This window comes from Clostridioides sp. ZZV14-6154, from assembly GCF_020657785.1.
Lineage (GTDB): Bacteria > Bacillota > Clostridia > Peptostreptococcales > Peptostreptococcaceae > Clostridioides.
Window position 1 is genome coordinate 115,343 of sequence record NZ_JAGWCY010000001.1, and the last position, 57,671, is coordinate 173,013.

Here is a 57,671-nt window from a genome sequence, read left to right on the forward strand (position 1 = left end):
TTTTAAAGTATTAAAACCAATTATTCTTTTTAACAACAAAAGAAGTACACAAATAGACATTATAATTAGTGTATTTAAATTATGAATAAATTGAGTTAGAAACATAAAAAACATTATTCCTAAACATAAAAATACGTGTTTTTGTTCATCGCTTAATAAATGAAACTCTTTTTTCAGATTAGAATAGGAAAATTGAAATTTACTAGAATTAAGATTATCACAAGAAACAAATTTTATTAAAGACAATTCCTTTTTAAAAACAAATATAAATAAAAAATAAGTTATAAAACAAGTAATTATAGTTGGAACAGACATATAAAAAGCCCACTGACTCCAGTTTATATTACAATTTCCAAGTTCTAGGACTACATAGTTTAAAAGAGTATCTCCATTTACAAAAAACATTGATGTAAATGTAGATGCTGTAAATATACTGAACAGAAGTATAGATTTTGAATCTTCAGTTAAGTGTTGTTCTTTAAAAAATTCCTTATAAAAGGCGGACACAAGAATGACTCTTGGAAATGGTTGTGGTATGAAAAATATTAATAATACACCTAAAATATATGATAAAAAAATCATTTTTTTAGGGGTATCTACAGTATTTAAAATTAATTTTTCAGAAATAATTTTTGCAACACCTGTCTTTGCAACTGCATTAGTAATTATGTAAGCAAGGATTATTATATAAAAATTTTCTGTAAATAAAAATTGTAAAATAACACTTAAAGGTGCAATATTAAAAATAAAAGCTAATATTACAAAGACTAGTGCAACTACAGTTTTTTCAACAGAGTCTACAGCCCATATTAAGATAGTTAAAAAAGATAAGCATATAGAAAATTTTATATTGAAACTATAATTTAGAAAGAAGTAAAGAATTATAGTAACCATAATAGTCATACAAAATTGTTTTGGCTTAAGAATAATATCCATTTTTTGTATCCACCTCCATAATTTATTATATCATAATGAAGGTGAATACATTTTATTAAAAGATTATTCATTAATTCTATGATTTACAATAGCTTTAGTTTTCCAATACCCTTTTTTATAATAGATGACTGTAACAATAAGACCTAAAGTCCAACCAAAAGGGATACCCATCCAAATTCCATCTGTTCCAAATAATCTAGAAAATAAATAAGAAGCAGGAATTCTTCCAAGCCATAATGATACGACTGAACTCATCAGAGCAAACATAGAATCACCAGCACCTTTCATTGCACTTGAAAGTACAAAGGAAGTACCAATAAATAAGAAAAAAGGTCCTATTATAAATAAGTAAGAAGAGCCAATTTCAATAACTTCTTTGTCAGTATTAAATAAAGAAATTAAGTTCTCTCTAAATAATAAGATTAAGGCAACGACTACAATTGCTAGAATTAAAGTCATTTTTATAGATTCACGAATTCCTTTTCTAACCCTTTCACTTTCTCCAGCACCTATATTTTGAGCAACAAAAGTGGAAACAGCAGAACCAAGGTTCATGATAGGTAAGCTTATAAAGTTTTCTATTCTAAGACCAGCTCCAAAAGCTGCCATAGCAGATGTACCATAACTATTAACTAAAAATTGAAGAGCCATGTTGCCAATTGAAAATAACATCTGTTGAACTCCACTTGGAAGTCCTAATCTAAGACCATCTTTAAATATTTTATTATCATATACAATTCCTTTAATCTTAAATTTAAGTACTTCGTGTTTTTTATTTAAATATATTATGCTAATTATGAATGATACTGCTTGAGCCATTATAGTGGCAAGTGCAACGCCTTCAACTCCCATTTTCAAGACTACAATAAAAGTTAAATCTAAAACTATATTTAAAATTGTGGCTATTATTAAAAAATAAAGTGGAGTTACTGAATCTCCAAGTCCTCTAAGTATTGCACTTACTGAATTGTATCCAGCAGAAAATAAGATTCCACCAAATATTATAGTAAGATATAGTTTTGACTGATTAAAAACTGATTCTGGAGTATTCATAAGCTTAAGCATAGGACCTCCAAATACTATTCCAATAACACTAATTAATATAGAGCCAATAAATAAAAGTATATATGTAGTATCAATAGTAGCTTTTACTTTTTTTAAATCTCCTGAACCATAAAACTGTGAAATTAAAATAGAAAAACCAAGACTGACACCCATAAGCATTGCTACTAGCAAAAACATTATAGGGTTAGCACCTGAGACTGCAGCCATAGCTTCTTTACCAATAAATCTACCAACTATAATACTGTCAGCAGTATTGTATAGTTGTTGAAATAAACTACCAATAAGCATAGGCATAGCAAAAAAGAATATAGATTTTCCCTCATGATCTGTAGTTAAATCTTTCACCCTTATTCCTCCAAATTTAAAAATTATTAATTATCAAGTTGCTATAATAAATATAATATAATCTTAACATAAACTTTATGTCCCTACTATAAATAAATTGTATTAAATAATCATATATTTTATAAAAATGCAAAGAATATAAGTATGACGTAGATATAGCAAATTAACAGTTAATATAATCGAATATTAATACAAATTTATTCTAATATATACGCATATATTGACAAAATTAACTATATAAATTAAAATAATATTCGTAAAGAAAAATTCATGTTTTATATTGTATAACATATAATTTTGACAATACGGGTCATAAGTTTCTACCGGAATACCGTAAATATTCTGACTATGTATACTATTATTTAGTTAAATAAATATTTATTTAACTAAATTATGAAGGATACGACTCAGCTTATTAGTTACTGTGTCGTTTTTTTGTAAAATTTAATAGGAGGTGTTGTTATGCAAACAACAAACAGTAGTACCATGCAGAAACTTTTTCCAATTTTGACTAATAAAAATGTCGACATGAAGAAAGAAGTAATTGCTGGTGTAACTACTTTTTTAACTATGGCTTATATAATAGCTGTAAATCCAAACATTTTATCAGCAACAGGGATGCCAGCAGGTGCTCTTGTTACAGGGACATGTCTAGCAGCAGCATTTGGATGTATTTTAATGGGAATGGTTGCTAATCTTCCTTTTGCTTTAGCATCAGGTATGGGTCTTAATGCATTTTTTGCATACACAGTAGTCTTACAAATGGGTGTTCCTTGGGGAGTAGCTCTTACAGCAGTATTTGTAGAAGGTATCATTTTTATAATATTATCAGTAAGTGGAGTTCGTGAAGCTGTTGTAAATGCAATACCAAAGAATATGAAACTTGCTGTTACAGGTGGTATAGGTATATTTATTGCACTTATAGGTTTAGTTAATTGCGGAATCGTAATTGGAGATCAAGCTACTCTTATAAAGATGGGGAAATTTACTCCAGCAGTAATAATAGCTTGTATAGGATTAATAATTGTAGCAGTATTAGATAAAAAAAGAGTTAAAGGTTCTATACTTTTTGGAATAGTAGTAAGTTCATTACTTGCTTGGGGATTTGCATTTATGAATCCAGAATATGCACAAAAATTAGGTATATACTTACCTAGCGGAATATTCAAATTTGAAAGTTTAGCACCAATAGCAGGTAAAATAGATTTAGGATATGTATTACATCCAACAAACATAGGTGGTTTCTTTGTAATAGTTTGTACATTCTTATTTGTTGATTTCTTTGATACAGTAGGTACATTAGTAGGGGTTTGCTCTAAAGCAAATATGCTAGATGAAAAAGGAAATGTTCCTAATGTAGGTAGAGCATTACTTACAGATGCAGTTGCAACTACAGTAGGTGCAGGGCTTGGAGTATCTACAGTTACAACTTATGTTGAGAGTTCAACAGGGGTTATTGCAGGTGGTAGAACTGGATGGACAGCAGTAACAGTTGGAGTTTTATTCTTAGTTGCAATGTTTTTCTCTCCTGTATTTATAGCAATTCCATCATGTGCTACAGCACCAGCTTTAATTTATGTTGGATACTTAATGCTTGGTACAGTTAAGGATATTGAGTTTGACAATATAACTGAAGGTGTTCCAGCTTTCGTTACTATTGCTTGTATGGCATTAACTTATAGTATAGGTGATGGTTTAACTCTAGGTATATTAACTTATGTTTTTGTAAATGTATTTTACAACATATTTGGAGCTAAAAAGGCTGAAGATAAGAAACATGTTTCAGTAGTAATGATTGTTCTTGCTATATTATTTATAATAAAACTTTGGCTATTATAATAGACATTATTTAAAAAATTAATTTAATAGAATAAAGAGCTATAATTTCTAATCTATTTTGAGAAGAAGTTACAGCTCTTTATTTTTTTGTATTACTTAGATATGTCTACTAATTTTCCCTTTTCTAAGATTTTAGGCACAATGGTTATATTAAATTCTTTTTGTAATTCTTTTATAATATCTAACTCTTTTTTTGTTATTATTGAAATAGTATCTCCACTTCGATTTCCTCTAGCAGTTCGACCGCATCTATGCAGATATTCATTTTTACTATTTGGAAAATCTAAATTAAAAACATGGCTTATATCTACTATATCAAGCCCGCGAGCAGATAAATCTGTTGTAACTAAAATTTTTGCTTTACCAAGTTTAAATTTATTTATTGCATTTTTCCTATCCTCTTTTGGCATATTTCCAAAAATTCCAATTGCTTTATAATTATGATAGTTTAATTTTGATACTATAACATCTATATTTTTTTCATTGTTTACAAATACAATAGCTCTTTTTGGGTTTGTAGCAGCTAATGTCTTTCTAAGAAAAGTAAATTTATCTCTTATTTCTCCCAACATATATGTATGGTTTATATTAGGATTTATCTGTGATTTTTCTTTTGTTTTTATTATTTCCAATTCTTTCATAAATTTATCACAAATTTTTATAGTACTATCAGTAAGACTTGCAGAACAACCTATGATTTGTCTATCTCTTAATGTAGTTTTTATGATGTCTTCTACACAAGTTATATTTTTACCATTCAATAAATTGTCTACTTCATCTAAAACGATAGTTTTTATGTTGTGTGATTTTAACTTCTTCTGTTTTATCAAGTCTAAAATTCTTCCACAAGTTCCTATTACTATATGAGGTTTTACAGACTTTATATTTTTTATTTGTTTTTGTATATTAACTTCTCCAATTAAGGCTAGTGAAGTCAAAGGAATTTCTGAGTTTTTTGCTAATAATTCAATTTGATTTGTAATTTGCATTACTAATTCATGTGTTGGTGCAAGTATAAGAGCCTGAGTTTCTCTTTTTGATGTATCAATTTTTTCAAATATAGGTAAAACATATGCAAGTGTTTTTCCTGTTCCAGTTTGTGAGTTGATTAATAAATCTTTATTTTGCATTATATTTTCTATAACAAGTGACTGAACTTCTGTTGGAGAAGTTATGTCTTGTTTTTTAAGTCCGTTTATTAGAGTAGAACTTATTTTTAATTGTTCAAATGTGTTCATCTTTTGCTCCTTCTATTAAAAACTTATATTATTGTAGCTAACTATTTCTTATTATACATTGTTTAGTCAAATCGAACTATACATTATTTTATAATTATATGCAATTTAGAAGTAAATATAGATGTTTTTTGTATATTTATATTGATTTCAGTATTTTTACAATTGCCTAATATATAAATTTGAAAATTTAGCAAATTGTAGTTGTAATTGTTTAATACTTGTTATATATTATATATAACAAGTATTAAAACTATAATATATAATATGGAGGGAAATTATGTTAAAGATAAGCAATATATCTAAATCATATAAAAATAAAAAGGTAGTAAATAATATTTCATTTGAGGTAAATGATGGAGAGATTTTTGGCTTTATAGGTCATAATGGTGCAGGAAAAACTACTACTATTAAAGCAATTGTTGGGATACATGATTTTGAGGGAGGAGAAATACTTATAAACTCTAAATCTATAAAAAAACAATCTGTTGAGTGCAAAAAGGAAATGGCATATATTCCTGATAATCCAGATTTGTATGAAGCTTTAACTGGAATACAATACCTTAACTTTATAGCAGATATATTTGAGGTAGATAAAAAGGAAAGAGAGGAATTAATAAAATATTATTCAAATAAATTTGAAATTAATAAGGCATTAGGTGATTTAATATCTTCGTATTCACATGGTATGAAACAAAAACTAGCTATAATTTCAGCTTTAATCCATAATCCTAAAATTCTAATTCTTGATGAACCTTTTGTAGGTCTTGACCCAAAAGCTTCCTTTATATTAAAGGAAATCATGAAGGAGTTTTGTAAAAAAGGTGGTTGTATATTTTTCTCAACACATGTATTAGAAGTTGCTGAAAAAATCTGTGATAAGATTGCCATAATAAAAGATGGAAATATAATTGCTTATGGAACTACTGAAGAAGTGAAAGGAAACAATTCTCTTGAAAATATTTTTATGGAATTAATAGAAAAATAAAGTGATATTTTTACAGAATATAATATCTAAAGTGAGGTATGATAAATTATGAGTAATCTAAGTATATTAATAAAAACTAATATAATAAATGAGTTTAAATTGAATGCTTTAAAAAATATAGACAGCAAAGAAAAACAAAAAATAATAGGAATGATGTTTTCAATGGTTGTTGTAGCAGGGCTATTAATATTTTATGTAACAAGTTTAAGCCTTTTTCTAGTTGATATTTTAAAACAAATAAATCAAATGGAAATGCTACTTGTGTTTGGCTTTGGATTATCAACAGTAATGGTAATTGTTACATCATTATATAAAACTTCATCATATCTGTTTCAAGCGAAGGATTTAGAGTTATTAACTAGTTTGCCAATAAAAGAATCTACTATATTGGCTAGTAAAATATTAATGTTAGTTGGAACTAATTATTTGTTTTCTTCAGTGTGTATGATTATACCAGCAGTAGTTTATTTTTTAAATGTCGATGTAAATATAACATATTTTCCTTATTTAATATTATTATTTTTGGCTCTGCCATTACTACCAATAGTTGTTTCATCAATAATTTTCTTATTTATAGGACAGCTATCATCAAGACTAAAATATAAAAATTTAGTGTTAATCATAGGTAGTGTAATATTAATTTTGGCTTATACTGTACTCATGTCAAAATTAAACTCTATATCAGTTGAGTTATTAAAAAATAGTGTATCTATTTCAGAAACAATTAATAAAATATATCCACCTATATACTATTTTGTTGATGCTCTTAAAACTGGAAGTATAGTTTCATTTTTAATATTTATAGCAATATCATTAATACCATTTTTTGTCTTTGTAACTCTGTTTGCAAAAGGATTTACAAATATAAATGCTAGAATGGGTGAAAGTTATAAGACTAAAAACTATAAATTTAAAAGTCAAAAAATTTCAAAACCTTCAAAGGCTCTATTGAAAAAAGAATTTAGAAGATATACTTCTTCATTTATTTACTTTTTGAATTCTTCTATTGGTCTGTTATTTTTAATAGTGGCTACAATTGGTGTGTTGGCATTTGGAGCTGATAAAATAGGTGAGTTACTAAAAATGAATATAGATTTTAGTATTATAAAAATACAGTTATTAGGTGCGTTTCTATTTATAATAGTAATTAACTGCACAACATATTGTTCAATTTCTTTTGAAGGAAAGAATCTATGGATACTAAAGTCTTCTCCAATAGATGAAAGGGAGATATTTTGGTCAAAAATATTGATGAATTTTTTATTAAATGCACCACTATCTGTTTTATGTCTAATATTAGTGTCTATAAAACTGAACTTTGAAATTCAGTTTGTGATGGTAGCAAGTTGCTTGATTGTAACTATGTCACTGTTTGTGGCTTTAATGGGATTGTTATCAAATTTGATTTATCCAAACCTTGATTGGAAAAATGAAGTAGCAGTAGTAAAAAGAAGTGCAAGTATGATAGTTACAATATTAGCATCATTAATTTATATAGTTGTACTTGGAGGCACATATATGTTATTGAAAGTTTCATTTCTAAATATGTATTTGATTTTAGCAAGTGTGCTTACTCTTATATTAGACTTTATGCTATGGAGAATTATTTCAATTAAAGGAGTAAAAATATTTAAAAATTTATAGATATATTTGTGTTAAAAAAAGACTTATTTTTTAAGGTATTGCAAAGAATATGCTAAGTAGTATACTATTGTATAGTGATATGAAAAAATTTAGGAGAAAATAAATGAGAAAATTATCCAAAAAAGAAAAAGATTTTATTCAATATGGATTTTTGCTATTTTTGATATGTATTACTACTTATTTAGTATCAACCACTTTAGATGTAAAACTAATACCTAAAATTATAAGTCTAGTAAATAAAACCTATATATTTCTTGGCATACTAATAATGTTAATATATATGATAATTGAATCTATTGTGACACATTTGATAATAAATGCAGTTCAAAAAACAAAAGTAAAATTTATAGGTATTAAAATGGCCACAATGGGATTTTATTATAATTTAGTTACTCCCTTTGCATCTGGGAGTCAGCCAATGCAAATATATGCACTTACAAAGTATGATGTTAGTCTCAGTAAATCAGTAGCCATAGTTACTAATAAGACTGTTGTATTTCAAAGTACAGTTACTATATTTTGTGGAATTTTAATTTTATTGAATAAGTCATTATTAATGGAACAAGTACATTCAGTTAGAGTTTTAATCGCTGCTGGGATGACCATGAATGTAAGTATGTTATTAGGTGGGCTCTTAATAGTATTTAGTCCTAAGCAAGTAAAAATGGTAGCAGAGATTTTGATTAATTTTTTATCTAAATTTAAAGCATTTAAGTTTTTAGATTTAAAAAGAGATAGAATAAATCATTATATTGATGACTATAATTATTCTATAAAGATATTTATTAAAAATGTAAGAATTTTAGTTTTGAGCATATTGCTTACTGCACTACAACTCATAGCATACTTTAGTATAGTTTATTGTGTGTATAAAGCTTCAAATTTAAAAGGAGTATCATATATACATATAATGACATTGCAAGTATTTTTATACATGGCAATATCACCAGTTCCAACACCAGGAAATGTTGGAGCAAATGAAGTTACATTTTTTACCATGTTCTCAAACATAATTCCAAAAGAATTATTGGGATATTCAGTGCTTTTGTATAGTGGATTTGTATATTATATGTTATTAATAATTTCAGGATTGTTTACATTTAGAACACATTATACATTGAATAACTGGAAACGTGACAATAAAAGTAATTCTAGTTTAGAAGAAGTTATTGAAAAAGTTTAATTATTAGAAAATAAAAAGAAATATAAATTACTTAGTCTGTCAAATTTAATCGACAAAATTATTATTAGGGAAATTCTAAATATAAATACACTGCTAAAATAAGTTGTATTATATTGAGATATTTCCCTTTTTTGATTAAAATTATAGAAATTTGAAATAATAAGTAGTAAATACAAATTCTATATTATTTAGAAAGGAGAAAAAATGAAACAAAATAAAAAAAATGAAAAGCAAATAAGTAATTTTAATATTAAAAAAAATAGTGATAATAAAGTCGAAATTGCTGAAGAACTATATCCAAATAAAAATATAGGTAGTATGCTTGGAGATAGAATAGATAAGAAAAAAATCAATCGTCCAAGTTAATGGAATAGTTGAAAATGGTGTGTTTTAAAAAAATAATATAATGAAATGTTTTATTGTTAAATTTAAACTTATTTTAATAGAAAAAAAAGTCGAAAATTATCTAAAATACACCTGTATTAGGATAACGTTATTTTATAGATGCATAAAACTTGACAAAATCAACCTTTTCTTGGTAGAAAAAAAAAGATAAAATTATATAAGCGTTATTTAATTGTCAAAAATGAAGGTAAAGTTGCAAGTGATAAAAAAAATGATTGATAGCATTTATTTGTGTGCTATAATTGTATAGTAAAATGAATAAATAAGTATGTTGTATACATGCATATTAGGAGGAGAGACTGACATGGAATCATCTATACATACAATTGCTAGCAATAATTTATTGATAATTTTTGCTATTGTGAGTATAACTGGAATAATTTGCAGCAAACTTAGCGAAATAGTAAAAGTTCCAGATGTTGTATTATTTTTACTTGTAGGTATTTTAATAGGGCCATCATTTTTGAAATTTATAGATATTCGTGGATTCCAAATAGAAAATCAACTGATACTTACATTTGGTTCTGCATTTATATTATATTTAGGTGGGAAAGAGATAAGTTTAAAGGTTTTGAGAAATGTAAAGATATCTGTATTTTTACTGGCCACTGTAGGAGTTGTGATATCTGCTTTTATAATGCAACAAGTAATAGGATTTACTTTTGGAGTAAGTGCAATGACTGCTTTATTAGCAGGAACTATAATAGCATCAACAGACCCAGCTACTCTTGTACCTATATTTAATCAGGTAAAGATAAAGGATAGAGTAAAACAAACTGTAATAAGTGAGTCAGCTTTTAATGATGCAACAGGAGCTATATTAACATCAGCAGTGTTAGCTGTAATTTTATCAAATAAGTTTTCCTTAAGTGAAAATATTTATGAATTAGGTACAATGGTTGTTGTCGGAATTGTCGTTGGTTTAATTACAGGAATACTGCTTTTGAAATTGGTTAATGATAAACCATATGGTATATTTAAAGATTTTGCACCAATAATATCTGTTATTTCAGTTGTGGTTGCATATGAATTATCTACAAAATTAGGCGGAAGTGGATATATGTCTTGCTTTATTGTAGGTATAATAACTGGTAACAAGAAAAACTTTAAAATATGGCTAAGCCAAAAATCTTATGATGCAGATTTTTATGTTGCTGAGACTTTAGGAACTATTTGTCGTATGGCGATATTCATAATATTAGGTAGTCAAGTTAATTTGGCTCAGTTAGGTAAATATTTTGTACCATCTGTAATTGCAGTGTTAGTATTAATGTTTATAGCAAGACCAATTTGTGTTTTAGTATGTGCACTTGCAGATAGAGAAGCAAAATGGAGTAAAAATGAAATATTGTTTATGATGTGGGTAAGAGAAACGGGTGTAATACCAGCTGCACTTTGTGGTATTATTTCAGCAATGAAAGTTCCTGGATATGAAGTAATTTCATCAGTAGTATTTATGTCTATATTAATTACATTAGTAATACAAGGAAGCACTACGAAATTGGTAGCTAAAAAACTTGGATTATTAGAAGAAGAAGTGATAAATATAAGCGAAAAGGTATCAACTTTTTAGTTTTTTACTTTAAAGGATACATAATAATGGCTATTTTAAGGTTATCTAGTGATAATTATTGAAATAGCCATTTTTTATATAAAAATAAATTTACATAATTTACATATTGCATATATTTATTATCAAAATTTGTTGAAGCTGTGATATAATTAGTTGTATTTAAAATAAGAATAGCGAATAAGGGAGGAAATTTATGTTTACGGTTATAGATATTGTACAACCAAATACAGTAGAAGAAGCGTACTCAATTTTAAATAAAAGAAAAACTAATCAAGTAATTGGTGGAAGTGCTTTTTTAAGAATGGGGAAAAAAAGAATAGGGACAGGAGTAGAGTTATCTAACTTAAACCTAGATTATATAAAAGAAGATAAAGAGTATGTTGAAATCGGTTCTATGACGACTTTTAGAACATTGGAAACAAACTCAATAATAAAAGATAATTTTGGCAAAATACTAGAAGATTCAGTTAAAGATATAATAGGAATTCAGTTTAGAAATGTAGTAACAGTTGGTGCAACAGTATTTTCTAAATATGGGTTTTCTGATTTGATAGTGGCATTGCTTTCATTAGATACAGAAGTAGAGTTATATAAAGGTGGAAGAATTAGCCTTGAAGAATTTTTAGATAGAGATTATGAGAAAGACTTATTGATTAAGGTGTATATAAAGAAGGAAAATAAAAATGCTTCTTATAAGTCATTGAGAAATGCAAAAAGTGATTATCCTATTTTAAATGTGTCTGTTTCAAAATATGGTAAGAATTTTAAGCTATGTGTAGGAGCAAGACCTCAAAAAGCTACAGTTGCAAAAAAAGCTAGTGAGTTTTTATCTAATAATGAAATTAATGAATCTAATATAGATAGGGCAATAGAAATGGCTTCAGAGGAATTAACATTTGGTTCTAATATGAGAGCATCTAAAGACTATAGAAAAGCCATGAGTAAAGTACTTTTAAAAAGAGCTATAATGGAGGTTATTTAATGTTAGTGAAGCTTAATATAAATGGAAAAATGAAAAATGTTGATATAGAACCAGAGGAATATTTGGTTGATACTTTAAGAAAAGTGGGCAATTTAAGTGTAAAAAGGGGTTGTGATACAGGGTGTTGTGGTCTCTGTACAGTTTTAATAGATAAGAAACCTACATTATCTTGTGCGACATTAACTTTGAGAGTTTTAAATAAAGAGATAATTACAATTGAAGGTTTAGAAAATGAAGTTAAAGAATTTAGTGAAGTTTTGGTAAAAGAAGGAGCTGAACAATGTGGTTTCTGCTCTCCTGGTTTTATACTTACTGTACTTGCAATGAAAGATGAACTTAAGAACCCTACAGATGAAGAAATAAAACATTATTTAACAGGAAATTTATGTAGATGTACAGGATATATGGGACAGTTAAGAGCTATCAAAACTTATCTGGAGGTAAAGTAGAATATGAATATAGTTGGAAAAGGAATTGAAAAAATAGATGGAATGAGTATAACAACAGGAAAACCTGTATATACTGATGATTTAGCAGCAAAAGATGCTTTAATAGTAAAGATACTTAGAAGCCCTTATGCTTATGCAAAGATAAAAGATATAGATACATCAAAGGCAGAAATGGTTGATGGTGTTGAATGTATTTTAACATATAAAGATGTACCAAAATCTAGATTTACACTTGCTGGTCAAACATATCCAGAACCATCACCTTATGATAGGCTAATTCTTGAAAATGTTGTGAGATATGTTGGCGATGAGGTAGCTATAGTTGCAGCTATAGATGAGAAAAGTGCAGTTAAAGCAATGAATCTTATAAAGGTAAATTATGAAGTACTAACACCTGTTTTGAATTTTGAAGAGGCAATCGGAAATAAAACTATAGTACATGATGAAGATAGACATTGTAATTTTGAAATAGGCATGCAGAGAGAAAAGAATATAGTGTCACATCATGACTATACAAAAGGTGATATAGAAAAAGTATTAAGTAATTGTGACATAGTGATTGAAGAAACATATTATACTCAAGCTCAAGCCCATGCAATGATGGAGACGTATAGAGCATATAATTATTTAGACCATGCTGGAAGACTAGTTGTAGTAAGTTCAACTCAAATACCATTTCATGTTAAAAGGCATCTATCCCGTGCATTAGAACTACCAGCTAGTAAAATTAGAGTTATAAAACCTAGAATTGGTGGTGGTTTTGGTGGTAAACAAACTGCTTGTGTTGAGATTTTTTCAGCTATTGTAACTTTAAAAACAGGTAAACCAGCTAAAATAATATATGATAGAAAAGAAACTTTTAATTGTTCGACTAGTAGACATGCAATGAAACTAAAAGTTCGACTAGGTGCCACTAATGATGGAACAATAAAAGCTATAGATATAAATGCACTTTCAGATACAGGAGCATATGGAGAACATGCTTCTACAACTATTGGTCTAGTTGGGGAGAAGACTTTACCAATGTATAATAAGGTTGAAGCAACAAGGTTTGTTGCAGATGTAGTATATACTAATAAAATGCCAGCCGGTGCACTTAGAGGGTATGGAGCTTCTCAAGGTTGTTTTGCTGTTGAATCAACTATAAATATGTTAGCTGATAAATTAAAAATGGACCCAACAGATTTAAGATTAAAAAATGTAGTAACACAAGGTGAAACTACCTTTGCATATGGAAAAACTTTAAATAGTGTAGACTTAGTAAAATGTATAAATAAAGGTAAAGAACTTATCGGATGGGATGAAAAATATCCTTGTAAGCATCTTGAAAATGGAAAAGTTAGAAGTGTGGGTATGGCAATTACTATGCAGGGTTCTGGTATACAAGGTCTTGACAAATCCTCAGCTGAAATAAAACTAAATGACTGCGGAGACTATACACTTATGATAGGTTCTACTGATATGGGCACAGGAAGTGACACAATTTTAGCACAAATGGCTGCTGAAATTCTTGAGACAAGTATTGAAAATATAACAGTTATATCAGCAGATACAGACTTGGTTCCATATGACCCAGGTTCATATGCTTCAAGTACTACCTATGTAACTGGAATGGCAGTAGTTAAAGCAGCTCAAGACTTGAGAGATAAAATAATATCTGCTGGAGCAAATAAACTAGGTGTAGATAAAGAAGAAGTAGAATTTGATGGTATAAAATTAACTAGTAGAGAATGCAGTACTTCATTGTTTGATATAGCAGTTGACTCTACAATTGGACCAAATACTAATCAATTAATAGGGCTTGCATCTCATGGTAGTCCAGTATCACCACCACCTTTTATAGCTGGTTTTGCAGAAACTGAAATTGACAAAGAAACTGGAAAAGTTGATTTATTAAATTATGTAGCCATAGTGGACTGTGGAACAGTTATAAATAAAAACTTAGCAAAGATACAGGTTGAAGGTGGAATTGTTCAAGGTATTGGAATGGCAATGTTTGAAGAAGTTAGATATACAGAAAAAGGTAACATGGATACAAACACATTTATGCAATATAAGATTCCAGCTAGATGTGATATTGGAAATGTGGAAGTTGATTTTGTTGAAAATTATGAGCCAACAGGACCTTTTGGAGCTAAATCTGTTGGAGAAGTTGTTATAAATACACCTTTACCAGCAATACAAGAAGCTGTTTTTAATGGTGTTGGGGTTAGAGTAAATACACTTCCTATTACACCTGAAAAAGTTTTTATGGCAATGAATAAGTAAGTATTTTATACAGATTTTAGACTAGTTTTACATGTTAAACAACCAGTTATGTTATACCTGTTGAAAGATATTTAATAAGTAGTTATTATAATATTATGAAATCTTACTTGTAAAATATAAAATTAACTAAGGGGATGATGTTTTGGCTGGAAATCTAAATAATATGAGAGCAGTAAATAATTTTAGAGGAGATAATAACATTTTAGAATGTTTAGTCAGCTTTGAGGGTCGTTCAATAAGTCAGAGGAAAGCAAGGGTATTTTTTAAGGAAATGAAGAATCAAATAGAAATTGACTTCGCAGAAGAAGAAATTTCTAAACTTGTTGAAAATGTTGTTTTAAATACATCATATCAAGAAATGCTATATGATGAAATAGAGAAACAACTAGAAATTGATTGTGTAGGAACTTGGATGATATTATCTAAATTAAAAGATACTAGAGTTCATTGATTTTAAAATAAATTATTAGAGCCTAATTTTAAGGCTCTTTTTTAATGTTTTTAATTAAGATATAAACTTATTTTAATCCAAATATATGATAATTATAACATATATTTAAAATCTAACTATTTAATTTTATATGTATTCTATTGTATAATATAAATTAGATTAATAAAATAGTTCGTCAAAGTAATTTATTTATTTGAAATTATTGTTTAAGTTTATAAATTTTGTATAAAATAAAATTATGTTATTAATTTTTAGCAATAAAATTTTTACTAGGAGAGGTATATGAGAAGAAATAGTATCAATATAGCAGTAACAGCAGTTGTTACATCAATTTATGCAGTTTTAACTTTATCATTGGGATTTATAAGTTATGGACCAATACAATTTAGGATAGCAGAGATTATGATGCTTCTAGCATTTTTAGATAAGGGATATATAGTAGGTCTTACATTGGGTTGTTTTTTAGCAAATGTAATAGGTCCATATGGTGTACCTGATATAATTTTTGGAACGTTTGCCACATTTATAAGTGCAAGTTTAGTCTATATTACTAGTAAGTTAGGAGGTCAAAATAAGAGCACATTAATTATAGCTTCTATATGGCCTACTATTATAAATGCAATTGTAGTTGGACTAATGCTAAATATATTTTTTGGACTTCCTTTAATATTATCGATGATACAAGTAGGTTTTGGAGAATTTGTAGTAGTAACATTGGTAGGAGTACCATTCTTTTGTTTTTTAATGAAAAAATATAGAAATATCATTGACATTAAGTTTTAGAGTGAAGAACGTTAGTTTGTAGATTGAAAATTAGTGTGGATTAAGAATAGTATTATTATAAGGGGGATTTTATTTGTCAAAGATGAAGAGATTAACTGATGTTTGGACATATATTAATGATAGACAAAAGTTTACAATCAAAGAGTTGTCAGAGAAGTTTAATCTTTCAACTAAAACTATTCAACGATATTTAATAGAATTAAATAAAATGGGACTTCCAATTCAAGCAGAAAAAGGTAGAAATGGAGGTTATAGAGTATTAAACAATAGCTATATACCTCCTGTTATATTTACAGAAAAAGAAGTTATGTCTATAGTTTTTGCATTTAAGTCACTACAAGTTTACAATTTTTCACACATAAAAAAAGAAATTGATTCTATAATTAAAAAAATAAATTATAATCGTGAAAGTAGTGCAAAAATAGGTATAAATAACATTGAAAAATATATTGAGTTTATAGCTAATTATAGAAATATTGATATTAATATTGTAACTAAATTTTTCAAGGCTTCATCAAACTCTTGTGTTTTGAATATTCAATATAAATCTGGAAATCAATTGCTAGAGAAAAAAATATGCCCAATAGGTATATATTTAAATGAAGGATTTTGGTTTTCGCCAGTGTATGACTATGAAAGTGATAGTATCACAATAATTCGTATAGATAAAGTACTAGAAATTAAAAAATTAGGAGAATGCAAAAAGGCATGTATGAGTTTGAAAAAATGGCTAGATACAGTATATAGTAAGTTAAATGAAGAGATGGCAATTACTAATAAAACTAGTGAAATTGTCCACTTACATATATTACTCACAAAAGAAGGTATTTCTAAAATAACTAGAAGTTTTTTAGATTTGGATATAGAATTAAATGAAAATGGAAGTGGAACAATTAGTAAACTTATAAAGTATGAAGAAATAGATTGGTGGATATCTACATTATTTTCAATAGGGAAAGATGCTAAAGTTGTAGAACCAAAATTTATGAATAAATTACTTTATGATAAGGCTAAAGAGTTAAAATATTTTTATGAAGAAAATATGATATAATATTTAAAAATGTTAAAATTAAATAATTATTAAGGAGATACATATTATAATGGAAAATGTTAATAAGAATGCTAAGATAATTGGTGTTGGAGTTGAAGGTATTAGTATAATAGATGAAATAGAAGAAAAAGTAAAAATAAATATGGATATAGAAAGAATTACTATGAATCAAGAGGTTGAAAAAGAATATGTTAGAAGTCTTTTAGATGGAGTTGATATATTATTTTTAGCATATTCAACTGAAGATAAACAAAGTCTAGAAGTTATAAAAGCTATTTCATATATGTCTAATGAAAGACGAATTTTATCTATAGGTATAAATTCTTCAGAAGAAGAAAATAAAGATGACTTAGGAATTAATAGAGAATTTAAAGTCAATGAAAATAGTATTTTGAAATTTGTTGATTTGATGAATGTTATGATAGAGTCTATTTCAGATTCTTGTATGATAAATATAGATATAACTGATTTAAAAGAAGCTATTATAAGTGATAAAGGGATTAAGTACTCTTTTGAAGAATTTGAAGATTCAAAACAGCACAGTGAAATAGTAGATATTTTATTTGAAAAGATGGAACATTTTGGTGAAGAATTTATTGGGAAAAAAGGTATAGTTTTTGTTGAAGGAAATAATAAATTTTCACTAGTTGAATTAAATGATTTGATGAACAATATTCAAAATAAGGCAGAAGAAGGCTATGAAATGATATTTTCTTTATACTTAAAAGAAAATTTAGATGGAAAGATTAAAGTGGGAATGTTATATAATTAATGTATTTTAGATATTAAGGAGAAGTATATGTCTGAAAATATAAATGTTACAGAGTATTGGTTAATGGAAGAATTTTTTTATCAAGAGACAGATACACCACAAGTTTTTAAAGAAGAAAGCATAATTGCATTAGAATTTGATATAAAAATAAATTTAAAAAAAGTACTTAATATGGGAAAAAAATCCGAAAAATACATTAATGAGAACTGTAATGACAAAGATTTTATAAAAAAATTTATGTCAGTTAAAAAAGGAGATTATTTTCTATATAGGGCATATCAAAATGTAGAAGGAAAAATTAAGTATAGTGTCCTTATTGGTATTGTTGAAGAAAGTTTTGAAAATGGTTATGAATTAAGTCATATTTTGGGTCATACATTACCTATAAAATGGATGTACACATTTGATACAGTTTTAAATTGTAAAATATATACTAGTGAGTTTTATAAATTAAATAATGAAGATATAAATACATATTTAGACATTATTAAATTACAAGATAATAAATCATTAAAAAAAAGAATAGAAGAAAGTGACAATAATAAATGGTACCTAAAAAACTATTATTATATAGATGTAGATAAGTGTGTGGAGAATGAAGAACTATTTATTCAACCTACTAATTTAGAACAATTAGAAAACTTGAAAAATATAAATACAGATGATTATATTCTAGTATATAATAGCGAAAAAGTAATTTACGAAAATGACCATACAATGAAAAGCTTATTTGGTGTTTGTCAAGTTAAAGAAGGTTTTGATAAAGATAAAATAACTACTTCAGAAGGTGGATGTTTTTTACCTGTAGAATGGATAGAAAATGAAAAAGAGAATATTGATGGAAATGCATGGGTTATCTTTGAAAATAATAATTTAGTTGAAAAGTATATAAAAAGATATACTAATAAAATTTCGTTAAATACCATACTCTATGGTCCACCAGGGACTGGTAAAACATATAACGCAAAACAAATAGCTTATAACTTAATAAATGAAACTAGTTTAAAAAATAATGATTGTACAAGTTATGTAGATTATAAAAATAATGTAGAATTTTGTACTTTTCATCAATCATATGGATATGAAGAATTTATAGAAGGTCTCAAGTCTGATGGTGAAGGTAATTTTAAGCCAGAAGATGGTATATTGAAGGACATATTTATAGAAGCATGTTATGATGGGTTGAAACTTGAAAAGAAGTTAAATTTTGAGCTAGAAAAAGATACTTTAACTATAGAAGATATAAAGGCAAGAAAAAAGATGTTGGTGTTTGATAATATAGAAGATGTTGAGAACTTTAATTTTGAAGAATCAGAAAGATATGTTTTAATAATAGATGAAATCAATAGAGGGAATATCTCTAAAATATTTGGCGAATTAATAACATTATTAGAAGATGATAAAAGACTTACTAAATCAAATCAAACTATTGTCAAACTGCCATATTCAAAAGAAAAATTTTCCCTACCTCCAAATTTATATATAATTGGTACTATGAATACATCAGATAAATCCATAGCTCTTTTAGATATAGCTTTGAGAAGAAGATTTGATTTTGAAGAAATTATGCCAGACTATGAGTTACTGCCTGTTGTAGATGGAATAGATGTTAAAAATATGCTGTATACAATCAATAAGAGAATAGAGTTTTTATATGATAGAGACCATGTTATTGGACAGGCTTACTTACTAAATGTAGAAAATATTGATGATATAGTAGTCGTATTTAGAAAAAAAATAATACCACTTCTTCAAGAATATTTCTATTATGACTCAGAAAAAGTAGGACTTATTTTAGGTGGTATAGGTAAAAATGAAAAGGATAAATATATTGTTTATAAGGAAGAAATCACAGCATCTAAATTATTTAAAAATAATAATTCATCAATAATGGAAAGTAAAGTTAATTATTATATAAAACGAAATATATCTATTGAGGAGTTAAAAAATATATATGAGTAAAAATATATATGTAAAGGAAACTTATGAATGGATAAAAGTAGGTAATGGTGAAAATGAGCTCACAGAAACTGAATATGAAAAATTACTTAAATATTTGGATAATAATAATGATGTATTAAAGAGTAATATAATAGATATCAGATATAAAAAACTGAGATTCATAAATTATGTAGGAGTTATATGTTTTGAAAATGTAATATTGGAGATACTTCCAAAGCTGTCATTAAGTAATAATACTGTAAAAGATAGAGAAATGCTATTACAAATGCTTTCTACATGTAATAAGATTCCAATTATAATAAACGAAAATATAAAATCAAGTTTAAAAAATTATAATCTCATGAATTTTTTTGTTCTGTATTTTATTGAAAGTATGCAAATGCAAATTAAGAGAGGGATTTATTTTGAATATATAAATAAGATAGATAATTCAAATGTTGTAAAAGGTAAGATATTAATAAGTAAATATGCAAGAGAAAAAAATATATCTCCAATGAAAATAAAATGTGAATATGATGAGTATAGCGAAAATAATTTTTTGAATCAAGTTTTAAAAAAGGCATGTATGTCTATTTTATGTAGAATAGATGATAATTTAATTCAAAATAAGATAAAAAAAATTTTGAGTTATTTTTATAATGTAGATTTAGCTTATATAAATAGAGAAGAACTATTAGATTACAAATTTTATAAAAATAATGATAGATTTAAAGATTGTTACTCATTGGCCAAACTTATACTTTTAAATTTATCGATGGATAACAGCGAAAATAATCAAGATGCATTTTCTATATTATTTGAAATAAACATTTTATATGAAGAATATATAGGAAACTTAATAAAAAGTATATGGAATAATGAATTTAGAGAAACTTATATACAAGATAAAAGTAAGTTCCTTTTAAAAAATGAACAAACAGGAAAGAAAACTTTTAATTTAAGGCCCGATATAGTTTTATATGATTCAAAATATGAATCTGAAATCATAATTGATACAAAATGGAAAGCTATTGAAGTGGATTCAAATATTTTCTATAGGTCAAGTGATATATATCAGATGTATGCATATATAACATCGTATGAAAATGCAAAAAGATGTATATTATTATATCCTTGTATCAAAAAAGATAAAAATTACAGCTCATGGAAATTGTTGGAGTCATTTAAAGGTAAATTTATAGAAGCAAAAACTGTAAGATTGGATGACATAAAAAATACCATATCTGATTTGAAAAAAATAATTTTTAATTATAAATTTTAAAAATAAGAATAATAAAAATAATAAAAATACATTGTATAAAGTAATAAATAATTTTAAGCATGCAAGAACTATATAAAAGTAATAAATGAAAAGTTTTGGAAATTATTTTAGATATTAAATATGGCACTGCAATTGCTTATTTAATATAGAATGCTTGCAAAATAAAGAAAGTATACCTGTTAAATTAAAATTTAAGTAGGTATACTTTTTATTAAGCTTCATTTGAAAATTAAAATATTATTGTAAAATTATAACTAAGCTTTTCTGTTATGATATAATTAAATAGATAATTTGAATGATGATTATATATAATATTTATTTGGAGTTGATATTTTATGGATAAACACAGTGATTCAGTAATGTATGGTGGAATGGAAGTATACAATATTTGGGGAACAACAACAGTAGACTCTATAATTGGAGAATCTGATGTAATGCTTGCTCTTAAGAATAGAATTTGTAAAATTGGAAATAGTGATTCTACTGTAGCGATAACTGGAGAAAGTGGCACTGGAAAAGAGTTAATAGCAAGAGCCATTCATCTCGCAGGAAACAGAGGGAATAAAACATTCGTTGCTATAAACTGTGCTGCTATACCAGAACCCTTGCTAGAAAGTGAACTTTTTGGGTATACAAAAGGAGCTTTTAGTGGGGCAGATTCAAAAGGCAAAATTGGTAAATTTGAATTAGCTAATGGAGGAGTTGTATTTCTAGATGAGATAGGGGATATGCCAATTCAATTACAATCAAAGCTTTTGAGAGTGTTACAGGAAAAGAAGTTTACAAGAATAGGTTCAAATGAATTAATGGATATAGATGTTAGAATTATATCAGCTACTAATAGAGATTTATTTGAGTTGGTTAAAGAAAATAAATTTAGAGAAGACTTATATTATAGATTAAATGTAATACCTCTAGAAGTGCCTCCTCTTAGAGAAAGGGGAGATGATATACAAATATTAATAAATAATTTTATAGATAAATATTCAAGGAAAATGAAGAAAAATGTATACCATATAGAGCCAGATGTAGAACATATGCTACTTAAATATCCGTGGCCAGGAAATATAAGAGAATTAGAAAACACTATAGAATTAGCTCTAAATCTTCTTGAGGAAGATGGGATAATACATAAGGGTATAATAAATAGAAAGATACTTGAATATTTTAAGTTAAACAAAATAAATATAAAGTTGCTTGAGGAAAGTGACTATGAGATAAATATGGAACAAGATATACTTACCCTTGAAGAATTTGAGAGAGCATATATAAAAAAGGTATTAAAGTTTTATGGAAATGATACTAAATCTAAAAAGTTAGCTGCTAAAAAACTTGGAATATCGCTAGCAACATTGTATAGAAAGATAGATGTATAGTAATTATGCTTTTAATTCTCAATTCTAAAATTTGAAATTATAAAATTGATAAAAATCACTTGAAAAACTATTTTCCAAGTGATTTTTTTGTAATAAGATTTTATTATCCAAAAATAAAAAAAATTTAAAAGAATTTAAAAAAAGAAATGGTTTATCAAATTATCAAATACTAACAAATATAATAAAAATTATATATGTAAAACAATTTTGTTAAAATATTGGCATTATAATTGCTTCATATTAAATTAAGATGGCAAAATAAAAAAAGAAAGGATGTTGTGTGAGATAATAATAACTGTCATTAAAAAATAGTTGGGAGTGATAACCTTGAGTAAATATCAAAAAAGTGTTTCTATGTTTGATATTGATGGAAGGCCACCAATTTTAAAGTGTTTACCACTATCAATGCAACATATACTAGCGATGATAGTTGGAACTGTTACAGTACCTATAGTTGTTGGAGGAGCTGTGGGTGCTAGTGCTACACAAATAACACTTTTAGTGCAATATGCATTAATAATAGCTGGAATATCAACACTTATACAACTATATCCAATAGGAAATATTGGTTCAAGATTGCCTATAATTTTTGGAGTCGGCTTTACTTATGTGCCAACACTCGTAGCAGTCGGAGGAAGTTACGGACTAGCGAGCATCTTGGGTGCACAATTAATAGGGGGAGTAGCTACAGTATTAATAGGAATATTTATAAAAAAGATAAGAAAATTTTTTCCTAATATAGTTGCAGGAACAGTAGTTTTTACAATTGGATTATCTTTATATCCTATAGCAATAAATTATATGGCAGGTGGTGTAAATAGTCCTACTTATGGCTCTATGCAAAATTGGGCAGTAGCAGCTATAACACTAGTGGTAGTTATAGGTCTTAGCCAATTTGCAAAAGGGTATGCAAAATTGGCAGCAATATTTTTGGGAATTATAGTTGGATATTGTGTATCTTTAGTTTTGGGAATAATAAATTTTGACCCTATTAGAGAGGCAGCTTGGTTTGCTATACCTAAGCCACTTGAATTCGGATTGGAATTTGATATACCAGTAGTAATCTCTGTAGTAATTGTAAGTATAATCAATGCTGTTCAAGCAATTGGAGATTTGTCAGCTACTACAATGGGAGGTATGGATAGAAATATAACAGATAAAGAATTGTCAAGTGGAGTAATAGGAAGTGGAATTTGCACTATGATAGGCGCTTTGTTTGGAGGTTTACCACCATCATCATATAGTCAAAATGTAGGTATGGTAGCTATGAACAAAGTAATAAGTAGATTTGTACTTGGAATAGCTGGTATATTTATGTTATTATCGGGGTTTGTACCTAAGTTTGGTGCATTGATGACAACTATACCATACTCTGTTTTAGGAGGAGCTACAATATCTATATTCAGTATGATAACAATGACAGGTATAAAGTTAATTATTACAGAAGAATTGTCATCAAGGAATATTACTATTGTAGGTTTGGCAATAGCTTTAGGTATGGGAATAACATCAGTTCCAGCAGCACAGGAAGCATTTCCTCCATTTATAAAATTAGTATTTGGAGAATCTCCAATAGTAATTGCGACATTGGTTGCATTTGTTTTAAATCTAATAATACCAAATAAAAGTCTAGAAGATGAAGCTAAAGAAAGAGCTGTTATGGAAAAGGCTAATTAAAAAATGATAATTTAAAGGGGTTGTTTAAATTATCTTATTATGAGATTGTTAGATTACTTCAGATAGCTATTCATTTTAATAAGAAATTTAATAAAGAGTATACATCAGACATTTAATGTTTAGTCAAAAAGAAAATCGGGGAGGGTATATTTGCACGTTTGTTAATTTTTTATAAAAATAGCTCAGTTTAGCTGTGGTTATCGGTTGAGCAATAAATTCATGGTCATAAAAATATTTATAGAAAATAATTATAAAATATTTAGTCAAGATATTTATGTATGGGAGGATTTATTTTATGAAAACACGTAATACTTCAAAATATGATGTGGATGGGATACCACCACTAAAGGAATCGGTACCTTTAGCTTTACAACATTTGTTAGCAATGATAGTAGGAAATATGGTGCCTGCAATATTAATAGCAAACGTGGTAGGACTTAACCAGGGGCAAGCGACGATGTTGATTCAAGGTTCTATGTTAGCAGCAGGTTTGGCAACGTTTTTACAATTATATCCAATACCTTTATTTAAAGGATTTAAATTAGGTTCAAGATTACCTGTAATGATGGGAATGAGTTATGTATTTTTAGGAGCTTGTCTTTCTGTAGCAGCTAAAGATGGCTTAGCAGCTTTATTTGGAGCACAAATTGCTGCGGGGGTAATCGTATTCTTTGTAGGCTTTGCAGTTAAGAAAATTAGACATATATTCACTTCTATAGTTTCTGGAACTATAATAGCATGTATGGGACTTGGATTATTTGCAACAGCTATAAAGAATTTAGCAGGAGGAGAAGGTGCACAAACGTTTGGAAGTCCAATAAATTTTATAGTAGGAGTTATAGTTGCTTTTGTAATAATAATGATAAATAAGTATGGTAAAGGCTTAGTTAAAAACTCTTCAATATTAATTGGGATATTAGTAGGATATGCTATATCTTTAGTTTTAGGATTAGTTGATTTTTCTGCAGTTAAAGGTGCAGCTATAGTATCTTTACCAACACCAGCAGCTTTTGGATTGGAATTTAGACCAGAGTTAATAGTAATGTTTACTATTATTTACATAATAGGTATAGCTGATATGATGGGTGCGTGTACAATAGCAACAATAGGTGCAATGGACAGAGAGGTAACTGATGAAGAGTTATCATCAGTTGTTTTAGGAAACTCTGTAACTTCTATAATTTCATCACTATTTGCAGCTCTTCCAACTGGAGTATTCAGCCAAAACACAGTAATTGTATCTATGAATAAAGTTACAAGTAGATTCGTAATAGCATTAGGAGCACTTGTATTATTACTAGCAGGAATATCTCCAGCACTAGGAGCAATAATGACAACTATACCATCTTGTGTTGTTGGTGGAGCAACTTTAGTAGTATTTTCATCAATAGCGATGTCTGGTTTCTCTATTATGAGTATGGATGGTTTTACTGAAGAAAACAATCTTATAGCAGGAGTATCTATAGCAACAAGCATGGGTCTTACAACTGCTCCACAAGTTTTAGACCAATTTCCAGCGACAATTGGAACTGTTCTAGGAGGCTCAAGTATAGTTTCTGGAGCAATAATAGCTATATTACTTCAAACACTATTTAAACTAAAAGGAAGTAAGAAGGCTGAAAACGTTACTTCAAATCTTGAGGAAAATATTGGATAAATGTATTAGATATGATATGAGAAAGCTATGTGATAAAATGTTGTAATGAAAGTATAAATAAGGGGGATTTAAGATGATTGATATACTAATAAAGAATGCAATAGTTGTTACAGTTAATAAAAATAGAGAAGTTATATTTGATGGAGCAATAGCTATTCAAGGTGACAGAATCTTAGATATAGGAAATACAGCTGATGTTGAGGTGAAGTATCCTGACGTTAAAAAAGTTATAGATGCTAAAGGAAAAGTGATATTCCCTGGATTTATAAACACTCATAATCATTTATTCCAAGTATTATTAAAAGGTCTAGGAGACGACATGGCACTTCATGAATGGTTAAACACAATGATGTTTCCATCAGCAAAATTCTTAACAGAACAAGATACTTATGATGCTGCAATGCTTGGATGTATGGAAGGTTTAAAAAGTGGTATAACTACAATGGTTGATTATATGCATACACATAATAGACCAGGACTTACAGATGGAATAGTAAAAGCATATAAAGACTTAGGTATAAGAGGAGTAGTGGGTAGAGGCTGTATAGATTTAGGTATTCACAAAGAGCTTATAGAAGATGTGGAAACGGTTGAAAAAGATTTGAGAAGAGTATTTGAAAAATATCACAATTCAGAAAATGGAAGAATAAAAATTTGTGTAGCACCTTCTTCAATGTGGGCTATATCTGAAGAAATGGGTAAAATGCTTTGGAATATAGTCAAAGAGTATGATTCATACTTCACGGTTCATATTTCTGAAACTGAATTTGCAAGAACAGCAACAAAAGATATACATGGGGAAATAGATATAAAATTACTTGAAAAATGGGGAATAGTAGGCCCAGAAGTTGTAGCAGTGCATTGTGTATGTATAACTGATGAGGACATGGAAATGCTTAAAAAGTACGATATAAAAGTTTCTCATAACGTTGCAAGTAATATGTATCTTGCTTCTGGAGTTGCACCTGTTCCAGAAATGTTAAAGAAAGGGATAAATGTAAGCTTAGGTCTTGATGGTGCAGCAAGTAACAATGCACAAGATATGGTAGAGCTTATGAAATTAACAGCTTTGCAACATAAAGTAAACAACTGCGACCCTCTTGCAATTTCTGCAGAAAAAGTTCTTGAAATGGCTACAATTGAGGGGGCAAGAACTCTTAGAATGGAAGATGAAATAGGTTCTTTAGAGGTAGGAAAAAAAGCTGATTTAGTAATATTTAACTCAATGCTTTCTCCAAAATCAATACCTCTTCACAATCCTGTATCAACTTTGGTATACTCAGCTAGTATGCACAATGTAGAAAGTGTTTTAGTTGATGGAAATATAATACTTGAAAATGGTAGAGTAACTACAATTGAAAGTGAAGAACAAGTCTTATTGAATGCTCAGCATGCAGCAGAAGAATTATGTAAAAGAGCTAATGTAACTAATAGAATGGAAGGACATAAGTGGAATAGCTTATACTAATATGAAAATAAGCTTGTAATAATATTCTATTACAACATTAGTTTATCTGTAGGAGGAGAAAATGGAAAAAATAAAATTAAATATTAATGATTACATGTATGAAGTAGAAGTTGAAAAGAATGAAACTCTTTTGCATGTACTTCGTGAAAAATTAAATCTAACTGGAGCGAAACAAGGTTGTAATAGTGGCAGTTGTGGAGCATGTAAAGTTTTGATAGATGGAGTAGATATAAAATCTTGTAAACTTCTTGCAAGGAACTGTGAAGATAAAGTTATATACACTATAGAAAGTTTTGCTAATGGAGAAAATCTTCATCCGATACAAGAAGCTTTTATAGAAGTTGGAGCTGTACAATGTGGATATTGTACTCCTGGCATGATTATAACTACACAAGCTCTTTTAAATAGAAATTCATCTCCTAGTGAAGATGAAATTAGAGAGGCTTTTAAAGAAAATCTCTGTAGATGCACAGGATATATAAAAATTATAGAAGCTGTAAAATTATCTGCAGCTAGATTAGGAGGTAGATAGTTATGGAAAAAATCATAGGAAAATCATACCCTCTAAAAGATGCAGCTTTAAAAGTTACTGGTCAAATGAAGTATGTAGCGGACATGAAACCTCAAAATGCACTTCATGCTAAAATGCTTTTAAGTCCTGTAGCACATGCAAAAATAAAAAGTATAGATACAAGTGAAGCTGAGAAAATCGTTGGAGTTAGAGCCATAGCTACTCATCTTAATACATCACAGAGAAAATATAATGGCTCTTTACGATTTTATGAACATAATATACCTGAAAATGAAGTTATTTTTTCAGATACAGTTAGATTTGTAGGTGACCGTGTAGCAGCAGTTGCAGCAGAGACACCAGAAATAGCAGAAAAAGCTGTAAAACTTATAAAAGTGGAATATGAAGAATTACCAGCTGTATTTACTATACAAGATGCAATAAAAGAAGATGCTATATGTATACATGGAGATTCAAACATGGTTTCTCAAAATAATATAAATGGTGGAGATGTAGAAAAAGGTTTTAAAGAATGTGACTACATCTTTGAAGACGAATACTCTACTCCTGCTATACATCATAGTGCAATAGAAACTCACAGTGTAATTGCACACTATGATTATAATGATAAATTAATTGTACATACACCTTGCCAAAACACATTTGGTTTCAGAATAATATTATCTCAAATTTTTGGGATGTCATTAAATAAGATAAGAGTTATAAGACCTGCTATTGGAGGTTCATTTGGTGGAAAACTAGAAATGACAATTGAGCCAGTAGCAGCAGCATTGTCAAAAATGACGAGAAGACCAGTTAAAATGGTTCTTACAAGAAAAGAGTCTATGATATCAACAAGAACTCGTCATGGGTCTTTTGTAAAACTAAAAACTGGTGTAAATAAAGATGGAGAAGTAATAGCACAGGAGATAAAAATATATACAAATACAGGTGCATATGCATCAAGTGCTTTAAATGTTATAGGCGCACTTAGCCATAAAGTGTTTAAAGTCTATAAAATACCAAATATAAAATTTACTGGAATACCAGTATATACAAATACACCAATAGCAGGAGCCATGAGAGGTTATGGTTCACCTCAAATATTTATGGCTCAACAAGCTCAATTTGCAAAAATAGCTAAGAAAATAGGTATGGATTTAGTAGATTTTCAAAATAAGAATGCTGTAGAACCAGATGATGTTGATATAATCTTCCACGGTTCTCTTGGAAATCCTAGAGTTCTTGACTGTATTGAACAAGGTAAAAAAATGTTTAAATGGGATGAGAAGAAAGCTCTTCCAAAAGAAGAAGGAAATTATTTAAGGGGTATAGGTATGGCAATAGGTGCACATGGTAATGGAGTTTTTGGTGCACATAGAGATGTTGTCACATTGACTCTTAAATTAAATGAAGATGGCACATTAACACTACTTACAGGAGCACATGATATGGGTAATGGTGTTGTAACTATGCAAACAATGATGGTAGCTGAAGTTTTGGGAATAACTCCTGATAAAGTTGATACTTTTGAAACAGACACTGATGCATGTACATTTAATCTTGGAGATTATGCAAGTAGAGGTGTATTTGTAGAAGGTGGAGGAGCTAAAAAGACAGCAGAAAAATTAAAGACTTTAATACTGGAAGAAGCAGAAAAATTACTTGAAACTTCAAAAGAAGAGTTATATCTAGATAATGGATATGTAATCAGTAAACTTGATGAAAATATTAAAGCATCATTATCTGATGTTGCAGTATATAGTCAAAGTAAGTCTTTGAGAGAATTGACAGTTGTTGAGGATTATTCTTCTCCGGCAGGTCTTACTTCTTATGGTGTACATTTTGTTGAAGTTTTAGTAGATAAAGAAACTAAAGATGTAAAAGTAGTCGATTTTGTAGCCGTACATGATGTTGGTAGAGTTATAAATCCTCTAAATTTAGAAGGTCAATTAGAAGGCGGAATTCATATGGGGTTAGGTTATGCGTTAAGTGAAGAGTTAGCCTTTGATGAGCAAGGAAGACCTAAAGTTACTGATTTTAAAAATTATAAATTATTTAGAACTGTCGATATGCCAAAGTGTCAAGTTGCATTTGTAAATAGTTATGAAAAAGCTGGACCATTTGGTGGTAAGAGTATTGGTGAATGTGCTGTTGTACCAGTTGCACCTGCTGTGGCAAATGCAGTATATGATGCAACTAATGTAGAGATACATTCATTGCCAATAAAATTAAAATAATAAAGCTTAAAATAAAAATTCAAATTTAAAATGAAACTTTATTAAAATTATAGAAAGCAATAAAAATAGATTTATTTGATGAGGAGATATTGTTATGGCAAAGATATTAGGTATTTGTGGAAGTCCACGTAAAGGAGCAACAGAATATGCAGTATTAGAAGCTTTGAAAGAAGCTGAAACTATACCTGGTATAGAGACTGAGTACTGGTCAGTTAGAGGAAAAAAAATAAGTCCTTGTGTACATTGTGATGCATGTATAAGAAAAGAAACTATGTGTATCATAAAAGATGACATACAAGAATTAGAGCAAAAAATATTAGAAGCGGATGGAATTATAGTGGGTTCTCCAGTGTATGATATGAATATAACTGCTCAACTTACAGCAGTATTTAATAGACTTCGTCCTATGTATTTAGTTCATCCAGGAAAGCTTCAAAATAAAGTTGGAGCAGCTATAACTACTGGTGGAACTAGATATGGTGGTCAAGAATTAACAAAACTTCCTATAATAAATTTCTTCTTAATGCATGAAATGTTAGTATCTGGAGGATTAGGTGGATGCTATATAGGCGGTACAATATGGAGTAAAGATGGAAAAGCAAAAGGAGCTCAAGAAGACGAAACAGGTATGGACACAGTAAAAAGACTTGGAAAAGGTGCTGCAGAAGCAGTAATGGTTTCTAAGTTTGGTCTTGAAAAATGGAATGTTGTAAAAGAAGAATTAGATGTTAAAAAAGATGAAAAATCCCCTCTTAGAGACCATTAAAAAGAGTTTACCAATCTCTTTGGACTTGACATTCATATAAGCTAGTTTTAACCTATAAAGGTACACCATTGGAGTACTAAAATAAATTGGTTTGAGATGTAATGGCCTAAAAGGATGGTAAGAATATGAAAAAAATAGTTGTTCCAATTATTATATTGTGTTCGGTTATGTTAAGTGCGTGTAATGATAAAACATCACAAAAATTAAGTAGTAACTCTGATTTTGATGGGACGGTATTGGAAGTTAATGCTGATGGAAATATGAACAATAGTGATTCTGTTGAACTTGGTGTGCCTCTGTCCTCTTTGTCACCATATGAGGAGCCTGCAAAAGTAGCCATCAAAGAACAATTGGGAGTGAAAGTTCCAGGAGAGGCTAAAATTACTTCCTCGAGTTTTGACAAAACAGATTCTTCTTTAATCTTTACTTGGACAGTCAAGGGAAAAAACGAATACACAGATTACTATTCCGTATCATTTGATAATGTCAACATTAAAAAAGGAACAGGAGACGTGATTTATGTACGTTCACAAGGAGTGGCAGCATCTATGTTAACTGAAAAATTGACTGTATCTGCTATAAATTCGTTTTCAAATATGCTTAATACACATATACCAGAAGGGAGCAAACTTGTTGTTGATATATCAGCATATGATGGTGAGCGTTCTGTTTCTTTTAACTGGTGGGAACCTAAACAAGATATGAAAGCAACTGTTGCTAAATATTGTGCTGGCTATGAACAGGTAAACTCTAATTATAGTGATGCTACCTTGGTGCTACTTGAGACAGTTGAGGAAGAAAACTTGCTTAATAAAGGGAAATACACTGATAATGAAATACAAGAAATGAGAAAATCTGCAGAAGCATTTACTTTTTCAAAAAAAATAAAGACATCTGGATATGCCAGATATAAAATTGAAACTCCAGGAGAAAGAGGAAATGTAGCATTTTACTTTAATTTGAAAAATAATAAGTATAAATCTGCAATCATTTATGTAAATGCTAAAGGTAAAATTGTTGGTTTTGCTTTATCAGCAAATACTGCAACTGAAAACTAAGTTGATACAGTTACAGAAGGTCAGCTATTTATTCAGATTGCTGTCTTATTCTAACTTAGCTTTATAAAACGAGTTTATAAAAAGTTTTGGTGTAGTGTTAGAAAGAGAACATAAATGCCCATAATGTTTAGGTTTGTGATATATCATAAGTACTTATATACATACGAGTCGAATTTTTACTATTTACTCAGTAAAAGTGGGTGTCTCAAAATGAACTTTTTAGTTCATGAGACACCCTTTTTTGTATGAAATCAAATATATTTTCATCATTTCAACAATGAAAAAGAAGCTTATATCTATTTTGAGACAGCTCCTTTTATGTATTTTGTTAAAATTTCTATGTCAAAAAATACATAAGGAATACATTTTAAGTATTAATTTTTAAATTTTAAAAATGAGAATTAAAAAGTGAGAAGATAAAAAAGGTTTTTTTATTATCAAATTCTATATACATTAGATAATCCAATAGATAAAGGTAAAAAAAGTTGAAAGTATTGCAAATTCTATGCTAAATAGCTATAGAAAAATATTCGATATATGTTAAGTGTTGGCATGTTAATTGCTAATATATAGAGTATAAAAATTTAACAATAATTTGGAGGTATTTTAGATGCTAAAAGAAATTAAATGGAAAGTAAACAATCTGCCAAAGGGCGATAAGGAAAATTGTATCAAATTTTTAAATGAAGAAGAAATAACTAAGGTTAGAAACTTCCATAAAAGCTTTCCTCAATATAAAGAAACTCCATTAGCAAACCTAGAAGGTTTAGCAAAAAAATTAGGTGTTGCAGGAGTATATGTAAAGGATGAATCTTACAGATTTGGATTAAATGCATTTAAAGTTTTGGGTGGTTCTTACTCTATGGGTAAATACTTAGCTCAAAGATTAGATACAGATATATCAGAGTTAGGATATGAAAAATTAATTTCAAAAGAAATAAAAGAACAATTAGGAGAAATAACTTTCTTTACAGCTACAGATGGAAATCATGGTAGAGGAGTTGCTTGGACAGCTAATAAATTAGGTCAGAAATCTGTTGTATTAATGCCAAAAGGTTCTTCTGAATTTAGATTAAATAAAATCAAGGGAGAAGGTGCAGATGCTAGTATAACAGACCTAAATTATGATGATGCAGTAAGATTAGCTAATGATTATGCAGAAGCTGATGACCATGGTGTAATGGTTCAAGATACAGCATGGGACGGATATGAAGAAATACCAGCATGGATAATGCAAGGATATGGAACTATGGCTCAAGAAGCTATAGAACAATTAAAAGAATATGGAGTAGATAGACCAACACATGTATTTGTGCAAGCAGGAGTTGGTTCACTTGCTGGTGCAGTTCAAGGATATGTTGCTTCAATATATGACGAATGCCCGATAACAGTAGTAGTAGAAGCTGATGAGGCAGATTGTTACTATAAATCAGCAGAAGCAGGAGATGGAAAACCAAGATTTGTAGGTGGAGATATGCCAACTATAATGGCAGGTCTTGCTTGTGGGGAACCAAATACTATAGGATTTGAAGTATTAAAAAATCATGCAGCAGCATTCGTTTCAGCACCAGACTGGGTTTCTGCTAAAGGTATGAGAACATTGGGAAATCCTTTAAATGGTGATGAAAAAGTAATCTCTGGAGAATCTGGAGCAGTTACAACTGGTCTTTTAATAGCAGCTATGGAAAGAGAAGATTTAGCTGACTTAAGAAGAGATTTAAAGTTGGATGAAAATTCAAGAATACTTTTAATAAGTACAGAAGGAGATACTGACCCTGATAAATACAGAAGTATAGTTTGGGATGGAGAGTATCCAAGTATATAGACGATTATTAAAATATTATATTCATCAAATAACAATTTACATATTAAAAAGACATATAAGTTCTAAAATTTAGAAATTATATAAATTATAAAGACTTAAATTAAAATATATATTTATAAAATCTAGGGGGATAACGAAATGCTAAATGAACAAAGAAAACAAGAAGTAACTGAGATATGTCAAAAATTAATCCAAAATCCTAGCTCTTCTGGAAATGAAGAAGGGGTTGTAAAAGCAATAGAAGAATCTTTTGAAAAATTAGGTTTTGATAGCTGGTCAAGAGATAGATATGGAAATATAGTGGGATGCATAAAAGGAAATAGACCAGGTAAAAAGATATTATTTGATGGTCATATAGACACAGTTCCAGTTCCAGATGCAAGTAAATGGAGTGTTCCTCCTTTTGAAGGAAAAATCGTAGATGGAAAGATATATGGTAGAGGAACTTCTGATATGAAAGGTCAGTATACTGCAATGATGTCTGCTGTAGCGTATTTTGCTAAAGACACTAATAAAGATTTTGCTGGAGAACTATATGTAGCAGGAGTTGTTCATGAAGAAATATTTGAAGGAGTTTCAGCTAGAGAAATAAGTAAAGCTGTTAAACCTGATTATGTTGTAATAGGAGAATCTTCAGAATTAAACTTAAAGATTGGTCAAAGAGGTAGAGGAGAAATAGTTGTAGAGACTTTTGGTAAACCAGCTCACTCTGCTAATCCAGAAAAAGGTGTAAATGCAGTTTATAAAATGGCTAATGTAATTCAAAAAATACAACAATTAGTACCTCCAACTCATCCAGTGTTAGGTGATGGAATATTAGTTTTAACAGATATAAAATCTTCTCCATATCCAGGAGCATCAGTAGTGCCAGATTACTGTAAAGCTACTTTTGATAGAAGATTATTGGTTGGAGAAACAAGAGAAGGAGTACTAGCTCCAATACAAGCATTATTAGATGAAATGATGAAAGAAGACTCAGAATTAAATGCAAAAGTTTCTTATGCATCTGAAAAAGCTGACTGTTATACAGGAAATACTATAGAAAGTGAAAGATTCTTCCCAGGTTGGTTATATGATGAAAATGATGAATTTGTTCAAGCAGCATACAAAGGATTAAAAGAAGCTGGAATAGATTCAGAAATAACTCAATACTCATTCTGTACGAACGGAAGCCATTATGCAGGTGAGGCTGGAATAAAAACTATAGGATTTGGTCCTTCTAAAGAAAATCTTGCTCATACAATAGATGAGTACATAGAACAAGAACAATTATTTATAGGAACAGAAGGTTACTATGGAATATTAAAATCTGTATATGGAAAATAATATTTAGTTCACAATAAATTATTTAAATATAGTCTAGAGGTGCTAAATATAGCACCTTTGGCAAACATAAAGTTATGTAAATAATATAAAATTAAAATACTAAGAGAATTTACTAGAGCTTAAAAGTTAGGAGGTATATATGGGAACAATACTAAGAGGTGGAACTATAATTACCTCTGATAAAACTTATATAAGTGATTTAAGAATAGAAGATGAAAAGATAATTGAAATAGGAAATAATTTAGAAATAAATAATGATAAAGTAATTGATGCTACAGGGAGACTTATAATTCCTGGAGGTATAGATACACATACTCACTTTGATATGAATGCAGGCTCTATAACTACTGCTGATAACTTTAAAACAGGAACAAGAGCGGCTATAGCTGGAGGGACTACTACTATACTAGACTTTGCAGAATCAAGTGAAGGAGAAAATCTAATACAGGGTATAAAAACATATCATAAAAAAGCAAGTGGAAATTGTTATTGTGACTATGGGTTTCACATGACAATCACATGCTTAGATAAAGATACATTTACGCACATGGAAAAGCTTATTTCAGATGGAATAGTATCCTTTAAAATGTATATGGCATATGAAGGTATGAAAGTAGATGATGGAACAATATACAAAGTACTAAAGGAAGCTAAAAACCTAGGTTGTATAGTTGAATTTCATTGTGAGAATGGAGATTTATTGGATGCATTAATAGAAGAACGTTTACAAAATGGAGATTTAGAAACTAAATATCATCCACTTACAAGACCAAACATAGTTGAGAAAGAGGCTGTTTCAAGACTTGCTGATATAACTGAATTGTCAAACTCAAAATCATATGTAGTTCACCTAAGTTGTAAAGAGTCACTAGAAATTGTAAAGATAGCTAGACAAAAAAGTGTAGATATGATAGTAGAAACATGTCCGCAATATCTATTATTAGAAGACAGTTTATACAATAAGGATGAGTTTGAGGCAGCTAAATATGTAATGTCTCCTCCACTTAGAAAAAAAGAAGATATAGATTTTCTTTGGAAAGGCTTGTCTGAGGGCGATATTCAGACCGTGGGTACAGACCATTGTTCATTTAATTTTAAAGGTCAAAAAGATTTGGGAATTGATAATTTTAGTAAAATACCAAATGGAGCACCAGGTGTTGAACATAGGTTATCTCTTTTATATACATATGGGGTTTTGGAAAATAGAATAAGTGTAAATAAATTTGTAGAAGTTACTTCCACAAATGCTGCTAAAATATTTGGGATGTATCCTAAAAAAGGTGAAATAGCTGTAGGAAGTGATGCAGATATAGTGATTTTAAATACAGATAAAGAAGAAATAATCAGTTATAAGAATCAAAAACAAAATGTAGATTATACTCCATATGAGGGAGTTAAGGTCAAATGTAAAGTTGAAGATGTTTTTTTAAGAGGAAAGCATATAGTACAAAGTTGTAATATCGTGGAGCAACCAACAGGTCAATATATTAAAAGAAAAATTACTAAATAATGCGGGGGGAAATAAGAATGATAGATATACTTATTAAGAATGCCATAATAGTAACTGTAAACAAAGAGAGAGAAGTTATTTTTGATGGGGCATTAGTAGTAAAAGATAACAAGATTGCAGATATTGGGAATTCTAAAGAAATAGAAAGTAAGTACACTGATGTTAAAAAGGTAATAGATGCTAAAGGCAAAGTCCTATTCCCAGGTTTTATAAATACACATAATCATTTATTCCAAACTTTATTAAAAGGGTTAGGAGATGATATGGTACTTAAAGATTGGCTAGAAACTATGACATTTCCAGCAGCCAATTATTTAGAGCCAAAGGACACTTATGATGCTGCAATGCTTGGCTGTGTGGAAGGTCTTAGAAGTGGTATAACAACAATGGTTGACTATATGTACCCTCACAGTAAACAAGGTCTTTGTGATGGAATAATAGATGCTTATAAAGAATTAGGAATAAGAGGAATACTTGGAAGAGGATGTATGAATACAGGTGCTCAATTTGGAGTTCATCCTGGAATAATGCAAGATGTAGAAACGGTTGAAAAAGATGTAAGAAGATTGTTTGAAAAACACCACAATACAGAGAATGGAAGAATCAAAATAGGAGTAGCTCCAGCAGCAATATGGTCAAATTCTCAAGAAATGCTTGAGATGCTATGGAGAGTAGTAAAAGAATATGATGATGCTTTATTTACAGTACATATATCAGAAACTCCTTTTGATAGAGAAGCAGCAAAAGAATTGCATGGGCAATATGACATAGATGTTTTAAAGAAATTAGGAATACTTGGACCAAATGTGCTTATGGTACATTGTGTATATTTAACTGAAGAGGATATGGAACTTACTAAAAAATATGACATGAAGGTATCTCATAACACAGCAAGTAATATGTATTTATCTTCAGGAGTTGCACCAGTACCAGAAATGCTTAAAAAAGGAATAACAGTTAGCTTAGGCGTAGATGGAGCTGCTAGCAATAACTCTCAAGATATGCTTGAACTTATGAAATTAACAGCACTTCAACATAAAGTTAATAAATGTGACCCATTAGCAATGTCAGCAGAAAAAGTTCTTGAACTAGCGACTATAGATGGAGCAAGAGCTATTGGAATGGAAGATGAGATAGGTTCATTAGAGATTGGTAAAAAAGCAGATTTACTAATATTTAATCCAATGCTTTCACCAAAAGCAATACCTATGCATAATCCGGTGTCTACATTAGTATATTCTTCTAGCATGAAAAATATAGAGAGTGTTATAGTGGATGGAAATATAATAATGGAAGACTCAAAAATATTAACAACTAATGAAGAAAAAGTATTAAAAGATGCTCAAGATACAGCTGAGAGACTTTGTGTAAGAGGAGCTATAAAGAATAGAATGGAAGGTCATAAATGGAATAACCTTTATTAATAAATATAATATTATTCTTAAATAAATTAAGTGTAGTATAGACTTTAACTTAAAAATATTAGTTTTGAGGTGATTTATTTGATTATCAAATGTACCATAAATAATAAAGAAAAAGAATTGAATATAAGACCAGATGATTTTTTAGCAGATACATTAAGGGAAAATGGATATGTAAGTGTTAAAAAAGGATGTGATACTGGCTCATGTGGTCTATGTACAGTAATGGTAAATGACAAAGCTGTGTTGTCTTGTAATTATCTTACTGCTAGAGTAGAGGGACAACGTATTACAACACTTGAAGGCGTAGTAGATGAAGCTAAGAAATTTGGGGATTTTCTTGCGGATGAAGGAGCTGACCAATGTGGATTTTGTGCTCCTGGATTTATAATGATGGTTTTAGCAATGAAAAGAGAACTTCAAAATCCAACAGAAGAAGAAGTTATAGATTATGTAAATGGAAATCTTTGTAGATGTACAGGATATAAAGGTCAACTAAGAGCAATACATAAATATTTGAACACTTAAACTTTTTAAGTGAAAATTAAATTGATATGGGGAGAGAATATGATAACTATAAAGGAATATGTAGTTCCAAAAAGTTTAGATGAAGCTTATGAACTGCTAATATCAAGAAAAAACAACATAATACTTGGAGGCTGCGGATTTTTAAAACTAGGTAGCAAAAATATTGGTTCAGCAATAGATTTAAAAGACCTAGGTTTAGATTATATAAATGAAACTGAGGATAGTATATTAATTGGAGCAGATACAAGTTTAAGAACTTTAGAATTAAATAAGGTTATTAAAAATTACTGTAGTGGAGTAATTTCAAACGCTGTTTCTAATATAGTAGGAGTTCAATTTAGAAGTGGAGCTAGAGTGGGAGCTAGCGTATTTGCTAAGTATGGATTTTCAGATTTAATACCTTCATTACTAGTAGTAGATGCAAAGGTTAAGTTATATAAAAAAGGGGTTATGAATTTAGCTGACTTTTTAGAAAGTGAGCTTGAAAAAGATATATTAATAGAAATTATATTACCTAAAAAAGATGCTATAGGTGTATTTGATTCAATAAGAAAATGTACAGGTGATTTTGCAGTATTAAATGGGGCAATGTTAAAAGAAGGAAATTCTTATAAAATTGCAATAGGAGCTAGACCAAGAAGAGCAAAGATTGCCTACAAAGCAAGTGAAGTGCTAAGTTTAGAAAATGATGCAGACAAAGCTGGAGATATATCAAGTGAAGAACTTTCATTTGGAAGTAACATAAGAGGAAGTAAAGAGTATAGACAAGATATGGCAAAAGCATTAGTTGTTAGAATGTATAATAGTATTGGGGGTGAGTTTAATGGTAAATAAAGAAGTAAGAAAAATAGATAGTGAAGCCATTGTTACTGGTAAGCCAATATATACTGAAGATTTAATTTTTCATAGAGATGTTTTGACTGTTAAACTTCTTAGAAGCCCACATGCTTTTGCAAAAATAAAAAATATTGATATAAAAAATGCATTAAAAGTAAAAGGTGTAGTAGATATATTTACTTACAAAGATGTACCAAATTATAGATATTCAATGGTAGGAGAATCATATCCAGAAGCATCACCTCATGACCAATTAATACTTGAAGATATAGTGAGATATGTAGGAGATGAAGTTGCTATAATAGCGGCTGAAGATGAAAGAGCAGCTATTAAAGCAATGAAACTCATAAAAGTTGAATATGAAGTAATGACACCAATATTAGATGCAAGAGAATCAGAAGGTAATAAAATTTTAATACATGAAGAAGATGACTTATTTTGTCCATTTGATTTTGGATTAGATGCTACAAAAAATATAGTATCAAGAGAGAAAATGGGTAAAGGTGATGTAGAAAAAGAGTTTAAAGAGTGTGATGTAATAGTAGAAGAATCTTATATGACTCAATCACAAGCACATTGTATGATGGAAACTCATAGAGCTTACACGTATATAGACACTAATGGTAGACTAGTAGTAACTTCTGCAAATCAATCAGCTTATCATATGAGAAGACAGGTTTCTAGAGCATTAGGAATACCTCTTTCAAAGGTGAGAGTAATAAAACCAAGGATAGGTGGAGGTTTTGGTGGAAAAAATATAGCTGTAACAGAGATATATGCATCATTTGTAACTTGGATGACGAAAAGACCAGCAAAACTTATATATACTAGAGAAGAAACTTTTGCAATGACTAACACTAGACATCAGATGTTCTTTGACATAAAGATTGGAGCAGATAAAGAAGGAAATATAAAAGCTATAGATATGAAAGCATTAAACAATACAGGTGCTTATGGTGACAATGGACCTTCAGTTTGTTCCGAGTCAGGGCATAATGTACTTCCAACATATAATAATGTACCTGCAATAAAGTTTGATGGAAGAACTGTATATACTAACTTGGTTCCAGGGGGAGCGTTGAGAGGATACGGAGCAACTCAGGGGACATTTGCACTTGATTGTGCAATAGACGAATTAGCACATAAACTTAATATGGACCCAACAGAAATAAAGTTGAAGAATATTATAAAAAAGCAAACTGAAGGCGGAATAATGAATTTTCCAATAAGAAGTTGTGCACTTGATGAATGTATAATTAGAGGTAAAAAGCTAATTGGATGGGATGAAAAATACCCTGTTATAGACATTGGAAATAATAAAGTAAGAGCTGTTGGAATGTCAGTTGGAACTCATGGTTCTGGTATAGCTAATATAGATATGGCAATAGTCAATATGAGAATGGATGAGGATGGAACTTACAAGTTATTTTCTGGGTCTTCAGATTTAGGAACTGGTTCTGATACAATACTTGCACAAATTGCTGCCAAGACATTAAATACATCTATTGATAGAATTTCCGTTTATACAGGAGATACAGATATGTGTCCATATGATACTGGTGCATATGCTTCTTGTACTACTTATGTAACTGGAAATGCTACAATAAAATCTGCTGAAAGTTTGAAACAAAAGATATTAAAAGTGGCTCAGAAAAAATTAGACTTACCAATAGATGATTTAATATTATATGAAGATAGAGTTTGTCATAGTGAGGACGTAGAAAAATTTGTTTTATTAAGTGAATTAGGAAGAGAATCTGTTGGTGGTGGAAATCAAGATGTTTTATATTCATCTGAATCTTATGGTATAAAAGAGAGTGCAAAACCATTCTTAGCAGGTTTTGCAGAGATTGAACTAGATAAAACAACAGGTGAGTTTAAAGTGATAAACTATGCTTGTTCAACTGATTGTGGTACAGTTATGAATCCTGCACTTGCCAGAATACAAGTTGAAGGAGGAGTAACTCAAGGTATAGGGCTTGCAATGTATGAAGACCCTAGACATGGTTCTGATGGGAAACTTCAGACTTCTAATTTGTTACAATATAAAGTTCCAACAAAAAAGGATATAGGAAATATATTAGTAGACTTTGTGGATAATTATGAACCAACAGGACCATATGGAGCAAAATCTTTAGGAGAAATAGTTATTCATACACCAGCACCAGCAATAGCAAATGCAATTTTTAATGCAGTGGGTGTGAATATAAGAGAACTTCCTATAACTTCTGAAAAGGTTTATATGGCTATGAAGAAACTAAATCAGGGAGGTAAATAAATGGTTGCTATAAAAAGTAAATACTTAATATCTTCTGCTGATGAAATATATACAAATTATGCCGTTGTAATAGAAAATGACATTATAAAAGATATATTGCCAAATGAAGAAGTTGAATTAAAATATAAAGATATTACAGAGATAATAAATAAATCAGATGCTATAGTAATGCCAGGCTTTATCAATGGGCATATGCATCAATATGGAGTGCTTTCTAGAGGAATACCAGCAAATGTACATTTTACTGATTTCGAAGGGTTTTTAAATGACTATTGGTGGCCATTTATAGAAAATAGAATAGGATTAAAGGAAGTAAAAGCCACAACTAAAGCGTCTGCAATAGAACTTATAGAATCTGGTGTAGTAGCATTTTGTGACACTCTAGAAGCTCCAAATACAGAAAAAGGAACTTTAATTGAGCAAGGTAAGATACTAGAAGAAATAGGAATGAAAGCAGTTTTATCTCTAGAAAGTTGTGAAAGAATAAGTTATGAAAATGGATTAAGATGTTTAGATGAAAATTCTAATTTAATAAAATGGAGCAGAGAAAACAGTAAATTAATAAATGGAATAATGTGTACACATACTAGTTTTACATGTTCAGATAAATTTATCAAAAAAGCTAAAGAAGATGCAAGAAAATTAGATGCACCAATGCAATTCCATTTATGTGAGAGTATATATGAACCAAACTACTCTAAAAAACACTTTAATAAAAAAGCAGTTGATTACTACAATGATTTAGATATATTAGATGAGACTGTATTAGCATCTCAATGTGTAAAAGTAGATGATGAAGAGATAGACATATTAAAGGAGAAAGGTGTAAAGGTAGTTCACATGCCTCTTAGTAACTGTGAAGTAGGTGGCGGTTTTTCTCCAGTTCCAAGAATGATTAAAAAAGGCATAAAAGTAGCATTAGGTACAGATGGATATATAAATGATTTTTTTGAAGTTATGAGAGGTGCGTTTTTAATGCATAAATCAGTTGAAGAAGATGCGTCTGTAATGCCAGCAAGTTTAGTATTTAAGATGGCAACAGAACATGGTGCTTATGCATTAGGGCTTCAAAAATCAGGAAAAATAACAGTTGGTAATAAAGCAGATATAGTAGTTATGGAAGATGAATTTAAAACTCCTGTAACACTTGATAATATATTTGACCAGATAGTAGTGCAAGGTAAAAAAGAATTTATATCAAATGTATACATAGATGGTAAACATATTTTAAAAGAAAAACAATTAGTTGACTTAGATAAAAAAGTTATTGTTAAAGAAATGAAAGATGTTGCCTGTGAATTCTGGAAGTTTTAATAAATGTAAATAAATATGAAAAGGGGAAGTAAATAATGTATAATTTTTTAGGGAAAGAATTAAAATCACCTTTTATAATAGGTTCAGGTCCGTTGACATATAGTGCAGCTGGATGTAAGATACTAAGTGATGCAGGAGCAGGGGCAGTTGTTACTAAGACAATAAGAAAAGAAAGAGCTATAAATCCAGCACCTCATATGGTGAGAAATACAGCCAATGCTCTTTTAAATAATGAGAAATGGACAGATTTTGAACCAGAGCAATGGATAGATTTTGAAATACCACAAATGAAAAAAGATGGAACTGTATGTATAGCTTCAATAGGTCATACAATAGAAGAAAGTAGTGAACTAGTAGAAAAGGTTGCAAATGCAGGAGCTGATTTTATCGAGTTGGTATCTTATGACTATAGAGATTTAATACCAATGCTTAAAGATGCGAAAGAGAGAGTGAATATACCAATAATAGTTAAACTTCCTCCTATGATAGATGAAATAGGGGCTTTTGCTAAAAAATTAGAAGAAGCAGGAGCAGATGCAATAACTGCTTGTGATTCTGTAGGACCAGCACTTAGAATAGATATAGAAACTGGGCAACCTTTATTAGGTGGAAATGGAATTGGATATTTAAGTGGAGAAACTATTAAACCAATAACTCTACAAAGAATATATGAAATAAAAAAAGAAGTAAATATACCTATAATTGGATTAGGTGGATGTGTAAGTGGAGATGATGCTTTAGAGATGATTATGGCAGGTGCTGACTTTGTTGGTATATGCTCAGTAGTAATATTAAAAGGAGCTCAAGTAATAGCTAAAATACACAATGACCTAAATTCTAATCTTGAAAGACTAGGATATAGAACTATAGAAAATGCTTGTGGGATAGTACATAAGCATATGGGAGAGGTAAATGAAAGACTTAGTTTTGAATTTACTTATGATGAAGAAAAATGTACTAAATGTAAGATGTGTGAAAGAGTGTGTGCATATCAAGCTAGAAAATTAAATGATAAGATGGAATTGAATGAAGATGAATGTAGATATTGTGGTCTTTGCATATCAGTATGTAAACCAAAAGCACTTGGAAGAAAAATTTCATGTCCAGAATTAAATGCATAAGATGTTTTATAAAAAATATAATTTTAAAAGATAAAAATTTAGATACAAATAAAGGATACCATATTAAAATGGTATCCTTTTGTTTGTAATTATTATTTTTAGATATATATATATATATTAATTATTTTTTGTAGTAATTATAAGTAATAATTTTATTAATTAAATTTATGATAACTATTTTAGATATATATGTTAACATTGTATAGCATTTGTATAAGATGTTATAATAATTAATAGGGATGGTGATGTAAGTGGAAGATAAAATTTTAGAATTATTACATATTATAAATAAAGACGTGGTTAGCATGAAAAATGATATGTCAGAAGTAAAACAAGAAGTAAGTATAATGAAAGAAGAAATAAGTGAAGTAAAACAAGAAATATGTATAATGAAAAATGACATGTCAGAAGTAAGACAAGAAGTAAGTGTAATGAAAGAAGAAATGAGCAGCGTAAAACAAGAAGTAAGTGTAATGAAGAAAGAAATGAATGAAGTAAAACAAGAAGTAAGTGTAATGAAGAAAGAAATGAATGAAATAAAACAAGAAGTAAGTGTGATAAAGAAAGAAATGAATGAAGTAAAACAAGAAGTAAGTGTAATGAAGAAAGAAATGAATGAAGTAAAACAAGAAATAAATGTAGTGAAAGATAATTTACATGAAGTTAAATTAGAAATGAACTCTATGCAAAATCAAATAAGTAATGCAAGTAAAGATATAAGTGAAATTAAAGCAGAAAATATTATAGTTAATGAAAAACTATATGAAATAGCTGTTAAAGTAGATGCCTTAGAATCTGAAGGTAAATCAATTAAAGAACAACAAATTGAACAAAATAGTATTTTAGGAAGTTTATTACATAACTCTGAAATAAATAAAGCTACTCATGATAATATGGAACATAGTATAGCACATATAAAAGGTGATACAAACGCCATAAAAGAAGATGTTTCCGAAATAAGAAGAGATTTAAGTTTAGTAGAATTAGCTACCAGCAAAAATTGGAGCGATATTGTAAAACTAAAATCAGCTAGATAATCTTTTAATTACATTAACTTATCATCCATAAAAGTATAAACTTTCATATACAATATAGATGCTTATAATAATCTTACTATTTATTATAAATTTTAGAAATTAAAATAAAAATTTGAGAAAAGATCACTTGAAAAATACTTTTGGTCTTTTTTTTTATGTAATTATAAAAATATCATAAAAATAAAATTTAAAATTTGCTTAATAAAAAATTACAGAACAGTTGAAATAAGTAAATTTTTATCAATGAAAGTATAAAAAATTTATTCTATGCAAATGTATGCAAACATTGGCATTAAAATTGCTCTATAGAAATAATAAATAGTAATATACATAGATTGTATTATACAATACTATTACTATTTTTAATTATAGATATTGGTTTATATCTATAAGCTAGATAGAAACTTGTATGTTTTATGTTGCAGATACAAATATAGTAAAGGAGAGTACATGGGTACAACTGAGATACATAGCTTATTAAGTTTTTCTGTCTTATGATAATTATATTATAAAATATTCATAAATATTTTGATTTTCAATTTGAAAATTATTTTATGCTCAAATTAATTATTATGTAATTAATTTAATAACAAAAACAGTGAAAGAGTAAATAATATTATTTACAGGGGGTAATAAAAAAGTATATTAAATAAGTTGTACTTTTAGCCCCGTACATAAAGAAATTTATGTAGGACACAACTTTAAAACCAGTAAATCCTAAAGCCTTGCAACTACAATAAAAGATAGAAAGAAACTTTTATGAATGTGGTGAAAACCAGAAACAATAGCAAGGATGGTATATGGTGAGAGCCTAAGTACTTTACAATGGACATTTGGTCGCCAAGCCTAGAAATAGGAAGGTCAAACGACTATCTCGAAAGAGAGTACACTATAAGCGATTGATAGTGGAAACGGGTTGCTCTTAACAGGTAATGCTGAAGATGAAGAAATAGTCTACGCTCATATGAAAGTATGAGGTCACTTAAAAATTAAAGTGGCATCTATAAAGTAGCGTTTATAGGTAAATGTTTAAAACTTACAAGATATAAATACTTATGAAAACTTATAACTTATAATGATTAAGATTGAAAGATTTAGATTGGATTAGAATTGTTGTAAAAAATTTTAAGGTCCATAGCTATAATACTCTTATATTTGTAAAGCACTATAAAACATATACAAAATAATAGAATAAATTTGATTGTTAATAATTAAATTTGTTGCACATGATTTTTAAGTATGAAAACTTAAATGTATTACTGAGTATAGTAAGATTTATAAAAGTCATTTAATTTAATATATTAAATTTTTAAGTATTTATATAATTCAATAAGTTTTATGTAACGGGAGTTTTTATTATGAAAGCAAAAAGTACATCAAAATTTGAATTAGACGGAATACCACCACTAAAGGAATCAATACCTTTGGGGTTACAACACTTAATGGCAATGGTAATAGGTAGTTGTTTACCAGCAATATTAATTGCAAATGTAGCTGGACTTGATTATAAAATGTCTACACTATTGATTCAAGCTGCATTAATTTTTGCAGGATTATCAACTTTGTTACAATTATATCCAATACCACTATTTAAAGGGTTTAAATTGGGAGGAGGAATACCAGTTATAATGGGAGCTACAGCAATGTTCATAGGAGCTGGAGTTTCTGTTGCAGGCAAGTATGGATTACCTGTGTTATTTGGTTCTCAAATAATTGCTGGTATAGTAATAATCATAATTAGTTTTGGTCTTAAAAAAATAAGATTTATATTTACTCCAGTTGTATCTGGCACGATAGTTGCATGTATGGGTCTTGGACTTTTCCCAATAGCAATAAAAAACTTGGCTGGAGGTATGGGGAATGAGACATTTGGACAACCAATTAATTTTATAGTTGGAATAGCTGTATCACTTATGATATTAGGATTAAATAAATATGGCAAAGGATTATTTAAAGATGCATCAATACTAGTTAGCATAATTTTTGGATATATTTTATCTCTAATGTTGGGAATAGTAAATTTTTCTTCAATTCAAGAGTTTACTTTGATTGCACTTCCAAAACCACTTGTTTTTGGATTAGATATAAAGATTGAGGTTGTAGTAATGTTTTCAATAATATATTTGGTTGAAATAGCTGATATTATGGGAGCATGTACACTTTCTGCAGTAGGAGGGCTTAATAGACAAGTGACAGATGAAGAACTTTCTTCTGCTGTTTTAGGAAATGGAGTATTATCTACAATAGGAGCATTATTTTCTGCTACTCCAATGGGGATGTTTGGTCAAAATTCTGCAATCGTTTCTAATACAAAAATTATAAGTAAATTTGTATTAGCTATTGGAGGAATTGGATTATTTTTGGCAGGAGTATCACCTTTATTAGCTAATTTAATCAGAACAATACCTCCTTGTGTGGTTGGAGGAGCAACACTCGTAATATTTTCAACTCTTACAACATCTGGATTAAGACTTGTTAGCATGGATGGTTTTAATCAAGAAAATAGTATGATATTAGGTCTTTCTATGGCAGCTGGCATAGGATTTATGGTGGTTCCTCAAGTGCTTGAAAAATCTCCAAAATTTATAGAAACATTACTTGCAGATTCGAGTGTAGTTTCAGGAGCTATGGTTGCCATAATAGTTCAAGGTTTATATATGATAAAATTTTCAAAAGGTAAGGACAATAAAAATAAAAAAGATAAAAAAGAAAATATATAGAGTAAAAAATTAATAGAACTAAATTAAGATTACTATATATTTATAAAAATTAAAGCAATGTACTTAATAGATTTCAAGTTTTAATAAATATGATATAAGGGGGATAAGATGGTTACTATAAAAGAATATTCTGTTCCACAAAGCCTGGAAGAAGCATATAAAATTTTAATTTCTAAAAAAAATAATGTTATTTTAGGTGGTTGCGGATTTATAAAATTAAGCAATAAAAACATAGGAACAGCCATAGATTTAAAGGATATAAATCTAGACTATATAAAAGAGGATGAAAAAAATATACTAATAGGAGCAGATACATCTTTGAGAAGTTTAGAAATAAATAAAACTATTAAAAATTATTGTAGTGGAATAGTCTCAAGTGCTGTTTCTAATATAGTTGGTGTTCAATTTAGACAAGGAGCAAGAATTGGAGCTAGTGTATTTTCGAAATATGGTTTTTCTGACTTGATTCCAGTACTTTTAGTTGTTGGTGCGAAGGTAAGGTTATACAATAGTGGAATATTAGAGCTAAATGAGTTTTTAGATAGTGAATTAAATAAAGATATATTAATTGAAGTAATACTTCCTAAGAAAGATGCAGTAGCTGTGTTTGATTCAATAAGAAAATGTACAGGAGATTTTGCTATATTAAATTCAGCGATGTTAAAAGAAAATGATACTTATAAAATAGCAATTGGAGCAAGACCTCAAAGGGCTAAATTAGCACTTGAAGCAAGTGATATATTGAGTAAAGAAAAGGATATAGATAAAGCATCTATTATTGTAGGTAAAGAATTAATTTATGGAAGTAATATGAGAGCAAGCAAAGAGTATAGAATAGATATGGCAAGTGCGCTAGTTAAGAGGATGTATAGTGCTATTGAGGGAGGTAATAGATAATGATTAATAAGGGGATAAGAAAGATAGATAGTACAGCAATTGTGACAGGAAAGCCTCTATATACTGAAGACCTTATTATGCATAAAGATGTTTTGACTGTTAAACTTCTTAGAAGTCCACATGCACATGCCAAAATAAAGAATATAGACACGTCAAAAGCTGAAAAAATTCCAGGAGTTGTAGGAATTTATACTTATAAAGATGTCCCACAAGTTAGATATTGTGTTCCAGGTCAAACAGAACCAGAAGCATCTCCTTATGATAGAGTCTTACTTGAAGATACGGTTAGATTTGTTGGAGATGAGGTAGCATTAGTAGCAGCAGAAGATGAAAAAACAGCCATTAAAGCTTTAAAAATGATAAAAGTAGAGTATGAAATTTTAAAGCCTGTATTTAATGCAAGAGAAGCAGAAGGAAATGAAGTTATTATACATCCAGAACAAGATATAGTAGAACCATATCCTTTTGGATTAGATGCAAAAAATAATATAGTATCAAAAGAGTTTTTCGAGTTTGGTGATGTTGAGGCTAAGCTTAAAGAAAGTGAATTTGTGGTAGAAGCATCATATAAGACTCAAAGTCAATCACATTGTATGATGGAAACTCATAGGTCATATGCATATAAAGATATAAATGATAGGATTGTTGTTGTGTCATCATTACAATCACCACACAATGTAAAGAGAATACTTAGAAAAGTATTGGGGATTCCTTCTTCTAAAATAAGGGTAATAAAGCCTAGAATAGGTGGTGGATTTGGAGGAAAGAATATAGCAGCAACAGATATATTTACTGCATTTGTGACTATGAAAACTGGAAGACCAGCAAAATTCGTTTTTACAAGAAGTGAAACTTTTGTAGGTTCTAATAGTAGGCATGAAATGTTTTTTGATGTTAGAGTAGGTGCAGACAAAGAAGGAAATTTAAAGGCGATAGAATTAAAATCACTAAATAATACAGGTGCCTATGGTGGTAATGGAGTTTCTGTTTCTTCAGAATCAGGTCATAATACATTACCAATATATAATGATATTGATGCTGTTAGATTTGATGCTAGAACAGTATATACTAATAGATTGCCAGCAGGTGCACTTAGAGGTTATGGAGCTACACAAGGCATATTTGCAATAGATAGTGCTATTGATGAATTAGCTAATAAGGTTGGTATAGACCCTCTTGAATTTAGAGTTAAAAACATAATAGATAGATATACTAATGGAAAAGCAGCAGAAGAAGAAATACTAAGCTGTGAATTAAAACAGTGTATAGAAAAAGGGAAAGAATTAATTAATTGGGATGATAAATATCCGTGTAAAGATATAGGCAATAACAAGGTAAGGGCAGTAGGTATGGCAGTGGCAAATCATGGTTCTGGTATACCACGTGTGGATATGGCAACAGTGACTATACGAATGGATGAAGATGGGACATATAAGTTATTATCTGGTCTTGCTGATTTAGGCCAAGGAGCTGATACAATTCAAGCACAAATTGCTGCTGAGACTTTAAATACGACTGTAGATAGAATATCTGTTTATACAGGTGATTCGGACCTATGTCCATATGATACAGGTGCATTTGCTTCTTGTACTACAACAGTTACAGGAAATGCAACAATAAAAACAGCAAACAAATTAAAAGAAATATTACTTTCAATATCAGAATCTAAACTCGGGTCTAAAAAAGAAGATTTAGAGTTAAGTGAAGATAGAATTTTTGTTAAGAATGATGAGAGTAAATTTGTGTTATTAGAGGAATTAGGAAGAGAGTCAGTTGGAGGTATTGGGTTTTCAAGTGACGATGTACCAGTTGTTTTAGAAGCAACAGAATCATTTGGTATGTTAAAAAGAATAAAACCATTTATAGCAGGATTTGCTGAAATAGAATTAGATAAAAATACAGGGGAATATAAGGTAATAAATTTTGCATGTGTCCCAGACTGTGGTACAGTTATAAATCCAACATTAGCTAGAATACAAGTAGAAGGTGGAGTAATGATGGGAATAGGGTTTACAATGTATGAAGACCCTAAATTTGATAGAGATGGAAAGTTATTGACAGACAGTTTCTTGCAGTATAAGGTTCCTACAAAAAAAGAAGTAGGAAATATATTGGTAGATTTTGCTGATAATTTTGACCCAGGAGGACCTTATGGAGCTAAATCTTTAGGAGAAATAGTTATACATACGCCAGCACCAGCAATTGCAAATGCAATCTTTAATGCTACTGGAGTTCGTATAAGAGAGCTTCCTATAACTTTTGAAAAAGTGTACATGGGTATGAAAAACAATAACAAATAAATTTAATAAATGATATACTATAAAGTATAAAATTAAGTTATTTTGTAAAATAAAGTAATTGAATAGACATTATATATGGTGCTTTCTAAAAATACCATATATAATGTCTAATAGAGTAAGAGTTAAAGGAGGTGAGTTTATGCCAAATAGAACAAAAAACATACATTATGGGACTCAGAGACAACAATTAAAAAATTTAACTAAAAAAGAATATCAGGCTTTGCGAGAGATGTGCTTTTTAGCAAAGAATTTGTATAATGTTGGTACATATAATGTCAGACAACATTACTTTAATCAAGGAGAGCATCTTAATTATGAAGCTAATTATCATGTGTGTAAAGAAAATGAAAACTATAAACTACTCAATAGTAATGTAGCACAACAAATACTAAAAGAAGTTGATAGTTCGTTTAGGTCATTTTTTGGTTTAATTAAATTAGCTAAAGAAGGCAAGTATGATTTTAGAGGAATAAAATCACCTAAGTATTTAGACAAAGAAGGTTTTTTTAGTATAATAATAGGTCAAATAAGAATTAAAGACGATGGAATTTTAAATGTTCCTATGTCTCCAGCATTTAAAAAAATGTATGGAAAGGTGAGTATAAAAGTTCCAAATAATATATTAGACAAAAAAGTTAAGGAAATAAGAATAATACCTAAACATAAGGCTAGGTTCTTTGAAATTCAGTATTGTTATGAAATACCGAAATCAGAGGAAGTTTCAAATAAAAAAAATGCACTGGCAATAGATTTAGGTTTAGAAAACTTATGTACTTGTACTACCAATTTAGGTGATAGTTTTATTATAGATGGGAGAAGGCTTAAGTCTGTGAATCAATGGGCAAATAAGCAAAACGATAAAATAGAGGCTTTAAAATTAAAAAAGAATATAAGTTTAATTACAAGAAAACAATTTAAAGTATGGAATAAAAGAAATAATCAGGTTAAAGACTATGTAAATAAAACTTGCTTTTACATAATTGACTACTGTGTAAAAAATAATATTGGCAATTTAATTGTAGGATATAATGCTAAGTTAGAAAAAAGTGATAATATGGAAAAGAAAATATATAGAAATTTTATAAGAATTCCTTTTGGAGAGATAAAAGGAAAACTAGAGTACCTATGTAAAATAAAAAATATTAATTTCATTAGACAAGAAGAAAGCTATACTAGTAAATCAGATTTTTTTGCCAATGATTATCTTCCTGATATTAATTTGGATGATGTACAGAAATACAAATTTAAGGGAGAAAGAATAACACGTGGTCAATATAAATCTAGTAAGGGTATGATTATAAACGCAGATGTAAATGCAAGTCTTAATATATTAAAAAAATCACAAATAGTTGATTTATCTTATTTGCAGAATAATCCTCAGGTGTTAAAGCAAGCACAAAGAATAAGAATATCTTAATAATAATTAAAAGATAAACTGATAGCGTATAAGCTTACAGCTTAGCGGCGAATTGGATCCGCCTTGTTGTTTACAACAGAATCTATTTACTTTTTAGTTTATAGAATTTCAAAAATCACTTTTACTAAAAAAGTTAAATTATAAATTTCAAATAAATAAAATTTAGGATATTTAAAAGAAATAGTTATGAGAGGTGAAAGTGTGAAATTATCAGATATGATAGGAGCAAATGAAATAATAACTGTAGTTGGAGCAGGAGGAAAAACTTCATTTATAAAATACTTTGCGAATTTTTATAGAGATAAGCTAAAAGTTTTACTTACAACAACTACTAAAATATATTTACCTGATAGAAAAGACTATGACAATATATTTATGACAATAGGTGGAATTTCTATTCCATCTATTTGTCATGGAGTAACAGTATGTGGAAGCTGTATAAATAATGAAAATAAAATAGTAGGAATAAAGTTATCTGATTTAGAAAAAATGATAGACAAATTTGATTTGGTCTTGATAGAAGGTGATGGTTCAAAGAGAAAAAAACTTAAAGGTTGGAATGATGGAGAACCAGTAGTATATTGTAAAACTACAAAAACTATAGGTATATTAGATATAACTTCATTTGGAATGGATATTAATGAAGAAAATATACATAGGTTAGATGAATTTAAAAAAATAACTAATTTAAATATGTGTAATATAAATGATAATCCTACAGTAAGCCTTTATAATTTAAAAAATGTAGTATTAAATCCAAAAGGATTGTTTAAAAATTATCATGGGAAAAAAATATTATTTATTAATAAAGTCGAAAATGAAATATATGAAAGTTTAGCTATAAATTTAATTAAAATTATTAAAGAGCATGAAAGCGAAATAGATATATTTTATGGAAGTATAAAACAAAATTTTTGTATAAGATATTGAAGTATTAAAATAGTTTATGTGATATTATATATATAGATAATATCAATAAAGATACTATAAAATCATAACAATATCAATACATTATAAATGTTAAGGAATGATATATATGATAAATGCAGTAATAATGGCGTCAGGATTTGCCAGAAGAATGGGAAAAAATAAACTTTTATTGGAATATGATGGATGTTCTATAATAGAACATGTACTTAAGGCAGTTAGTAAAATTAATTTTCATCAAGTTGTAGTTGTAAGTCAATATAAAGAAGTTTTAGCACTATGTAATAAATATGGCTTTAAATATGTAGATAATAAAGATGCAAATATAGGTCAGAGTGAATCCATAAAATTAGGAATTTTAAATAGCTCAAAATGTGATGGATATATGTTTTTTGTGGGAGACCAACCATTTATTGATGATTTATATATAGATAAAATTATAAATACTTTTAAATTAGATAGAAATTTTATAGTAATTCCAAGATGCAAAGATGTATGTGGAAATCCAGTTATATTTCCATTTAGCAAAAAAAAGGAATTGTTGGCACTTAAAGAAGATGAAAAAGGGAAAACTATTTTAAAGAATTCATCAAAAATAAAATATGTAGAAGTTCCCAAAAAAATGTTATTAGATATTGATACGAAAGTGGATTATGAAAGAATAGGGGGCAAATTATGAAATTAATAAAAACTATAGATGCTGTTGGACAAGTTTTATGTCATGACATTACTCAAATAATACCAGGAGAATTTAAAGGAAGAAAATTTAAAAAGGGACATGTAGTAAAAGAAGAAGACATTCCAGTTTTATTATCTCTTGGTAAAGACAACTTATATGTATGGGAAAAATCAGAGGGAATGATTCATGAAAATGAAGGAGCTTTATTTTTAAAAGAATTAACTGCTGGAGAAAATTTAGATTTCAGTGAAATAAAAGAAGGAAAGATAGATTTTATAGCAGCATGTGATGGGCTTTTAAAAATAGATGTTGATGCACTTTTTGATTTAAATTGTGTTGGTGAAATAATGATGGCAACTCTTCATAATAATTTTGTAGTAAATAAAGGGCTAAAAGTAGCTGGAACAAGAGTCATACCTCTAGTCATAGATGAGAAAAAACTAGAAGAGGCAAAAAAAGTAGTTGATAACAGAAAAATAGTCAAAGTAATACCTTTTAAACCTAAAAAAGTAGGAATCGTTACTACTGGAAATGAAGTATTTTACAGTAGAATTGTTGATAAATTTGGACCAGTAATAGAAGAAAAAGTAAAGGGGTTTGGATGTGAAGTTATAGGCCAAACTATATGTCCAGATGATAAGGATATCATAAAAAATGCAATAAAAGAATTTATAAGTCAAGGAGCAGAACTTATCTGTTGTACTGGTGGAATGAGTGTAGACCCAGATGATGTCACACCGACAGCTATAAAAGAGACTGGAGCTGACTTAATTACATATGGTTCACCAATATTACCAGGAGCAATGTTTTTACTTGCTTATTATGGAGAAGTTCCGATTATGGGGATACCTGGATGTGCAATGTATCATAAAACTACAGTATTTGATATAGTTCTATCTAGGATTTTAATAGATGAAAAACTTGACAAATATGATATAGCTAAATATGGTCATGGTGGTCTTTGTATGAACTGTGATGTATGTACTTACCCTGCATGTAATTTTGCTAAAATATAAAATCATATAAATAGAGTACTTACAAACTTAGGTACTCTTTTTAAGTATTAATGATATATAAACTATGATTAATTATACAGAAACTATATTTTAACTAATAGCTAAAACAGTTTAAAGATTCAAATAAAGTATTTAGAGTGTGTAAAAGAATTAATAAAGTTGCAATTTGATTTTTTTATAAGTATAATATAATAGATTGTTAATTTTTATGAAACTTACAATCTTTAATACAATTTTAATAAATATTTCACAAATTTGGTATAAAAAATATGCTGTTTACGTGATAATAAAAATGTTATCAAAATTTTATGATAAAATAAATTATGAACAAAAAGAAAGGAAAATACATTAATGTTACAAGTTACAGGTGTTGGACTTAGATTTGGTGATAAGGAACTATTTAAAGATGTTAACTTAAAATTCACTAAAGGAAATTGCTATGGAATAATAGGAGCTAACGGTGCGGGAAAATCTACTTTTTTAAAAATATTATCAGGAGAAATAGAACCAAATACAGGGAATGTATCTATAACTGATAAAGAAAGAATGTCAGTTTTAAAACAGGACCACTTCGAATATGAGGAAGAAACTGTTTTAAATGTTGTTATAAGAGGGCATGAAAGACTTTGGAGTATAATGCATGAAAAAGATGCTTTATATATGAAAGAAGATTTCAGCGAAGAAGATGGAATAAAAGCTGCTGAGCTTGAAGGTGAGTTTGCAGAACTTGATGGATGGGATGCAGAAACTAATGCTGAAAAAATACTTATGGGTCTTGGTATAACTAAGGATATGCATTACAAACAAATGAAAGAATTAGTTGGTGGAGAGAAGGTTAAAGTGTTGTTAGCACAATCACTTTTTGGTAAACCTGAAATACTATTAATGGATGAGCCTACAAACCACTTGGATTTCAAATCAATAAATTGGTTAAATAACTTTATAATGGATTTAGAAGAGTCTATAGTTATAATAGTATCACATGATAGACATTTCTTAAATCAAATATGTACTAATATAGTTGATGTTGACTTTGGTAAAATACAGATGTATGTTGGAAACTACGACTTCTGGTATGAATCAAGTCAATTAGCATTACAACTTGCTAAAGACCAAAACAAAAAGACTGAGGAAAAGATAGCTCAATTAAAGGAATTCATAGCTAGGTTTAGTTCTAATGCTTCAAAAGCTAAACAAGCTACATCTAGAAAGAAACAATTAGATAAATTAGAAGTTGAAGATATACAACCATCAAGAAGAAGATATCCATATGTAGGATTTACACCTGCTAGGGAAATTGGTAATGAAGTTTTAGAAGTACACAATTTAACTAAAACTATAGATGGAGTTAAAGTACTTGATAATGTTTCATTTAGATTGGATAGAGATGATAAAGTAGTATTTATGGGTGATGAAATAGCTACTACTGCACTTTTAAATATAGTTATGGGAGAACTTGAACCAGATAGTGGAGAATATAAATGGGGAGTAACTACTTCTCAAGATTATCTTCCAAAAAACCATAATAAGTTTTTCGATGGAGTAGAGTATTCTCTAGTTGACTGGCTTAGACAGTTTTCTGAAGAAAAAAGTGAGAGTTTTATAAGAGGATTTTTGGGTAGAATGTTATTCTCTGGAGAAGAAGCTTTAAAAGAAGCTCAAGTTATATCTGGGGGAGAAAAAGTTAGATGTATGCTTAGTAAGCTAATGCTTTCAAATGCAAATGTACTTGTGTTAGATGATCCTACTAACCACTTAGACCTAGAGAGTATAACTTCTGTCAATAAAGGACTTGAAAAATTCCCAGGAGTGCTTTTATTTACTTCTCATGACCATGAGTTTATATCTACTATAGCAAATAGAATTATAGAGATAACTCCAAATGGACTAATGGACAGAAAGATGGATTTCGATGAGTATTTAGAAAGTAAAGAGATACAAGAACAATTAGCTAAAATGTATGGGAGAGATAAATAATTATTAGTTTAAATATAATTTTTACTAATTATAATTATTAGAATAAAAACCTTTTAATGTTTGAGAATACGCTATATAAGTGTGTAAGTTTTTAATCAAATATTAGGAGGTTTTTTATTTAGTATATATACTTTAGTAAAAAGAATTATAGAGATAACACAAATGGAATCATGGATAGAAATATATATGGATTTTTTAGATTATAAAAAAGTATATGTCTCCAAATCTAAGTTAATTGTTTACATTGGGTCAAATTACAATAATGTTTGGAGACATAATAAGCAAAAATTATATAGTATAATTTCATAAGTCTATAGAGATTCTCTTTTATGATAATATATTTTTTGTAAAGTTATAGGAGTTACTGGTTCATCATAAAAATCTTCAGCTTTACCAGTAACAATACCACCTAAACTACAAATGATTTTAACTGTTGTGTCACGTGCTTCCATAAAAATTTCATCAATATCTTAAGAAATAGGGATTATATCTTTTGGAATCTTTTGTTCTACCGAAAAAACATCTAATTCTAGCTTATTAATACCTAACATATCATCTGTTGTAGCTTTTCTGAATATAATTTTTTTCATAACAAT

At 28.9% G+C, this 57,671-nt stretch carries 45 protein-coding genes and 1 riboswitch (1 of these 46 cut by a window edge); of the genes, 41 read left to right on the forward strand and 4 right to left on the reverse strand.

All coding sequences use genetic code 11. The features are described from left to right. Together KGF45_RS00505 and KGF45_RS00510 are read right to left on the reverse strand one after the other, a co-directional pair. Positions 1–936, reverse strand: the 5' portion of a protein-coding gene (locus KGF45_RS00505) for an SLC13 family permease (RefSeq protein ID WP_227829417.1). The gene continues 459 nt to the left of window position 1, outside the view; the window shows 936 of its 1,395 coding nt (coding positions 1–936); its start codon is at positions 934–936; the stop codon falls past the left edge of the window. 63 nt (positions 937–999) lie between these two features. Then, complete coding sequence (locus tag KGF45_RS00510; RefSeq protein ID WP_227841587.1) at positions 1,000–2,346, reverse strand: MATE family efflux transporter; 1,347 nt, start codon at positions 2,344–2,346, stop codon at positions 1,000–1,002. A 266-nt stretch (positions 2,347–2,612) separates the two neighbouring features. Further along, positions 2,613–2,715, forward strand: a riboswitch (purine riboswitch). 93 nt (positions 2,716–2,808) lie between these two features. On the opposite strand from KGF45_RS00510, the gene KGF45_RS00515 reads away from it, so the two are divergent. Next, a complete protein-coding gene (locus KGF45_RS00515) occupies positions 2,809–4,185 on the forward strand; it encodes an NCS2 family permease (protein WP_227829415.1) in 1,377 nt (458 codons plus the stop codon). Between the two features lie 92 nt (positions 4,186–4,277). Here KGF45_RS00515 and KGF45_RS00520 read toward each other — a convergent pair whose 3' ends face one another. Further along, the gene (locus KGF45_RS00520; protein WP_227829414.1) at positions 4,278–5,423 is read right to left on the reverse strand and encodes a DEAD/DEAH box helicase; all 1,146 of its coding nucleotides are present in this window, start codon (positions 5,421–5,423) and stop codon (positions 4,278–4,280) included. Between the two features lie 277 nt (positions 5,424–5,700). Between KGF45_RS00520 and KGF45_RS00525 the strand changes: the two genes are divergently transcribed. From KGF45_RS00525 to KGF45_RS00720, 40 genes are all read left to right on the forward strand, one after another. Continuing rightward, positions 5,701–6,408 (forward strand): ABC transporter ATP-binding protein, encoded by a 708-nt coding sequence (locus tag KGF45_RS00525; RefSeq protein ID WP_227829413.1) that lies wholly within the window; start codon positions 5,701–5,703, stop codon positions 6,406–6,408. Positions 6,409–6,456: 48 nt separating this feature from the next. Beyond that, a complete protein-coding gene (locus KGF45_RS00530) occupies positions 6,457–8,052 on the forward strand; it encodes a putative ABC transporter permease subunit (RefSeq protein ID WP_227829412.1) in 1,596 nt (531 codons plus the stop codon). Between the two features lie 103 nt (positions 8,053–8,155). Then, positions 8,156–9,235 carry a lysylphosphatidylglycerol synthase transmembrane domain-containing protein gene (locus tag KGF45_RS00535; protein ID WP_227829411.1) on the forward strand — a complete coding sequence of 360 codons (1,080 nt, stop codon included), beginning with the start codon at positions 8,156–8,158 and terminating at the stop codon, positions 9,233–9,235. 204 nt (positions 9,236–9,439) lie between these two features. Beyond that, the gene (locus KGF45_RS00540; RefSeq protein WP_227829410.1) at positions 9,440–9,601 is read left to right on the forward strand and encodes a DNA polymerase III; all 162 of its coding nucleotides are present in this window, start codon (positions 9,440–9,442) and stop codon (positions 9,599–9,601) included. Positions 9,602–9,944: 343 nt separating this feature from the next. Next, a complete protein-coding gene (locus KGF45_RS00545) occupies positions 9,945–11,213 on the forward strand; it encodes a cation:proton antiporter (protein WP_227829409.1) in 1,269 nt (422 codons plus the stop codon). Positions 11,214–11,406: 193 nt separating this feature from the next. Further along, on the forward strand, positions 11,407–12,195 hold the full coding sequence (locus KGF45_RS00550) for an FAD binding domain-containing protein (protein ID WP_227841588.1): 789 nt from the start codon (positions 11,407–11,409) through the stop codon (positions 12,193–12,195). Continuing rightward, positions 12,195–12,644, forward strand: a complete 450-nt coding sequence (locus tag KGF45_RS00555; RefSeq protein ID WP_227829407.1) for a (2Fe-2S)-binding protein — start codon at positions 12,195–12,197, stop codon at positions 12,642–12,644. The genes KGF45_RS00550 and KGF45_RS00555 overlap by 1 nt, the downstream gene beginning before the upstream one ends. Before the next feature lie 3 nt (positions 12,645–12,647). After that, on the forward strand, positions 12,648–14,912 hold the full coding sequence (locus tag KGF45_RS00560) for a molybdopterin cofactor-binding domain-containing protein (protein ID WP_227841589.1): 2,265 nt from the start codon (positions 12,648–12,650) through the stop codon (positions 14,910–14,912). Positions 14,913–15,054: 142 nt separating this feature from the next. Beyond that, the gene (locus KGF45_RS00565; RefSeq protein WP_227829405.1) at positions 15,055–15,363 is read left to right on the forward strand and encodes a hypothetical protein; all 309 of its coding nucleotides are present in this window, start codon (positions 15,055–15,057) and stop codon (positions 15,361–15,363) included. A 282-nt stretch (positions 15,364–15,645) separates the two neighbouring features. After that, entirely contained in the window at positions 15,646–16,146 is a 501-nt protein-coding gene (locus KGF45_RS00570; protein ID WP_227841590.1) for a QueT transporter family protein, read from the forward strand. 82 nt (positions 16,147–16,228) lie between these two features. Continuing rightward, positions 16,229–17,197, forward strand: coding sequence for a WYL domain-containing protein (locus KGF45_RS00575; protein WP_227842005.1), 969 nt, complete (start codon positions 16,229–16,231; stop codon positions 17,195–17,197). A 49-nt stretch (positions 17,198–17,246) separates the two neighbouring features. Next, positions 17,247–17,969, forward strand: coding sequence for a cell division protein (locus KGF45_RS00580; protein WP_227841591.1), 723 nt, complete (start codon positions 17,247–17,249; stop codon positions 17,967–17,969). Between the two features lie 27 nt (positions 17,970–17,996). Next, positions 17,997–19,931: an AAA family ATPase gene (locus KGF45_RS00585; RefSeq protein ID WP_227841592.1), complete on the forward strand. Its 1,935-nt coding sequence runs from the start codon at positions 17,997–17,999 to the stop codon at positions 19,929–19,931. After that, positions 19,924–21,192 (forward strand): McrC family protein, encoded by a 1,269-nt coding sequence (locus KGF45_RS00590; RefSeq protein ID WP_227841593.1) that lies wholly within the window; start codon positions 19,924–19,926, stop codon positions 21,190–21,192. Before KGF45_RS00585 ends, KGF45_RS00590 begins: the two co-directional genes overlap by 8 nt. Positions 21,193–21,527: 335 nt before the next feature. Then, positions 21,528–22,568 (forward strand): sigma-54 interaction domain-containing protein, encoded by a 1,041-nt coding sequence (locus KGF45_RS00595; protein ID WP_227829400.1) that lies wholly within the window; start codon positions 21,528–21,530, stop codon positions 22,566–22,568. A gap of 354 nt (positions 22,569–22,922) precedes the next feature. Next, positions 22,923–24,245 (forward strand): uracil-xanthine permease family protein, encoded by a 1,323-nt coding sequence (locus KGF45_RS00600; RefSeq protein WP_413840489.1) that lies wholly within the window; start codon positions 22,923–22,925, stop codon positions 24,243–24,245. Between the two features lie 295 nt (positions 24,246–24,540). Further along, positions 24,541–25,902, forward strand: coding sequence for a uracil-xanthine permease family protein (locus tag KGF45_RS00605; RefSeq protein ID WP_227434739.1), 1,362 nt, complete (start codon positions 24,541–24,543; stop codon positions 25,900–25,902). 73 nt (positions 25,903–25,975) lie between these two features. Continuing rightward, complete coding sequence (locus tag KGF45_RS00610; protein WP_227840342.1) at positions 25,976–27,370, forward strand: amidohydrolase; 1,395 nt, start codon at positions 25,976–25,978, stop codon at positions 27,368–27,370. 61 nt (positions 27,371–27,431) lie between these two features. Continuing rightward, complete coding sequence (locus KGF45_RS00615; RefSeq protein WP_227434737.1) at positions 27,432–27,902, forward strand: (2Fe-2S)-binding protein; 471 nt, start codon at positions 27,432–27,434, stop codon at positions 27,900–27,902. 2 nt (positions 27,903–27,904) lie between these two features. Then, positions 27,905–30,121 carry a molybdopterin cofactor-binding domain-containing protein gene (locus KGF45_RS00620; protein ID WP_227841595.1) on the forward strand — a complete coding sequence of 739 codons (2,217 nt, stop codon included), beginning with the start codon at positions 27,905–27,907 and terminating at the stop codon, positions 30,119–30,121. Between the two features lie 94 nt (positions 30,122–30,215). Next, a complete protein-coding gene (locus KGF45_RS00625; protein ID WP_003424384.1) occupies positions 30,216–30,887 on the forward strand; it encodes a flavodoxin family protein in 672 nt (223 codons plus the stop codon). A 125-nt stretch (positions 30,888–31,012) separates the two neighbouring features. Beyond that, the gene (locus KGF45_RS00630) at positions 31,013–31,945 is read left to right on the forward strand and encodes a hypothetical protein (protein ID WP_227841596.1); all 933 of its coding nucleotides are present in this window, start codon (positions 31,013–31,015) and stop codon (positions 31,943–31,945) included. A 610-nt stretch (positions 31,946–32,555) separates the two neighbouring features. Then, positions 32,556–33,770 (forward strand): diaminopropionate ammonia-lyase, encoded by a 1,215-nt coding sequence (gene dpaL, locus KGF45_RS00635; protein ID WP_227829395.1) that lies wholly within the window; start codon positions 32,556–32,558, stop codon positions 33,768–33,770. A 138-nt stretch (positions 33,771–33,908) separates the two neighbouring features. Next, positions 33,909–35,096, forward strand: coding sequence for a YgeY family selenium metabolism-linked hydrolase (locus tag KGF45_RS00640; RefSeq protein WP_227829394.1), 1,188 nt, complete (start codon positions 33,909–33,911; stop codon positions 35,094–35,096). Positions 35,097–35,235: 139 nt separating this feature from the next. Then, positions 35,236–36,606 (forward strand): dihydropyrimidinase, encoded by a 1,371-nt coding sequence (gene hydA, locus KGF45_RS00645; RefSeq protein ID WP_227829393.1) that lies wholly within the window; start codon positions 35,236–35,238, stop codon positions 36,604–36,606. A 17-nt stretch (positions 36,607–36,623) separates the two neighbouring features. After that, positions 36,624–38,030: an amidohydrolase gene (locus tag KGF45_RS00650; RefSeq protein WP_227829392.1), complete on the forward strand. Its 1,407-nt coding sequence runs from the start codon at positions 36,624–36,626 to the stop codon at positions 38,028–38,030. Positions 38,031–38,108: 78 nt separating this feature from the next. Continuing rightward, the gene (locus KGF45_RS00655) at positions 38,109–38,555 is read left to right on the forward strand and encodes a (2Fe-2S)-binding protein (protein ID WP_227829391.1); all 447 of its coding nucleotides are present in this window, start codon (positions 38,109–38,111) and stop codon (positions 38,553–38,555) included. A 39-nt stretch (positions 38,556–38,594) separates the two neighbouring features. Further along, positions 38,595–39,389: an FAD binding domain-containing protein gene (locus KGF45_RS00660; RefSeq protein ID WP_227829390.1), complete on the forward strand. Its 795-nt coding sequence runs from the start codon at positions 38,595–38,597 to the stop codon at positions 39,387–39,389. Continuing rightward, complete coding sequence (locus KGF45_RS00665) at positions 39,379–41,670, forward strand: molybdopterin cofactor-binding domain-containing protein (RefSeq protein WP_227829389.1); 2,292 nt, start codon at positions 39,379–39,381, stop codon at positions 41,668–41,670. Before KGF45_RS00660 ends, KGF45_RS00665 begins: the two co-directional genes overlap by 11 nt. Continuing rightward, on the forward strand, positions 41,671–42,984 hold the full coding sequence (locus tag KGF45_RS00670) for an amidohydrolase family protein (protein ID WP_227841597.1): 1,314 nt from the start codon (positions 41,671–41,673) through the stop codon (positions 42,982–42,984). Between the two features lie 35 nt (positions 42,985–43,019). Then, positions 43,020–44,105, forward strand: coding sequence for a dihydroorotate dehydrogenase (locus KGF45_RS00675; protein WP_227841598.1), 1,086 nt, complete (start codon positions 43,020–43,022; stop codon positions 44,103–44,105). A gap of 251 nt (positions 44,106–44,356) precedes the next feature. Continuing rightward, on the forward strand, positions 44,357–45,142 hold the full coding sequence (locus tag KGF45_RS00680) for a hypothetical protein (protein ID WP_227829386.1): 786 nt from the start codon (positions 44,357–44,359) through the stop codon (positions 45,140–45,142). A 1,358-nt stretch (positions 45,143–46,500) separates the two neighbouring features. After that, on the forward strand, positions 46,501–47,862 hold the full coding sequence (locus KGF45_RS00685) for a uracil-xanthine permease family protein (RefSeq protein WP_227829385.1): 1,362 nt from the start codon (positions 46,501–46,503) through the stop codon (positions 47,860–47,862). 108 nt (positions 47,863–47,970) lie between these two features. Beyond that, the gene (locus tag KGF45_RS00690; RefSeq protein ID WP_227841599.1) at positions 47,971–48,759 is read left to right on the forward strand and encodes an FAD binding domain-containing protein; all 789 of its coding nucleotides are present in this window, start codon (positions 47,971–47,973) and stop codon (positions 48,757–48,759) included. Next, complete coding sequence (locus KGF45_RS00695; protein WP_227841600.1) at positions 48,759–51,059, forward strand: xanthine dehydrogenase family protein molybdopterin-binding subunit; 2,301 nt, start codon at positions 48,759–48,761, stop codon at positions 51,057–51,059. Before KGF45_RS00690 ends, KGF45_RS00695 begins: the two co-directional genes overlap by 1 nt. Before the next feature lie 139 nt (positions 51,060–51,198). After that, positions 51,199–52,476: an RNA-guided endonuclease InsQ/TnpB family protein gene (locus tag KGF45_RS00700; RefSeq protein WP_227841601.1), complete on the forward strand. Its 1,278-nt coding sequence runs from the start codon at positions 51,199–51,201 to the stop codon at positions 52,474–52,476. A 201-nt stretch (positions 52,477–52,677) separates the two neighbouring features. Next, the gene (yqeC, locus tag KGF45_RS00705; protein WP_227841602.1) at positions 52,678–53,406 is read left to right on the forward strand and encodes a selenium cofactor biosynthesis protein YqeC; all 729 of its coding nucleotides are present in this window, start codon (positions 52,678–52,680) and stop codon (positions 53,404–53,406) included. Between the two features lie 106 nt (positions 53,407–53,512). Beyond that, complete coding sequence (mocA, locus tag KGF45_RS00710) at positions 53,513–54,082, forward strand: molybdenum cofactor cytidylyltransferase (RefSeq protein WP_227829380.1); 570 nt, start codon at positions 53,513–53,515, stop codon at positions 54,080–54,082. Continuing rightward, positions 54,079–55,098: a molybdopterin-binding protein gene (locus KGF45_RS00715; protein ID WP_227829379.1), complete on the forward strand. Its 1,020-nt coding sequence runs from the start codon at positions 54,079–54,081 to the stop codon at positions 55,096–55,098. The genes mocA and KGF45_RS00715 overlap by 4 nt, the downstream gene beginning before the upstream one ends. A 351-nt stretch (positions 55,099–55,449) precedes the next feature. After that, complete coding sequence (locus KGF45_RS00720) at positions 55,450–57,075, forward strand: ABC-F family ATP-binding cassette domain-containing protein (protein WP_227841603.1); 1,626 nt, start codon at positions 55,450–55,452, stop codon at positions 57,073–57,075. Positions 57,076–57,386: 311 nt separating this feature from the next. On the opposite strand, the gene KGF45_RS00725 is transcribed toward KGF45_RS00720, so the two are convergent. Beyond that, complete coding sequence (locus tag KGF45_RS00725) at positions 57,387–57,527, reverse strand: hypothetical protein (RefSeq protein WP_227827921.1); 141 nt, start codon at positions 57,525–57,527, stop codon at positions 57,387–57,389. Positions 57,528–57,671 lie beyond the last annotated feature (144 nt).

Bases quoted from the DNA above. Each gene is read 5' to 3' on its own strand.
- KGF45_RS00535 (WP_227829411.1), top strand. From the start codon at position 8,156: ATGAGAAAATTATCCAAAAAAGAAAAAGATTTTATTCAATATGGATTT.
- KGF45_RS00665 (WP_227829389.1), top strand. From the start codon at position 39,379: ATGGTAAATAAAGAAGTAAGAAAAATAGATAGTGAAGCCATTGTTACT.
- KGF45_RS00605 (WP_227434739.1), top strand. From the start codon at position 24,541: ATGAAAACACGTAATACTTCAAAATATGATGTGGATGGGATACCACCA.
- KGF45_RS00715 (WP_227829379.1), top strand. From the start codon at position 54,079: ATGAAATTAATAAAAACTATAGATGCTGTTGGACAAGTTTTATGTCAT.
- KGF45_RS00555 (WP_227829407.1), top strand. From the start codon at position 12,195: ATGTTAGTGAAGCTTAATATAAATGGAAAAATGAAAAATGTTGATATA.
- KGF45_RS00625 (WP_003424384.1), top strand. From the start codon at position 30,216: ATGGCAAAGATATTAGGTATTTGTGGAAGTCCACGTAAAGGAGCAACA.
- KGF45_RS00515 (WP_227829415.1), top strand. From the start codon at position 2,809: ATGCAAACAACAAACAGTAGTACCATGCAGAAACTTTTTCCAATTTTG.
- KGF45_RS00520 (WP_227829414.1), bottom strand. From the start codon at position 5,423: ATGAACACATTTGAACAATTAAAAATAAGTTCTACTCTAATAAACGGA.
- KGF45_RS00600 (WP_413840489.1), top strand. From the start codon at position 22,923: ATGTTTGATATTGATGGAAGGCCACCAATTTTAAAGTGTTTACCACTA.
- KGF45_RS00620 (WP_227841595.1), top strand. From the start codon at position 27,905: ATGGAAAAAATCATAGGAAAATCATACCCTCTAAAAGATGCAGCTTTA.
- KGF45_RS00585 (WP_227841592.1), top strand. From the start codon at position 17,997: ATGTCTGAAAATATAAATGTTACAGAGTATTGGTTAATGGAAGAATTT.
- KGF45_RS00590 (WP_227841593.1), top strand. From the start codon at position 19,924: ATGAGTAAAAATATATATGTAAAGGAAACTTATGAATGGATAAAAGTA.
- KGF45_RS00650 (WP_227829392.1), top strand. From the start codon at position 36,624: ATGATAGATATACTTATTAAGAATGCCATAATAGTAACTGTAAACAAA.
- KGF45_RS00560 (WP_227841589.1), top strand. From the start codon at position 12,648: ATGAATATAGTTGGAAAAGGAATTGAAAAAATAGATGGAATGAGTATA.
- KGF45_RS00725 (WP_227827921.1), bottom strand. From the start codon at position 57,527: ATGGAAGCACGTGACACAACAGTTAAAATCATTTGTAGTTTAGGTGGT.
- KGF45_RS00530 (WP_227829412.1), top strand. From the start codon at position 6,457: ATGAGTAATCTAAGTATATTAATAAAAACTAATATAATAAATGAGTTT.
- KGF45_RS00685 (WP_227829385.1), top strand. From the start codon at position 46,501: ATGAAAGCAAAAAGTACATCAAAATTTGAATTAGACGGAATACCACCA.
- KGF45_RS00630 (WP_227841596.1), top strand. From the start codon at position 31,013: ATGAAAAAAATAGTTGTTCCAATTATTATATTGTGTTCGGTTATGTTA.
- KGF45_RS00720 (WP_227841603.1), top strand. From the start codon at position 55,450: ATGTTACAAGTTACAGGTGTTGGACTTAGATTTGGTGATAAGGAACTA.
- dpaL (WP_227829395.1), top strand. From the start codon at position 32,556: ATGCTAAAAGAAATTAAATGGAAAGTAAACAATCTGCCAAAGGGCGAT.
- mocA (WP_227829380.1), top strand. From the start codon at position 53,513: ATGATAAATGCAGTAATAATGGCGTCAGGATTTGCCAGAAGAATGGGA.
- KGF45_RS00595 (WP_227829400.1), top strand. From the start codon at position 21,528: ATGGATAAACACAGTGATTCAGTAATGTATGGTGGAATGGAAGTATAC.
- KGF45_RS00545 (WP_227829409.1), top strand. From the start codon at position 9,945: ATGGAATCATCTATACATACAATTGCTAGCAATAATTTATTGATAATT.
- KGF45_RS00660 (WP_227829390.1), top strand. From the start codon at position 38,595: ATGATAACTATAAAGGAATATGTAGTTCCAAAAAGTTTAGATGAAGCT.
- KGF45_RS00670 (WP_227841597.1), top strand. From the start codon at position 41,671: ATGGTTGCTATAAAAAGTAAATACTTAATATCTTCTGCTGATGAAATA.
- KGF45_RS00570 (WP_227841590.1), top strand. From the start codon at position 15,646: ATGAGAAGAAATAGTATCAATATAGCAGTAACAGCAGTTGTTACATCA.
- KGF45_RS00610 (WP_227840342.1), top strand. From the start codon at position 25,976: ATGATTGATATACTAATAAAGAATGCAATAGTTGTTACAGTTAATAAA.
- KGF45_RS00525 (WP_227829413.1), top strand. From the start codon at position 5,701: ATGTTAAAGATAAGCAATATATCTAAATCATATAAAAATAAAAAGGTA.
- KGF45_RS00550 (WP_227841588.1), top strand. From the start codon at position 11,407: ATGTTTACGGTTATAGATATTGTACAACCAAATACAGTAGAAGAAGCG.
- KGF45_RS00695 (WP_227841600.1), top strand. From the start codon at position 48,759: ATGATTAATAAGGGGATAAGAAAGATAGATAGTACAGCAATTGTGACA.
- KGF45_RS00640 (WP_227829394.1), top strand. From the start codon at position 33,909: ATGCTAAATGAACAAAGAAAACAAGAAGTAACTGAGATATGTCAAAAA.
- KGF45_RS00675 (WP_227841598.1), top strand. From the start codon at position 43,020: ATGTATAATTTTTTAGGGAAAGAATTAAAATCACCTTTTATAATAGGT.
- KGF45_RS00615 (WP_227434737.1), top strand. From the start codon at position 27,432: ATGGAAAAAATAAAATTAAATATTAATGATTACATGTATGAAGTAGAA.
- KGF45_RS00700 (WP_227841601.1), top strand. From the start codon at position 51,199: ATGCCAAATAGAACAAAAAACATACATTATGGGACTCAGAGACAACAA.
- hydA (WP_227829393.1), top strand. From the start codon at position 35,236: ATGGGAACAATACTAAGAGGTGGAACTATAATTACCTCTGATAAAACT.
- KGF45_RS00580 (WP_227841591.1), top strand. From the start codon at position 17,247: ATGGAAAATGTTAATAAGAATGCTAAGATAATTGGTGTTGGAGTTGAA.
- KGF45_RS00690 (WP_227841599.1), top strand. From the start codon at position 47,971: ATGGTTACTATAAAAGAATATTCTGTTCCACAAAGCCTGGAAGAAGCA.
- KGF45_RS00540 (WP_227829410.1), top strand. From the start codon at position 9,440: ATGAAACAAAATAAAAAAAATGAAAAGCAAATAAGTAATTTTAATATT.
- KGF45_RS00575 (WP_227842005.1), top strand. From the start codon at position 16,229: ATGAAGAGATTAACTGATGTTTGGACATATATTAATGATAGACAAAAG.